39 protein-coding genes and 2 pseudogenes are annotated in these 47,287 nt (G+C 65.3%); 8 read left to right on the plus strand and 33 right to left on the minus strand.

Features of this window, described 5'->3' with window-relative positions; all coding sequences use genetic code 11:
* The 13 genes and pseudogenes from A7D27_RS21275 to A7D27_RS21305 all read right to left on the minus strand — a co-directional run.
* Positions 1 to 1,959: pseudogene (locus A7D27_RS21275) on the minus strand (hypothetical protein); the annotation flags it as partial.
* 110 nt (positions 1,960 to 2,069) lie between these two features.
* On the minus strand, positions 2,070 to 2,576 hold the full coding sequence (locus A7D27_RS28060) for a DUF5625 family protein (RefSeq protein WP_139134150.1): 507 nt from the start codon (positions 2,574 to 2,576) through the stop codon (positions 2,070 to 2,072).
* A gap of 140 nt (positions 2,577 to 2,716) precedes the next feature.
* Positions 2,717 to 3,181, minus strand: coding sequence for a hypothetical protein (locus A7D27_RS28065; RefSeq protein ID WP_139134151.1), 465 nt, complete (start codon positions 3,179 to 3,181; stop codon positions 2,717 to 2,719).
* 100 nt (positions 3,182 to 3,281) lie between these two features.
* Positions 3,282 to 3,707 carry a hypothetical protein gene (locus A7D27_RS21280; protein ID WP_069566007.1) on the minus strand — a complete coding sequence of 142 codons (426 nt, stop codon included), beginning with the start codon at positions 3,705 to 3,707 and terminating at the stop codon, positions 3,282 to 3,284.
* Positions 3,708 to 3,767: 60 nt separating this feature from the next.
* Positions 3,768 to 4,187, minus strand: coding sequence for a hypothetical protein (locus tag A7D27_RS28070; RefSeq protein WP_139134152.1), 420 nt, complete (start codon positions 4,185 to 4,187; stop codon positions 3,768 to 3,770).
* A gap of 16 nt (positions 4,188 to 4,203) precedes the next feature.
* Positions 4,204 to 4,590 carry a hypothetical protein gene (locus A7D27_RS28075; protein WP_139134153.1) on the minus strand — a complete coding sequence of 129 codons (387 nt, stop codon included), beginning with the start codon at positions 4,588 to 4,590 and terminating at the stop codon, positions 4,204 to 4,206.
* A 124-nt stretch (positions 4,591 to 4,714) separates the two neighbouring features.
* Positions 4,715 to 5,392, minus strand: coding sequence for a tetratricopeptide repeat protein (locus A7D27_RS21285; RefSeq protein WP_069566008.1), 678 nt, complete (start codon positions 5,390 to 5,392; stop codon positions 4,715 to 4,717).
* Between the two features lie 154 nt (positions 5,393 to 5,546).
* The gene (locus A7D27_RS21290) at positions 5,547 to 6,290 is read right to left on the minus strand and encodes a helix-turn-helix transcriptional regulator (RefSeq protein ID WP_069566009.1); all 744 of its coding nucleotides are present in this window, start codon (positions 6,288 to 6,290) and stop codon (positions 5,547 to 5,549) included.
* 41 nt (positions 6,291 to 6,331) lie between these two features.
* Positions 6,332 to 6,961 (minus strand): hypothetical protein, encoded by a 630-nt coding sequence (locus A7D27_RS28080; RefSeq protein WP_139134154.1) that lies wholly within the window; start codon positions 6,959 to 6,961, stop codon positions 6,332 to 6,334.
* 69 nt (positions 6,962 to 7,030) lie between these two features.
* Positions 7,031 to 7,168: a hypothetical protein gene (locus A7D27_RS28410; protein ID WP_165679520.1), complete on the minus strand. Its 138-nt coding sequence runs from the start codon at positions 7,166 to 7,168 to the stop codon at positions 7,031 to 7,033.
* A gap of 2 nt (positions 7,169 to 7,170) precedes the next feature.
* Entirely contained in the window at positions 7,171 to 7,890 is a 720-nt protein-coding gene (locus A7D27_RS28085; RefSeq protein ID WP_139134155.1) for a hypothetical protein, read from the minus strand.
* Positions 7,891 to 7,896: 6 nt separating this feature from the next.
* Positions 7,897 to 9,312: an HlyD family type I secretion periplasmic adaptor subunit gene (locus tag A7D27_RS21300; RefSeq protein WP_069566011.1), complete on the minus strand. Its 1,416-nt coding sequence runs from the start codon at positions 9,310 to 9,312 to the stop codon at positions 7,897 to 7,899.
* Positions 9,313 to 9,402: 90 nt separating this feature from the next.
* Positions 9,403 to 11,541, minus strand: coding sequence for a type I secretion system permease/ATPase (locus A7D27_RS21305; RefSeq protein ID WP_069566012.1), 2,139 nt, complete (start codon positions 11,539 to 11,541; stop codon positions 9,403 to 9,405).
* A gap of 274 nt (positions 11,542 to 11,815) precedes the next feature.
* Here A7D27_RS21305 and A7D27_RS21310 point away from each other — a divergent pair, with 274 nt between their 5' ends.
* Positions 11,816 to 15,280, plus strand: coding sequence for a response regulator (locus A7D27_RS21310; protein ID WP_069566013.1), 3,465 nt, complete (start codon positions 11,816 to 11,818; stop codon positions 15,278 to 15,280).
* A 28-nt stretch (positions 15,281 to 15,308) separates the two neighbouring features.
* Here the strand turns inward: A7D27_RS21310 and A7D27_RS21315 are convergent, their stop codons facing one another.
* The 6 genes from A7D27_RS21315 to A7D27_RS21340 form a co-directional block, all read right to left on the minus strand.
* Entirely contained in the window at positions 15,309 to 18,230 is a 2,922-nt protein-coding gene (locus A7D27_RS21315; RefSeq protein WP_069566014.1) for a bpX6 domain-containing protein, read from the minus strand.
* Positions 18,227 to 20,059: a hypothetical protein gene (locus A7D27_RS21320; protein ID WP_083265727.1), complete on the minus strand. Its 1,833-nt coding sequence runs from the start codon at positions 20,057 to 20,059 to the stop codon at positions 18,227 to 18,229. Before A7D27_RS21320 ends, A7D27_RS21315 begins: the two co-directional genes overlap by 4 nt.
* A complete protein-coding gene (locus A7D27_RS21325) occupies positions 20,056 to 20,490 on the minus strand; it encodes a hypothetical protein (RefSeq protein WP_069566015.1) in 435 nt (144 codons plus the stop codon). Before A7D27_RS21325 ends, A7D27_RS21320 begins: the two co-directional genes overlap by 4 nt.
* Positions 20,487 to 21,596: an AAA family ATPase gene (locus tag A7D27_RS21330; RefSeq protein WP_069561279.1), complete on the minus strand. Its 1,110-nt coding sequence runs from the start codon at positions 21,594 to 21,596 to the stop codon at positions 20,487 to 20,489. Before A7D27_RS21330 ends, A7D27_RS21325 begins: the two co-directional genes overlap by 4 nt.
* A 114-nt stretch (positions 21,597 to 21,710) precedes the next feature.
* Positions 21,711 to 24,347: a patatin-like phospholipase family protein gene (locus A7D27_RS21335; RefSeq protein WP_069566016.1), complete on the minus strand. Its 2,637-nt coding sequence runs from the start codon at positions 24,345 to 24,347 to the stop codon at positions 21,711 to 21,713.
* 78 nt (positions 24,348 to 24,425) lie between these two features.
* On the minus strand, positions 24,426 to 25,700 hold the full coding sequence (locus tag A7D27_RS21340; protein ID WP_069561277.1) for an MFS transporter: 1,275 nt from the start codon (positions 25,698 to 25,700) through the stop codon (positions 24,426 to 24,428).
* 145 nt (positions 25,701 to 25,845) lie between these two features.
* On the opposite strand from A7D27_RS21340, the gene A7D27_RS21345 reads away from it, so the two are divergent.
* Together A7D27_RS21345 and A7D27_RS21350 are read left to right on the plus strand one after the other, a co-directional pair.
* Positions 25,846 to 26,724, plus strand: coding sequence for a LysR family transcriptional regulator (locus A7D27_RS21345; RefSeq protein ID WP_069561276.1), 879 nt, complete (start codon positions 25,846 to 25,848; stop codon positions 26,722 to 26,724).
* Between the two features lie 267 nt (positions 26,725 to 26,991).
* Positions 26,992 to 28,407, plus strand: coding sequence for an amino acid permease (locus tag A7D27_RS21350; RefSeq protein ID WP_069561275.1), 1,416 nt, complete (start codon positions 26,992 to 26,994; stop codon positions 28,405 to 28,407).
* A gap of 68 nt (positions 28,408 to 28,475) precedes the next feature.
* On the opposite strand, the gene A7D27_RS21355 is transcribed toward A7D27_RS21350, so the two are convergent.
* From A7D27_RS21355 to A7D27_RS21415, 13 genes and pseudogenes are all read right to left on the minus strand, one after another.
* Positions 28,476 to 29,825 (minus strand): MFS transporter, encoded by a 1,350-nt coding sequence (locus tag A7D27_RS21355; protein WP_069566029.1) that lies wholly within the window; start codon positions 29,823 to 29,825, stop codon positions 28,476 to 28,478.
* Positions 29,826 to 29,912: 87 nt separating this feature from the next.
* Positions 29,913 to 30,902, minus strand: coding sequence for an amidohydrolase family protein (locus tag A7D27_RS21360; protein WP_069566017.1), 990 nt, complete (start codon positions 30,900 to 30,902; stop codon positions 29,913 to 29,915).
* On the minus strand, positions 30,899 to 31,471 hold the full coding sequence (locus tag A7D27_RS21365) for a 3-hydroxyanthranilate 3,4-dioxygenase (RefSeq protein ID WP_069561272.1): 573 nt from the start codon (positions 31,469 to 31,471) through the stop codon (positions 30,899 to 30,901). Before A7D27_RS21365 ends, A7D27_RS21360 begins: the two co-directional genes overlap by 4 nt.
* A 10-nt stretch (positions 31,472 to 31,481) precedes the next feature.
* The gene (locus A7D27_RS21370; RefSeq protein WP_069566018.1) at positions 31,482 to 31,910 is read right to left on the minus strand and encodes a RidA family protein; all 429 of its coding nucleotides are present in this window, start codon (positions 31,908 to 31,910) and stop codon (positions 31,482 to 31,484) included.
* Positions 31,911 to 31,938: 28 nt separating this feature from the next.
* Positions 31,939 to 32,709, minus strand: coding sequence for a 2-keto-4-pentenoate hydratase (locus A7D27_RS21375; protein ID WP_069566019.1), 771 nt, complete (start codon positions 32,707 to 32,709; stop codon positions 31,939 to 31,941).
* Complete coding sequence (dmpG, locus tag A7D27_RS21380; protein WP_069566020.1) at positions 32,706 to 33,743, minus strand: 4-hydroxy-2-oxovalerate aldolase; 1,038 nt, start codon at positions 33,741 to 33,743, stop codon at positions 32,706 to 32,708. The genes A7D27_RS21375 and dmpG overlap by 4 nt, the downstream gene beginning before the upstream one ends.
* An 11-nt stretch (positions 33,744 to 33,754) precedes the next feature.
* Complete coding sequence (locus A7D27_RS21385) at positions 33,755 to 34,684, minus strand: acetaldehyde dehydrogenase (acetylating) (protein WP_069566021.1); 930 nt, start codon at positions 34,682 to 34,684, stop codon at positions 33,755 to 33,757.
* Between the two features lie 11 nt (positions 34,685 to 34,695).
* Positions 34,696 to 35,508: a fumarylacetoacetate hydrolase family protein gene (locus A7D27_RS21390; protein WP_069566022.1), complete on the minus strand. Its 813-nt coding sequence runs from the start codon at positions 35,506 to 35,508 to the stop codon at positions 34,696 to 34,698.
* A gap of 14 nt (positions 35,509 to 35,522) precedes the next feature.
* Entirely contained in the window at positions 35,523 to 36,989 is a 1,467-nt protein-coding gene (locus tag A7D27_RS21395) for a 2-hydroxymuconic semialdehyde dehydrogenase (RefSeq protein ID WP_069566023.1), read from the minus strand.
* Positions 36,990 to 37,075: 86 nt separating this feature from the next.
* A complete protein-coding gene (locus A7D27_RS21400; protein ID WP_069566024.1) occupies positions 37,076 to 38,053 on the minus strand; it encodes a LysR substrate-binding domain-containing protein in 978 nt (325 codons plus the stop codon).
* An 88-nt stretch (positions 38,054 to 38,141) separates the two neighbouring features.
* A pseudogene (locus A7D27_RS21405) lies at positions 38,142 to 38,485 on the minus strand (LLM class flavin-dependent oxidoreductase); the annotation flags it as partial.
* A 295-nt stretch (positions 38,486 to 38,780) separates the two neighbouring features.
* Positions 38,781 to 42,755, minus strand: a complete 3,975-nt coding sequence (putA, locus tag A7D27_RS21410) for a trifunctional transcriptional regulator/proline dehydrogenase/L-glutamate gamma-semialdehyde dehydrogenase (protein WP_069561263.1) — start codon at positions 42,753 to 42,755, stop codon at positions 38,781 to 38,783.
* A 216-nt stretch (positions 42,756 to 42,971) separates the two neighbouring features.
* A complete protein-coding gene (locus tag A7D27_RS21415; protein ID WP_044412700.1) occupies positions 42,972 to 43,220 on the minus strand; it encodes a DUF3820 family protein in 249 nt (82 codons plus the stop codon).
* Positions 43,221 to 43,367: 147 nt separating this feature from the next.
* On the opposite strand from A7D27_RS21415, the gene A7D27_RS21420 reads away from it, so the two are divergent.
* Positions 43,368 to 44,246 carry a DMT family transporter gene (locus A7D27_RS21420; protein ID WP_069566026.1) on the plus strand — a complete coding sequence of 293 codons (879 nt, stop codon included), beginning with the start codon at positions 43,368 to 43,370 and terminating at the stop codon, positions 44,244 to 44,246.
* On the opposite strand, the gene A7D27_RS21425 is transcribed toward A7D27_RS21420, so the two are convergent.
* Positions 44,221 to 44,577: a hypothetical protein gene (locus A7D27_RS21425; RefSeq protein WP_044412697.1), complete on the minus strand. Its 357-nt coding sequence runs from the start codon at positions 44,575 to 44,577 to the stop codon at positions 44,221 to 44,223. The genes A7D27_RS21420 and A7D27_RS21425 overlap by 26 nt on opposite strands.
* A gap of 308 nt (positions 44,578 to 44,885) precedes the next feature.
* Between A7D27_RS21425 and A7D27_RS21430 the strand changes: the two genes are divergently transcribed.
* From A7D27_RS21430 to A7D27_RS21445, 4 genes are all read left to right on the plus strand, one after another.
* A complete protein-coding gene (locus A7D27_RS21430; protein ID WP_069561260.1) occupies positions 44,886 to 45,572 on the plus strand; it encodes an endonuclease in 687 nt (228 codons plus the stop codon).
* Positions 45,573 to 45,746: 174 nt separating this feature from the next.
* Positions 45,747 to 46,238, plus strand: coding sequence for a GNAT family N-acetyltransferase (locus tag A7D27_RS21435; RefSeq protein ID WP_069566027.1), 492 nt, complete (start codon positions 45,747 to 45,749; stop codon positions 46,236 to 46,238).
* A gap of 166 nt (positions 46,239 to 46,404) precedes the next feature.
* On the plus strand, positions 46,405 to 46,770 hold the full coding sequence (locus A7D27_RS21440; RefSeq protein WP_044412685.1) for a cytochrome c5 family protein: 366 nt from the start codon (positions 46,405 to 46,407) through the stop codon (positions 46,768 to 46,770).
* Positions 46,771 to 46,846: 76 nt separating this feature from the next.
* The coding region (locus A7D27_RS21445) for an FAD-binding protein (protein ID WP_170832316.1) at positions 46,847 to 47,287 on the plus strand (441 nt) is incomplete at its 3' end.

Consider the following 47,287-nt stretch of genomic DNA (forward strand, 5'->3'; position numbering starts at 1 on the left):
GCCAGCCCCCCCGAAGATGCGGTCGTTGCCGCCGCTGCCGGTCAGGGCGTTGCCCGACTGATCGCCAAAAATGAATCTATAGCCGGCCTCTTCGGTTCGTTGACGTACTTTCTGAAGATCTTCATCGGAGAGCTTTTCAAAGAGGTTTACTGCGATCTGCCCGAAGGCCAGTCCGCTGGAGGTATCTCCTTTCCACGCCAAGCTGAGGTCCAGTGCATCGTTGAAGGCTTTCGTTGCTGAGGTGACAGCTGTCTGCTCGAACAGCTTGGTCATTTCGCTGTAGTCGAGCGCGATACCGGTGTCGGTGATATTCAGCCCGATCTGGTCGACATAGGGCTTGAGGCGGGTTTGCAGCAACAGGCCATCGTAGATGGACTTCTTGAGCGCCTCATAGGCCTGGTTCAGCAAGCCTGCCTGCCCGGCATTCAGCCCCAGGCGATCTTCATTGATGACGACCGAGCCATCCTTGATGGCGTAGGTGGTCGTGCCGTTGGTGGTGCCCATGCCGAACGAAAGGGTCAGGCCGTTTGCGGTAGCCCCCACCTTGCCGAAGCGCAGGAAGTTCTGGCCGTTGAACACTTCCAGGGCTTTGATGCGTTCGAGGAGTTGCTGGGTGCTTTTCTGGGCGTCTGTTGGCGCGGTACCGGCCGCCTCCCAGGAGTACTGGAAACGCACATCCGTGCCGCCTTCGTCCAGGGCGTCGATGCGCTTGTCGAAGGTCTGGTAGTTGGCGCTCTTGGCCCACTCGGCGATCAGCTTGTCCAGTAGGCCCATCTGCTCTTCGCGGGTCTGGGCCTGGGCGTAGGTGGCCAGTAGCGTCTTGAGCTCGGCGTTGAGCATCGAGGCTTCGCGCAGATCGCGCACGGCGCCGGAGCCTTTCATGTCAGGCAGGGCCTTGGCTGCATCGTCCAGCGCGATGGGGTCGGTGAACTCGCGGTAGAAGGGGTTGCTGGCCAGGTCCAGGTTGGCGGCCAGGCTCTGATTGGCGTTGATGGTACCTTCACTGCCATCACCACGGACGAAGCTGCCGATGGCGCTGATCAGGTTGCCGTTGGAGTTCTGGTTGCTGGCAGTCGAGTCGAGATTGATGGCGACGATATTGTGCTCGGCCAGGGTCTTGAGTTCGCCGGTTTGGGCGATGCCGTCCTGATTGGTGTCCTGCCAGACCCGGACGTTGGCGAACTGGGCATCCTTCGCATCGAAGACGCCATCACCATTGCTGTCGAAGTCCCGGAGGGCGTCGAAGCCATCGGTGGCTTTCTGGCCGTTGGCCTTGACGGTGTCGACCCCGAACAACTCGCCGCCGTTATCGATCTGACCGTTGCCGTTGCGGTCCAGTACGAGGAAACCATCGTCACCCTTGACCCAGCCGGTGCCGGTCTTCAGGCCATCGCCATCGAAGTCGAAGGTGATGCCGGCATTGGCACCGACGGTTTCGATGCCGTCGCCGTCGAGGTCGAGGCTGAGGGGGTCGATGCGTTGGATGAAGGAGTTGGCTGCGTCGAAATTCGAATTCACTACTGGACTAATATTGCAACTTTTACCACTATCCCAAAATGCGATGCGGTCACTATTTCCCCTTAAATTTTCATTTAGCCAGTTTTGAAGCGTTGGTATGTTCTTGTGTGGATATAGATTGCCTTCGTCGTTCTTTAAATCGACTCCGGCAATGGCCATCGAGGCGTAGGCAAAGTCTACGCAGCTATTTGTTAAGATGTTGTATTCTTCATCATCAAATCCATATGAAGACGGGGAGTCACCAAAAGATTTCAGCTTTTTGTATTGCTCCTCAGTTATGGAAATAGTCATTGATTTTACGCCTTTGCCATAGGCGTCATTATCAAGTGTGCTTATTTTTCCATTTTTTTCTGGCCAAGGGTACAGTCCGTGAGAGTTATTATTGGATTGGAAGCCGTAGCTTAGGATGTTCCCGTCTTCGTCTTGTATCGTGTACCACATGTGTCCCGCTCTAGATGGGACAGTATCCCCCTTTTTGTGATCTTCAGTATCTTCTTGATATGTGTATGGCGTATCAATGGGGGCGATGTGATAAGTTACTGTGTACATTTTTACACCTTTGGATTGAGGTAAGTTATCAGTATAAAAGTTCTGTATTTTTCAAGGATATCGGTTGGGGAAAGGTTTTCAATTTTGATTGAGTAGGCACCATTTTTCAGGTTTGGTAGACCATCTAATATCCTTAGGCTTACTCTAAGTTTTTGCTCTTCTAGTTTGGTGTAAATTGATCCGGATGAGCCATTTTTTATATATGTTTTTCGTGTAAATTCCTTTTCGCTGTTTTTTATGGTGATTGTTACGCTTGTCTGTATGCTTCCTATGCCTCTCTCTTTATCTCTTATGAAACCGGTGATGTCTCTGGAGAATTTATCCAGCTTTTCGGGATTGCCTTCGCAATCGCAGGAAAATGCAAGGGCCAATGTATAACTGTCGGGCTCCTTGATTGTGAAGTTTGACTCTGTATTTTCTGAATTAATAGGGATAAGGATTGAGTCTTTTTCATTGGAGCAGCCATATGTTGCAATGGTCATTAATAGAAGTGTGAGGAGGTTTTTCATTTTTCATTCCTGGCGTTTTAAAGATTTAAGTGCGGCTTGGGGTGACGGTAAAAGCAGAGTGCAAGAATTGATTTTAGAAGGCTTGGGTGTTGCACTCTGCTTTTATCGCTGCTTTATATGTGGTGTTTTTGTCGTTTGAATTATATTTTGGGGTCTAGCTTGGTTAGAGTTATATATGCTCTGTTTGGTGTGGGGCATGATCCGGCTTTCAATATTTTTGCTTTTATTGTGTAAGGCTGTTTTGTCATGGCTATATCCATTATTTTTTTGAAGTAGACGACTTCTGTGCCTGTGCCGAAGTCCCATCCGCCGCTTCCGTCCATGGTGGGGAATGTTATTGTTTTGGTGCTTTTTGAATTGCCTGTAATTATTTCTATTTCAAGTTCTTGATCTGTGCAGCTAAAATCGTTGCTATATGATGTTCGGCTGTTTTGCTGGCTGGGAAAGGCTAGTGCTAGATAATAATTTGATTGGCTCGCAGGTGTGTATGTTATTTCAGTCTCTGAGTTTTCTTTGAATTTTTCGAACTTGGTGTGCGTGTTGGGTTTTTCGCAGCCTAATAAGATAATTGCCAGGGTTGTAATGAGGAATTTTTGGGGTTTCATTTCTGGTCCGGCTATCTGTTTTGAGTAATGAATGACAGGGTGGTGTGTTTTCTTAATTTTTAATTTTGGACTTGAGTCTTTAAGGGTGGCGAACGCTTAGCTAGTTATTGCCTCTATGCGTTGCCGTGACTGCCAGCTGGATTATCTTGTATGTGGCTATTGTTGCTGCTGTGGCGAACGAAAATACAAAGAGATAGTGAAGTGTGCCCTTCAGAATAAATTGGCTCTTTGTTGAGTTGAACGAGAGCGCTGAGTCCCCGGCACCACAAACAAACGCTGAAAGTAGAGTCGCGGTAATGATGACTGTGAGGCTCTGCTTTTTGTATAGGCAGTACACCGCAGGCAAAATGATCGTCCAGCCGTGCCACGGGAAAATGACTATATTCAGGATGTCGATGTAATCCTTTGCCATTCCTATGCTATCGGGTATGGGCGGGACAGGAAGCCTTGCCGAGTTTGCCTCCATGGCGAGGAGCACCAAGCTGCCAATTAAGTAAAACGCTACAGCTATTTGCTTTTCTTTCATGATGCTCTGTTGTTGCTTGATTTGTTGGTTTTGATTGTTTTTGGTGAGAGGCTCAGACCTTCATAGGCTTGTGAGAAATATGTTTCCGCGAACTTTTTTAATTTTTGCTCCATCTGTTTCCATTGTTATGACGGTTCTTGTTGAGATTATGAGTTTCTTGATTGATTCTTTTGTTGCGTAATATTTGTTCTGGCTGGATTCCGATCGGTCTACTTTAAAACCTCTAGCCTCTAGGGCTTTTATAGTTGCATCAATGTCATCGCCCGGCTTTATATACTCATTAAGTAGTTTGGTAATGTTTCTATTGTTTTTTCTAAATGCTTCATCAAGCGCCTCGATAAAGGCATCTTTTGGTTGAGGCGGTTGGAGTGCCCAATACCCTAGGCTGCTAATGCAGAGCGTTGCCAAGAGTGCTACCAGAATATTTCTTGTGGTCGTGCTCTTTGTTTTTGTAGGCTGTGCTTCTGTTTCTTTTGTCATATTTTTGTTCCTGATTTTAAAGCCCTGTTAAGCCTATCGCGCCCGTCGCTTCGGTTACCACATCTCCATGGGTTGTTATGATTATGTTGGTTGAAGTGAGTATCACCAGGTTTTTGATTTTTTTCCTGCTTGCATAGTATTCGCGAATGTTTTCTTTTTCGGGCTTGGTTTCTAAGGGGTGGATTGTGAAGTTTCTTGCTTTTAGGAACTCTGCTGTTTTCTCGAAGCTGTCACCTGGTTTTATGTAATTTTTAAGTAGTGCGGTTATATTCCTGTGGTTCTTTCTCAATGCCTCATCCAACGCTTCGATGAATTCATCTTTCGGTTGAGGTGGCTGGAGTACCCAATACCCTAGGCTGCTTATGCAGAGTGTCGCGAAGGCTGCGGTGAGTACGATTTTCATACTCGCGCGCCTGCTTTCTGGAGGGTTAAGCGCTTTCATGCATTCCTGCCTATTCAGATTGCGCGGCACCATTGTTGGTGCGTAACCGGGGGCGGTAATTTTCATCTTTTATTACGTGCGCCAGTCAGTTTTTGGCTGGCGCACTCATTATTTGTGCTCGTCCATCTTCCATGGCTTCCAACAACGCTTTTGCGTGTTTGTCATTGGCATTGTGTTGCAGATAGACCTGCAGGTTTTCTTTGGCTTTGCTTGCATCGCCCGTGGCGAAGTAGGCCAGGGCCAGGGTGAAGTAGGCGGGCGGGTAGTTTGCGCGTGTGGCTTTTTCCAGGTAGGGCAGGCTCTGTGAGCTTTGCCCCGTTTCTGCGAGGAAGAGGCCGTATTGGTAGTTGGCGTGCAGGTCATCCGGGGTGATGGCTAGCAGTTTCTGGTAAAGCGTTTCCGCTTTCTTCCAGCTGTCGGGCATGTCCAGGTTGTGGCCCATTCGGTGCAACAGGGCCGCTCTTGAGAGGAGTTGCCTGTCCGGGCTGGATTGCAGGCCAAGGTCGAGAACGTGCGTCAGTGCTGCAATTTCCTTTCTTGCCCGATTGGCATCCGTGCCGGTTTCGAAGCTGGGTGGGTAGCTGCCGGCAAAGCCGTACAGGTCGTCAATGACTTGATCGATATAGCGGAGGTTGAGCGTGTAGTGACCGCTCTCGCTGCTGGGACGCACGATCTGCTGCATATCGTGCTGCGGGTACTCAGCCGCGTTTGCCACAAAGCTGACCAGCAGTGAAAGAAGCCCTGTCCGTATGAGTGTTTTCATCGCCTGTCCCTGGAGTTCGGAGAGCCTGCAGTCTCGTGGACGGGCAACCCCGGGACAATGGATCAACTGATCCAAAAACGGCCTGGCGTGCTGTTGAAAAAGCTGACGGCATTGTCGTTGCGGTGTTGAAGGCACCGTCTCGGTTTTCAGCGACCTAGAGCAACCTCAATTCATAAGCCTTCGCCAATGCTTCGGCCCGCGTCGAGGCGCCCAGCTTGGTGAGGATCGAGTGCACCTGGTTGCGAATGGTCGACACGCTTCGACTGAGCAGCGCGGCGATCTCCGGGTTGCTCTTTCCGGCTGCCAGCCAGCGCAGGACGACCTGTTCCTTGGGGGAGAGCAGCTGGGCGTTACTGAAGGCATTGCGGGTGTTCCGGCTTGCGATCAGGCGTACGAGGATCTGGTGGAGGTGAGGGGTGATCAGCTCCATGAGGAGCGCGTGATGGTCTGTCAATTGGCCCGGGACCCGCGCCAGGCTGATGTAGCTGCCTTTCTTCCCGTCCAGGTCGACCAGCCCGTGGGCAACGAAATTGTCGAAGGCGAACTGTTCCATTTCAGAGCGCTCCAGTTCGGAGAGCTGCTGGTCATTCAGGCCGCGGGTAATGAGCTGCGGCTTGCGCTCCATGTACCAGCGGGCGAGCAGGGCCCGGTCAGGGATGCTGACGATTTCATGCACCTTTTCGAAGAGGGCTGTGGGGTAGTCCACCGCCACGGCCATTTCCAGCACTGCCTTTCCATTCACGAACGCCCCCACGCAGGCCAGCGTCATGCCATGGGGTAGCAGCGGCCTTAGGTATTCACGAACAAAGCCCTGAAAGCCCTCCACGGAATCCACCTGCTGCGAGGCCATCACCAGCTCCAGGTAGAGGGTTTGTTCTTGCTCAGTCAGTTTGTCCATTCCTGCCTCGTACTTTGACACTGTACTTGCATGTTTTTAATTTATCGCTTGCTGCTTCTGAATATTTTATCGCTTAGGTAGTTGAACGAATTTAGCGCACCTGTTGCATCCCCTCGCCTGAAGCCCAAGTGCTGAAAGTCGACTCTGACTTCCAGTAATCCTTTGTAGGATCCTTTTATGCTGCATCTTAAAGTGAAGACGCAGCTGTATTGGATGTACTGGTTGTCTTTTTTGGATTTTATTATGTAGGCGAAATATGGTGGTTCGAGATTGGTTTGCTTGTAAATTATGTTTTCAGCGGTTTCTTCTGTTTTGTAGAGTTCTTTTGGCTTCGCGGTCGTGAGGTTGTTGTAAATCAATCTACCTATGTCATCTCTTTTGTCTGAGTATCGAGTGATATAGACATCTGCATCCATATAGCCGAAGTCTTCGTATATATAAATCGATGTGGCTGTATAGAGTTCGTGATGGCTCATTTTCATAGGCCTGAACTCTTTCTTTACACACACCTTTTCCTTTGGCAAAAGGAAGCAAACCTCTCTCGGGGGCGGAGGCTCTTTCTTTGTCTTGGCTGATATGTAGCCGAGCACTGTCAGTACGAGCGCGATAAGCAGGAATGCCAACCTTATGCGTTTTACGGCTTTGGCTCTATCGGATTTATTGTCAATCATTTCTTCAAGCCATTATGTGACTCGGTGGCTCCGGGTTGGTTATAGGGGGGGCTCGGCTGATGGACTGGGTCAGCTGGCAACACCATTGGCGAGCTCTGCATACCTATAGCCTAGTGCTGTGAGATAGTCATACATCGCCGCCGGACCGCTACTGTCCAGCAGAGACTGGGCATGGGCTAAATCTGATTGATCCAAAATCTCCGGCATTTCTAAATTCCTTTCAATTCCACATTGCTTTTAATGAACTCAAGAACATCGCTTGTTATTTCCTTCCAACTCCCCAATCTGTTCGACCTATAGCGCACAGTTAGAGATGCTTGCATGTCAGGAATAAATTGCACTTGACGACAGAGCTCCGAATTTTTATTAATTATGGATTCACAATAAATAAATGTAGATACCAGGCCGCCATCATCCACCGCCCAGTAATAATCAGCCTCGCGATCTCTAAAGTTTACATCCGCACCTCTAAAATGGAACAACCCAAGCCCTGCACGATACTCATCTGCCTGCATTTTTCCTCCATCCCTGAGAGAGAGATAATTTTTAAGATCCCAGTCACCCCTATTGACTACAGACTCAATTTTGATACTGACGTGTTCAGTTTTTTTATCTAATTCTATGGGTGACCCACCAGCCGGAGATAAACCTGGCCAATAAGCTTCTAGAGACATTGAGCTCAATTTCGCATCACAACCGACCGACGGAGGCCCCTTGCTTTCATCCCAGTCGCTTCGCCCCTCATAAGTAGGCCAGAAGAACATATAGTCCTTGTCAACCTTAAGCTCATACCCCCCCAAACTACCGCACCTGTAAGGTATATGCTCTTGTAACTCTTGCCATTCAGACCACGACTGCCCATCTTTTTTATCGCAAGCGGATATGAGCACCAAGCTCAGGAAGAGATATTTAGATTTGGCATTCAACATATATTCTCAACGCTCTTCCAAACTCTCATCCCTATACTCCTTAAGCGGACTCAAGAAGTAATCGATCACTTTGCGCTTATCCGTCTTCACTTCCGCGCGCACGGCCATGCCTGGTGACAGGGCGATGTCCTGGTCGCCGACGCGGATGCGGTCGCTCTTGAGGTGGATGCGAGTGCTGTAGACCAGGCCGCGTTTTTCGTCGTCGATGGCGTCGTTGGAGATGCTGACGACCTTGCCGTGCACCACGCCGTATTTGGTGAAGGTGAAGGTTTCCACCTTGATCTCGACGTCCTGGCCGGGGTGGACGAAGCCGATGTCCTTGTTCTCCAGCATCGCCTCCACTTCCACCGGTTGGTCACTGGGGACGATGACCATCAGTGGCTGGGCCTCGGTGACCACGCCGCCGTTGGTGTGGATGGCCAGTTGCTGCACGGTGCCGTCCACCGGGGCGGTGAGGCGCATCAGGCGGTCGCGCTGTTCGGCCTTCTTCAGCTCCTGGACGAGGCCGGCGGCGCGTTGTTCGGACTCGTGCTGCAGGTCGAGCATGGCGCGGCGGGTCTGGGCCAGCACGGTGTTGCGCTGGCGTTCGGCAGCGCTGCGGGCGGCGGTGAGTTCGATCACGCGGGCCTGCTGGATGGCCAGCTCGCGCTCCTGGTCGAGGCGCGCCTGCTCCTTTTCCAGGTAGGCGTGCTTGGCCACGTAGGCCTTGTCCAGCAGGCGCTTGTAGTCGGCGGAGAGCTGGCGGGTGATGGGCAGGGACTCCTCCAGCTTGGCCACCCAGGCCTTGGCCGCCTGGATCTCGGCCACGCGCTGTTCGATCTCGGCGTCGGCCTGGTCGAGGGTGCTGCGCAGCTCCAGGTACTGGCCCTGCAGCCAGCGCTGGGCCGCCAGTTGCTGCTCGGGGCTGGCCTCGGGGATCAGCGCGGCCAGGGACGCGGGCTCGCTGTCGCTCTGAATGGCATCGAGCAGGGCGCGGGCACGGGCGTTGTCCACCTGGGCGGCGAGCAGGTCGCTCTTCAGACGGTCGACGTCGGCGCCGGTGATCTGCGCGTCCAGGTCCACCAGCAGGTCGCCGGCCTTCACCTTCTGCCCGTCGTAGACGTGGATGGCCTTGACCACCGCTACCTCGCTGGGCTGGATGACCTTGGTCTTGCCGCTGGGGACGATCTTGCCGGTGGCGGTGGCCACCACGTCGATCTCGCCGATGCAGGCCCACACCAGCGCCAGCACGGCGAAAGCGATGATCAGCCACTGGATGATGCGTGGCGCCGGGTGCGGCGGCTGCTCCTGCAGGGCCAGGGCGGCGGGGAGGAATTGCACCTCGTGGCTCAGGCGCGCGGGCGCGTCCATGGCCTTGCGGTTGCGCCAGGCGTGGCGCCAGACGGTGCGGTAGCGGTTGATCAGTTCACGGCGTGCGCTCATGGCGTGGGCTTCCTTGCGGGTGAGGTTGCGCTCACCCCGGGCCTCTCCCGGTGGGAGAGGGGGCTGGCTGGAATGGGGTTCATCAGGGGATCACCCCTGTTGCAGGCGGTGCAGGCGCGAGTAGTGGCCGGCCTGGTGGGCCAGCAGTTCGGCGTGGGTGCCCTGTTCGACGATCTGCCCGCGGTCCATCACCACGATGCGGTTGGCATCGCGAACGGCCGAAAGACGGTGGGCGATGATGATCACCGTGCGCCCCTGGCAGATGGCGCGCATGTTCTGCTGGATCACCCGTTCGGACTCGTAGTCCAGGGCGCTGGTGGCCTCGTCGAAGATGAGGATGCGCGGGTTGCCCATCAGCGCCCGGGCGATGGCCACGCGCTGGCGTTGGCCGCCGGAGAGCGAGGCACCGTGCTCGCCCACCACCGTGTCGTAGCCCTCGGGCAGTTCGAGGATGAATTCATGGGCGCCGGCCAGCTTGGCGGCCTGCATCACCGCTTCGATGGGCGCGCCGGGGTCGGTGAGGGCGATGTTCTCGCGGATGCTGCGGGCGAACAGCATGTTGTCCTGCAGCACGACGCCGATCTGCCGGCGCAGGGACGACACGTCCGCCAGGGCCAGGTCCATGCCGTCCACCATCACCCGCCCACGCTCCGGCGTGTAGAGGCGTTGCAGCAGGCGGGTGAGGGTGCTCTTGCCCGAGCCGGAGCGACCGACGATGCCGATCACCTCGCCCGGCTGGATGGTCAGGCTCACCCCACGCAGGATCTCCGAACCGTCCGGGCGGTAGCGGAAGTGCACCTGGTCGAACTCCACATGGCCACGCAGCGGCGGCAGGGCACTGCGGGTGGCCTGGGACAGCTCGGTGCGGGTGTTGAGGATGTCCCCCAGGCGCTGCACCGAGACGCCGGTCTGCTGGAAGTTGGTCCACAACTGGGCCAGGCGCATGATCGGCTGCGACACCCGGCCGGCCAGCATGTTGAAGGCGATCAACTGGCCGACGCTCAGGTCCCCGTCGATCACCAGCCGCGCGCCCAGCCACAGGGTCGCCACCGTCACCAGCTTGCCCACCAGGCCGACGCTCTCGTTGGCCAGGGTGGACAGCGTCTGGGTGCGGAAGCTGGCCGCCACGTAGCCGGCGAGCTGGTTGTCCCACTTGCGGTTGATCTGCGGCTCCACCGCCATCGCCTTGAGGGTGTCGATGCCGTTGACGGTTTCCACCAGGAAGGCCTGGTTCTCCGCCCCGCGCGTGAAGCTCTCGTTCAGCCGCGCGCGCAGCAGCGGGGTGATGAACAGGGAGATGAGGAAGTACAGCGGCAGCGACAGCACCACCACCAGCGTCAGCCAGCCGCTGTAGAAGAACATCACGCCGATGAACACCACCGAGAACAGCACATCGAGGATCAGCGTGATGGCGTTGCCGGTGAGGAAGCTGCGGATGTTCTCCAGCTCCCGCACCCGCGCCACCGAGTCGCCCACCCGACGCGCCTGGAAGTAGGCCAACGGCAGCGTCACCAGGTGGCGGAACAGCCGGGAGCCCAGCTCCACGTCGATGCGGCTGGCGGTGTGGGCGAACACATAGCTGCGCAGGCCCGAGAGCAGCGACTCGAAAACCATGATCCCCAGCAGGCCGAGGGCGATCACGTCCAGGGTGGACAGGCCCCGGTGCACCAGCACCTTGTCCATCACCACCTGGAAGAACAGCGGTGTCAGCAGCGCGAAGATCTGCAGCACGAAGGACACCAGCAGCACCTCGCCCAGCAGCTTGCGGTACTTGACGATGGCGGGGATGAACCAGGTGAAGTCGAACTTGGCCAGGTCGCCGGCCAGCGACGCCTGGGAGCGGATCAGCAGCAGCTCGCCGGTCCAGCGGGCCTCCAGGGCGTCGAACTCCAGCACCTCAGGGCGCTGGGCGCGTGGGTCGTGGATTAGTGCCTTGCCGTCGTCCAGGCGGGCGATGATGAAGAAGTGGCCCTCCCGGTCGGCGGCAATCGCCGGCAGCGGCGTGTGCTCCAGCCGCTTGAGGGTGCTGCGCGCCGGGCGTGCCTTGAGCCCCAGCTTCTTCGCGGCCAGGAGCATTTCGGCCTTGGCGAAATGGCGGCCGTCTTCGGCGAATTCGTGGGCGAGTTGTTCGGGGGAGGCGGCCACGTTGTGGAAACGGGCCAACATCACCAGGCACGCAAGGCCGGTGTCGAGCGCTTGTCCCGGTTCGTGGGGGGAGCTTTCCTGCATAAAAAGCCTTCTTCCTTGAGGGTGGCGAGGCGCCATGAAATGCGCGCGCCATTCTGACAAAACCGCCCTCGGGATAAAAAGCGGCGGATTGACGAACGGTTCTCACTCCGGGGGATTCAGACTCTGTAAGCATTGATGGCGCACACGCAGGCAGTTTGCCTACGACTGTCTACAGTCTTTCTTGGATGCCTACGTCGTATCCGACCCCAGTGCAAGTCTTCGGGATGTGCCTTTGCGCCGGGAGTTCCGCTTCACGGTTCAGCAGGGAAGGCCGATGAACAGCACGTCTTTCAGCACCGATGCAGAGAGTTTCCGCCGCATTCTCATCCGCAACGTGGCATTGCCCCTGGGCGTTGGCGTCCTGGGTCTGGTGCTGTTCGTCGGGCTGATCGGCTACCTGCTCCATGTGCTCAATTGGGTCGAGCACACCGACCAGGTCATCGCCCGCAGCAACGAGAGCCTGCGCCAGTCGGTTGAGTGCGAATCGAGTCTCAGGGGCTTCCTGCTGTCCGGGGAGGAGGCGTTTCTGGAGGGCTACCGGGAGACGTCCCCGCGTCTGCTGGTCGGGCTGCAGGCACTGCGTGAGCTGATCCGCGACAACCCCGTCCAGAGTGAGCGACTGGCGCGAATCGAGGCTGCCCAGGCGCGCTGGCTGCAGATGACCGAGCCTCTGATCGAGGCGCGGCGTGCCAATCAGGACGTGAGCGCCTTCATTCGCGAAAGGCAGGGCAAGCGGCAGATGGACGAGGTGCGTCAGGGCTTCATGGCCCTTGTCGGCACCGAGGTGCAGCTTCGCAATGAACGTAGCGAGCGGGCCAACCGGGCCGTGGTGCTCATCATCGGCTTGCTGGCGGTCATGCAACTGGGCGGCAGTGGAGCCCTGGCCATTTTCGGGCGGCGTGAGCTGATCGGCCTGTCGACGGCCTACAACCGCATCCTTGGACAGCAGGGGCGCTTCACCGAGCAGTTGCAAGCCCAGGCCTGGCTGCGGGAGGGGCAGTCGCAACTGGCCGAACAGTTGATCGGCCAGCAGACCCCGGCGCTGATCGGCCGCGCCGTGCTGGATTTCCTCGCCGGTTACCTGGACGTCGCCGTGGGTGCCCTCTATGTACGCGAGGGTGACGGGCGGTTGCGGCGCGTCGCCGACTACGGCTTCGCACCCGGGCAGCAGGCCCGCGAGCAGGTCTTCGAGGACGGTGCCAGCCTGCTCGGGCAGGTGCTGCGATCCCGCGAGGCGCGGGTCATGGAAGGGCTGCCCCCGGCCTACCTGCGGGTCAACTCCGGGCTGGGCGATACCGACCCCCTGTCGGTGATCCTGTCGCCTACGCACAGCGATGGACAGGTCAACGGCGTGATTGAGCTGGCCTTCCTGCGGCCCCTGGAGTCCCGCGACCGGCAATTGCTGGAAGCCGTTGCCGAGAGCCTGGGCACCTCCATCGAGGCCGCTCGCTACCGCCAGCGCCTGCACGACATGCTCACCGAGACCCAGCAGCTCAACGAGGAGCTGCAGGTGCAGCAGGAGGAGTTGCGCGTCGCCAACGAGGAGCTGGAAGACCAGGCCCGGGTGATTCGCGACTCCCAGGTCAACCTGGAGACCCAGCAGGCCGAGCTGGAGCAGACCAACGAACAATTGAGCGAGAAGACCCGCCGCCTGGAAGATCAGCGTGACCTGCTGGACGAGCGCAACCACGCCCTCGACCAGGCCCGGCGCGAACTGGAGGCGCGTGCCGAGGAACTGCAGCGGACCAGCCGCTACAAGTCCGAGTTCCTTGCCAACATGTCCCACGAGTTGCGTACCCCGCTGAACAGCTCGCTGATCCTTTCCAAGCTGCTGGCGGAGAACCGCAAGGGCAACCTCGATCCGCAGCAGGTGCAGTACGCCGAGCTGATCAACAAGTCCGGCAACGAGCTGCTGCGGCTGATCAGTGACATCCTCGACATCTCCAAGGTGGAGGCCGGTCGCCTGGAGGTCCACCCCGAGGACACAGACGTTGCGCAACTGGTGGACGGCTTGCGCGCACTGTTCCAGCCCCAGGCCGACGAAAAGGGGCTGGCGTTCGACGTGCAGGTCGAGGCCGATACCCCGGCGCGGCTCTACACCGACGGCCAGCGCGCCGGTCAGATCCTCCGCAACCTGCTGTCCAATGCCGTCAAGTTCACCGCCAGCGGCCGCATCGGCCTCAAGGTCCGCGCAACCAGCGGCGGCATCGCCTTCGAAGTCAGCGACACCGGCATCGGTATCAGCGACGAGCAGATGGGCATCATCTTCGAGCCCTTCCGCCAGGTGGACGGCACCACCAACCGGCGCTTCGGCGGCACCGGCCTGGGCCTGTCCATCTCCCGCAACCTCGCGGAAATGCTCGGTGGCAGCATCACCGTGCAGAGCCAGCCCGGGCGCGGCAGTTGCTTCACCCTCTGGCTGCCCAGCAACTGCCTCGCCGGCGAGTCATTGCCGGATACTGCCCAGGCGCAGCCCGCCGAAGGCGCACGGGGCATGGCGCTCGCGGCGTCCGCCAGCGGCCTCCAGGACGACCGCCAGCGACCCGGCGATGGGCGCCACTGTGTGCTGGTGATCGAGAACGACCCGAAGTTCGCCCGTGACCTCTACGAACTTGCCCACGAGCTGGGCCACCGCTGCCTGTTGGCGGGTAGCGCCGAGGAGGGCCTGCGCCTGGCACGGGAGCAGGGGCCCGACGCGGTGCTGCTGGACATGCGCCTGCCGGACGAGTCCGGCCTCGCGGTACTGCAGACGCTCAAGGAAAACCCGGCCACCCGGCACCTGCCCGTGCACGTGCTCTCCGTCGACGACCGCACCGGCCCGGCGCTGCAGTTGGGAGCCATCGGCCACGCACGCAAGCCTGCCACCCGGGACCAACTGCGTGACGTCTTTGCCCGCCTGGAGGACAAGCTCACCCAGAAGGTCAAGCACGTTCTGGTGGTGGAAGGCGACGCCAGCCAGCGCGACAGCATCGCCCAACTGGTGAGCGATGAAGACATCCAGGTCAGCGCCGTCGCCAGTGGCACCGAGGCCCTGGAACGCCTGCGTGGCGGTGTGTACGACTGCATGATCATCGACCTCGCCCTGCCGGACATGCGCGGCAACGACCTGCTGGAACGCATGGCTGCCGAGTCGCTCGGCAACTTCCCCCCGGTGATCGTCTACACCGCCCGCCAGCTCAGCCCGCGCGAGGAGGAGGAGCTGCTGCGCCACTCCCGCTCCATCATCATCAAGGGCGCCTGCTCCCTCGAGCGCCTGCTCGACGAGGTCACCCTGTTCCTGCACAAGGTCGAATCCTCCCTCTCCAGCGACCGCCAGCGCATGCTGCAGAGCGCGCGCAACCGTGACCGGGTGTTCGAGGAGCGCACCGTGCTGGTGGTGGACGACGACGTGCGCAACATCTTCGCCCTCATCAGCGCCCTGGACGAGAAGGGCACTCGGGTGGTGACCGCCCGCAACGGCCAGGAAGCCCTGCAGAAGCTGGAGGAAAACCCGCAGATCGACCTGGTACTGATGGACGTGATGATGCCGGTCATGGACGGCTTCGAAGCCACCCGGCGCATCCGCCAGGACCCGCGCTGGAGCCGGCTGCCGATCATCGCCGTCACCGCCAAGGCGATGAAGGACGACCAGGAGCAGTGCATGGGCGCCGGCGCCAGCGACTACCTGGCCAAACCCATCGACCTGGAGCGGCTGTTCTCGCTGATCCGCGTGTGGCTGCCGAAGCTGGACAGGTTCTGAAGCGCGGCGGTGACCGCCGCGCGGCCGCTTACCCGCGCAGTTCGCGGAGTTCGCTGGTCAGGGTGTCCAGGCGCAGCAGGCGTCCCGTTTGGTCGAACAGACGCCAGTCGTGCGACTGGGCACGCACCTGCAGCAGTGCGTCCGCCGGCCAGTCCAGCACTGCGCAGGCCTGCAGCGACTGCTGGCTCACCAGGCGCCATTGCCGGGTGCTGCCCTGGGGTGCGAGGCCGATCAGCAGCCACTCCGGGAGCACCTCCAGGTCCAGCGCCGCCACCTGCTCCGGCGTGGTCCCGGGCAGAGGGATGTCGCATCGCCCACCGGTGCTTTCCATCGTCAGGGTCATCGTGCCGTTGGCGCCGTCCTGGCAGGTGAAGGTCAGCAACCCGCCCAGGGGGTTGGGGAGAATTCGTTGCTGCTCAAGGGGGGCGTCCACGGGCCTGCGCTCGGCCAGGCGCCGTGAGGGCAGGGTGTAGCGCCAGAGCACGTGCGACCCGTCTGCGCCGATCACCAACCACTGCTCGAAGTGCTCGGTGTGGTGGAAGAGGCGGATGTCGCCCTTGAGGTCGCTGACGTGCCAGAGCACGGCGAACGCGCGGTCGACGTCCACGACACGAACACTGTCCCGCAGGGTGATGGCCCAACTGATGCCGTCGAAGACCGGTGAGTGGGCGTGCAGCTCCAGGACACCCAGGTCCCGTGCCGTGCGCCTGACCAGGTCCAGTTTGGTGATGCGCCAGACCTGGTCGCGGCGTGCCATGGCCAGGGCAACGCGCCGGTTGTGCGCGATGACCAGGCGGTGTGCCGGTTCGGCGAAGCTGAATACTGCACGCCCGTGGGCATCCAGTACCTGGGCACCGGCTTCCCCGAGGGCCACCAGTGTGCGTTGGTCCTCCAGGGCCACCGCGTCGAAAATCGCCTGCTGCCCGGCGGGGGGCGCCTGCCAATGCAGTGGCGAGGTGGCGCGCTGCAAGGGGGTGGCACGCCCCTTGGGAAACCCGCGGGGCGGCAGGTCGGCCTGCAGCAGCGTGTCCCGGCTGAGCTTGAGCAGGCTGTCCAGCTCGGACCTGGACAGGTTCGCGCGTTGGGTGGCGTGGTCATCCAGCAAGGCGGGCAGCACCATCCGGGCCAGCAGGGCCAGTGAGCGGTTGTCCCGCGTGTGCCGGTTCTTGGTGCCGACCCACAACAGGGCGCGGGCCAGGGCCTGGCGATCCCGGACACGTGCCGGGTCGTCGCGCAGCGCACGCAGGGGGGCGGCATAGGCCTCCAGGGTGTCCGGCAGCAGGGCAGCGCGGGTCACCAGGGCCTCGGTGCCCAGGCTGCCGCCTGCCGCTTCGGCTTGGCTCAGCCATTGCACCGCACGATCCCGTGCCTCGGGAATCGGCCAGGCCACGTCCACGGCCTTCAACCAGTCGCCGCGCGCTACCAGCATCTCGGCCCATTCCATGCGCAGCCGGTCGGCCACTTGCGGCCACTTGGTCTGGAGCATCTGCACCGCGCTGACGAAGGCGTCGTCACGGCGCGCCACCTGCAGGGCCGTCTTCCAGTCGTCGGCCAGGCAGAAGAGGCGCACGATCCAGTCGGCCGACATGTCCCAGGCCAGTGCCAGCTCGGCAGCCTGGCGGAAGCGTTGGTGGCGCTCCAGGTAGTCCAGCGCCTCCTGCCGCACCTTGAGCAGCTCGGCGAGGATGAAGACCGCTTCGTCGATGCGCCCCGCACGGTCGAGTTTCTCGAAGTGCTGGCGATAGACCTTGCGCAGGTGGGCTTCCAGGTCCTCGCCCAGGGAGATGGAGGCCCCCGGGCCCGAGGGCCGCCCGAGGGACAGGTCGTCGCGGCGGTCCGGCGTGCCGAATGCCTGGCCCAGGCTGCCCTGTTCGCCTCCCAGGGGCAGCGCGTGACGCAGCGCCTCGTCGATGTCGCCCTTCTCGAACAGGTTGAGCATGCGCCGCAGGTAGGCACTCTGGCGGCGGTTGAGCATTGCGCTGAAGCGGGAAGTGATGGCCAGGCTGGTGAGCAGGCGACGCCAGCGGCTCGGGGTGGCCGGCGCCTGGCTCCTGCGGGGAGGGAGGGCGCGCGCACTGGCGACCGGCGTGGGGGCTGCCGTCCAGTGCTGGGGGGCGCCGGAGAAGAACCGGCGCAAGGCGCCGATGAGCAGCAGGGTGATGACGATCAGCAGGGCGGCTACGAACAGGAGCGCCCCGGGGCCGGATGGATCGTCGGAGTCCTGGGCCAGCGGAGCCGTGCTGGCCGAGGGTGACACCGCGTCCTGGGCCAGGTGCAAGGCGTCTGGCAGGTGGCTACCCAGGATCACCACGGCGAACAGCACGAACCAGATGAGCAGGCCCTTGCCGACGCCTCCGGAGGTGGTCTGCGCAGCAGCCCGCTTGCCCGGCGCACGCGCCGGAGGCTGCTTCGCCAGTGACTGGAGGAAGGCCTCGCGTTGTGGGCTGGGTGGTTTCACCTTGCCCTGGAGGATGGTGTGGATGTCCTTGGCGGGCGGCAGCTCTTCGATCACCAGCGGCGGTAGGGCGTCCCGGCAGTCATGGGTGTCCTGCCAGGGGTGGCCGTCGAGATCGAGGCAGTCCTCCAGCGCCAGGCGTTCGGCCTGATGCAGGTCCAGCGCGGTGACGCGGCCACCCTGTACCAGCCAGAGATCGGCGGTCGGCAGCGTTGCCTGCTCTTCCTGCGTCAGCTCGGCCGAGCACAGGCCACCGGTCTCCAAGGCCAGCAGCGGCCAGCCCTCCAGCGCGTCACAGTCCTGCACAACGGTCGCGTTGAAGCGCAACAGGTCGCCCTCGGGGAAGCGCCAGGCTGCCGATCCGGCCCGCCAATGGCGCAGCAACAGGGCCGCACGGACCTCGACCGCCAGCCAGTCGGCAGGCAGCCACAGGCCTGCGACCGGACGGCGCCCCTTGAGCGAGGGCTGACGAACGCGGGGGGCCGATGCACTCATGGCGTGCCTCCCTGGTCATTTGCCCGGGTGCAGGAGGCCCGCAGGCGCACGACATGGTGCCGGGTGCAATAGAGCACCAGCTCGCGAGCCTGACTGAGGACCGCCAGCAGGCCGCTGCTGGCACAGACGCTCAGCCGCGCAATGGCATCGGGCGTTTCGACGATGCTCCGGAGCGCACTGCTGTCATACAGGGCAAGGCGCTTGTGATCGCCGGACATCAGTACCAGCAGCAACCCCCTGGCGTCGGGGTCGGCCACCAGGCCCTGGGCACTCCAGCCCGGGGGCACGTCGAGTGTCCAGTTCCCTGCAGCGCCGCCTTGCCGATCCTCGGGGCGGCACAGCCGCCAGCGTTCCTGTGGCGTTGCGCTCAGTAGCAGGGCGCATGCCGGGTGGGTGCTGGTGGTGCTGAACCGGGCCATGAAGGCCTTGCTGGCTTCACCTACCTCGCCAAGGCGCAGGGGCGTGCTCACGCGGTGGCCCGACAGCACCTCCTGGAGGATGAAGCGCTGGTCACGCTTGTGCAGGTAATAGAGGCGGCCATCGTCGAGGTGGCTCATGGCGAGCACGTCTGTTTCTACGCGCTCCAGAAGCGGCTCCTGGCTGCGGGGGAGGCCTCTCTGGTGGTGCCAGTGCAGCAGTCGCCCCTGGGCATCCAGCAGGTAGAGGCGCTCGCCGTCATGGACGCTGTCCACCAGGGCGAGGGGTAGCAACCTGGCGGTGCCTGGTGGAGCGCTCAGTACCTCCTGTGGCGGACGTGTGGCGGTACTCAAGGGCGACAACTGCCAGAAGCGCAGGTCGGGACCGGCGTCCATCACGCCGCCCAGGCTGCGCCCGGTGAACGCCAGGGCCAGCGGCTGCTCCCCCGTGCTCCAGAGGAGCCGGCGGGTCCTGGGTTTCTTCTTGCTTCCCAGGGCCGGCAGCTTGAACACCAGTACGCCGGGCTGATCGAGCAGCGCCAACGCCACCATCTGCCCGGAGCGCGAAATGATCGGTGGCAAGGTCAATGCCACACGCTCCACGTTCAGGGTCTCGGCGTGCCCGGCAGGCACCTGCCCGGCGAGGGCGAACTGCCCTGAAAGCAGGCGCCTGCCGATGGCCGGGCTCGGCAAGGGCAGGTTCAGGGCGCGTCGGCTGTTGCCCAGGTGCAGCTCGGCCTCCAGCGCTTCGCCATCCAGGCTGGTGGAGAGGTGCAGGCGGTGGCTGAAACCGTCATCCGTGGCCTGGGCGCCAATCAGCCAGCATTCGTCCGGCGTTGCGGGCAGCGCGTTGCGCAGGTCGTTCCAGGCGCGCCAGTCATCGGGCGCGGCGGCTTGCCAGCGCCGGGCTTCGAGCAGGCGGGCGAAGTCGACTGCGCCGCGCACGCCATCGATCCAGCCGGGTTGCTGGAGGATGCCCCAGCGCAACTCGCCACCCACGGCCTGGGCACGGCGCGCCAGGAGGATCAGCATCGCAATGTGGGCCAGTCGTGGGGCGCCCAGTTGCCGGGGGCCGGCGTCGAACAGGGCAATGATCGTGCGGTTGCCCTGGCAGGCGCGTGCCTCGGAGGCGAGGAACAGGTGCTCGCCGCTGGCGGCACGCCGCAGGAACTCGTCGGGAAATGCATCGGCCAGCAACCACTCGCTGGGCAGCAGGCGCTCATAGGGGCCGCGCCGCTGCAGATCGCCCAAACCGTCCGGCTCCTTCAGCTCGCCGCTCTGTCGGCGCTGAACCGGCCCCACCAGGTTGTGCAGGCGTTGCGCCAGGTCGGCCAGGGCTTCGGCCAGCTCGCTGTCCAGTTCCTGGAGAGGCTGGCCCCAGTGGGCCAGGGCGTCGGGTAACTGCAGGCTCATGGGGCTGCCCAATGTTCGGCAATGCGCGCCAGGTGACCTTCGGAAAGCGGTAACTGGCGGTCCAGCGGCACCGTCCTGGCCGGCGCGGGCCAGAGCAGCAGCGGGGTGCGGCCGTGGCGCTTGGCGAGGGCACGGGCGAGCAGGTCCAGTGGCGCATCGGGGCACAGCCGGGTTGGCAGCCAGAGTTCGGGGGCACCTTCACAAGGGGCGGCGTAGTCGATGCCCTCCACCCAGGGCAGGGCGTCGGCCTCACCGATCACCACCAGCAGGTCATCGGCGGCGGTGGCCTGCAGGCCCGCCAGTTGCCCGGCGTGCAGGGCCAGCAGGCGCGCGTGCAGGCGCCGGGAGGCTTCGCCCCAGGCCAGGGCCGCACGGGGTTCCGGGGCCTGGGCGCGGGGTTGCCAGCGCCAGGCCTGTTTCAGGGCGCTCATGCGGGGGTGGCGAGGCGGGCGACCAGGCGCTCGCGCAGCTCGGCCAGCTCCGGCGGCAGGGCGTCAGCGAGGAAGTTGGCGTCGATCTCCCGCAGCACCGCTTCCGGGTTCGCGCCTTCGGCCTCGTCCAGGCAGGCGCGGGCTTCTTCGGCCAGGCGGCTGGCTCGCGACAGCGGCTGCAGGGTGGCTTCTTCCACCGCGCTGAAGAGGTTGTCGTTGCTGGCCTGGGCGAACAGTTCGCGCAGGACCTCGCGGGCCTGTTGCTGCATGGCCTGGGTGGGCAGGGCGTAGAGCAGCGGCCAGAGGTCCGCCTCGCTGGCCTGCTGGCGGCCGCCGAGCAGTGCGGCGGCGGCGATCAGGCGTTGCGATTTGACGATGCGCCGGTCGGAAAGCGGGATGCCGGCCTGGCGCAGGCGGCGGATGGCGTCGGCCAGGGCCGGGCGCACGCTGTCGAGGTCGACCTGGCGCAGGGCGCCGCAGAGTGTGTCCAGGTGGCCCAGGTGATGCGCGTCCAGCACGGGTAGCTGCTCGGCTTTCCAGCCCCCGGCGAGCATGGCTTCCAGTTGGTGGTCCGGCACGGTGTCGACGAACAGGTGCAGCAGGAAGCGGTCGGCGAAGGCCGCCAGGGCTTCGTCTTCCGGCAGGCCGTTGGCTGCGCCGACGCAGACCCGCAGCGGGCAGCGCAGCTCGGTGTGGCCCCGGCGGAAACGCCGTTCGTTGAGCACGCCGAGCAGGGTGTTGAGGATGGCGGTGGAGCCGAGGAACACCTCGTCGAGGAAGGCCACGTCGGCTTCCGGCAGCATGCCGCTGACATCGGTTTCCACCGTGCCTTCGCGCAGCTTGCGCAGGTCCACCGGGCCGAACAGCTCGCTGGGCTCGGTGAAACGCCCAAGCAGGTATTCGAAGTAGCGGCCGCCCAGCACCTGGGCCACCCGCCGCACCACGGCGCTTTTTGCCGTGCCGGGCGGGCCGACCACCAGCAGGTGCTCCTGGGCCACGGCGGCGAGGATGATGAGTTCGGCGAGTTGCTCACGGCCGACGAGGCCGGTGGTGGCGGTGCGAATGGCCGAGCGGAGTTCCCGGGCGGCGTGCTGGATGGCGTTCAAAGCGGCGTCTTCCCTGATGGCAAGGCGCGGATTTTGCGCAAATCGACCGGGCTGTCAATGCGCCATTACGCAGCCCGTCGGACGGTTCACAGGGAACCGTCCCGGCCCGTGCACTCACTCCCCGGCGGCATCCTCCAGCACCGGCTTGGCCAGGTAGCGCGACAGGGCGTGGGCGATGTTGTTGGGGCGCTGGACGTCGCCGAACAGCAGTTGCCCGATGCTCAGGCCCAGTTGGCGGTAGCTCTCGAACTGGGCTTCGTCGAAGAACTGGTCGCCGGTGGTCTGGTTGGGGAAGTCCGGGTGGGCGCGCACGTAGTTCAGTACATCGGTGGGTACGCCTTCGATCAGCCGGGGCTTGATCAGCAGGATGCGGCTGGTGAGGCGACGCGAGCTGTCGGGTTTCTCCCGGTCCGTGTGGAAGACGTTGAGCAGTACGGCGCAGCGGCGGTCGCTCGGTTCGGTGGCGGCACGCAGGCTCTGTGTGCTGCCGAACACCTGGGACAGCAGCGGGTGGCGCAGCACGCCGGGGTCTTCCTCGATCTCCAGGTCGTGGTCGATGCGCGACAGCCGCACCAGGTTGGCCAGGTCGTCGAAGCGGTACTCCGGGTCGCAGCCGCAGTCGCACATCACCACCAGTTCGATGTCGCGGGCGGGGCGCAGCAGTTCATAGGTGGCGGTGTTCTCGAAGTGGCCACCGTCGGTGAGGTAGAGCTTGTCGCGGCGATGGCCGTGGAAGCGCGCGGTGAGTTCGTAGAACAGGTAGGTCTGGGTCGGCAGCCAGTGCGAGGGTGCTTCGTCGATCCGCGACAGTGGCTTGGTGCGGTCGACGAAGTTGCTCTGCCACCAGGTGCCCAGGCGCACGTTGGCCAGCCCCAGCAGCAGCGAGAGGCCAAGGCTGGTCTGGCGGCCGAGGCCGGTGCTGACAGCGGCGCCGGAGGTGGCCACCCACTGACCGAGGCTCAGCGGCTGGTTGATCTCGCCGCGGCCGTGGGGTGGCAGCCGGCTTTTGCGCTGGCCGTCGAGGATGAAGCTGGTGACCTGATCCTGCTCGCCGCCAGGCACATAGCGGTAGGGCGCCACGCACAGCGGCTTGCCCTTGCGGTCGCGCTGCACCAGTTGCTCGGCCGGGTCCACGGTCAGGTTCACGGTGACGTTGATCAGGTGCAGCGGGCCGGCGGTGCGCCTGCCGTAGTAGTCCTGCAGGGAAATGTCGTCCTGCGAGAGCGTCTGCGACACGCTCATGCGCCGCCTCTGGGCGCAGGCGACGTCGAAGCGCTGGCCGTTGGAGGCCCCCAGGTAGGCGCGGGTCAGGCGGGCGGAGTAGAACGCCTGCAGGCTGGAGAGGTTGATGAAACCGATGAACTGCCCGGTGACCACCGTCATCACCAGGGCGATGACCGCCAGCAGGCCGAAGCGGAAGAGCTGCGTGTCACCCGCGTGGGCGCCCGGCACCTGCCCGTTCCAGGCGAACCAGTGGGCCAGCAGGCCCCAGGCCAGGGTCACGGCCAGCAGCAGGGCCAGGCCGGCGACCAGTGCCAGGGCGTCCAGGGGCAGCTTCTTCAGCAGCCCGGTTGCGGGCTTTTCGTCACGGCTGCGGGCCAGGTGACGCACCAGCCAGATCAGCACCGGCAGCACGCTGAAGGTCAGGCTGCCCTGCCAGTGACGGGCCAGCACCGTGTACAGCTCGAACGTCAGTTGGTGCACCAGCACCAGCACCAGGGCGGCAACGGCCCAGGTAATGGCCTTGCTCAGTGCCCGGGTGGCCCTGAGGCGGTAGTTGCGCACGTTGTCGGCATCCAGCCCATCGTCCTTCTCATTGGGGCGTTGCTTCCGGTACTGGGAGGTCACCAGGGCGGCGCACCAGGCCAGCCCCAGGCCGAGCACCGTGACCACTACCCAGAGCAGGTCGCGGGCGGGCGTCGGCAGCTTGTCCGTTGTGATGGATACCCAGGTGAGCACCACTGCCATCGCCAGGGCGCTGCCGGCGGCCCAGTTGCGCAGCGTGGGCCGTTCGTCCTGGGTCTTGCGTGAGTAGATCAGCCAGTACGCCATCATCAGCGGGGCCACGGCCACCAGGGCGATGCACAGGGGAATGGCCAGGAGGTGGTCGCAGAACAGGCTCCAGCGCGAACAGGCCACGCCCTGGGTCAGCGCCAGCAGCGCGGTGACCAGCAGGATCGGCAACCCGATCACCAGGTGCACGGCCACCCAGTTGCGCCAGGTCATTGCCAGGGCGTAGATCAGGTCACCGGCGCCGGTGGGTGTCAGGTAGCGGCCGTTTTCCCGCAGCCAGGCGGTGGGCCCGGCGCCGACCGGCGCCGCTCGGTAGTCGGTGGAGGAGTGGATGCGCCCCGGCGGCTGGTAGCCCAGCACCCGGTAGGCGTTCTCGGCGGCCTGGCGCGCCTGGGCCTGTTCGGTGCCCGTGCTGGAGCGCAGACGCCCGGGCTGGAACAGGCTGGAGAAGAACGAGCCCATGTAGCCGCCGCCGCTCACGGTGGAGAGGTAGTCGAAGCGCGGCAGCAGGCGTTCGGTGTGGGCGTCGCCATTGCTGCCGAGGGGCCGGTTGGCGGGGGCGTAGGGCGCGCGGGCCAGGGCCTGGAGTACGCCGAAACAGAAGGTGGCGCTGCGGATGCCGCCGCCGGAGAGGGCCAGGGCCCAGGGGCGGCGGCGCGGTTCCGACGGGGTGTCGATGCCGAGCGTCTCGCGGCGCCAGACGATGCGTTCCTGTTCGGCCTTGTATTGGTCTTTCACGTGCCCTCCCTGGTGCGATGTTGCCTACAGCTCCTTACTAAAGCAGGTGCAGGGCATTCCGCCAGCCAGGCAACGGGCTCAGCGCGGGCCTCCCGGGCAGGGGCCCGGATCGCCCAGGGGGCGCCGTGCCAGGCCGATGGCCAGTACCAGGGCCAGCACCAGCATGCCGCCGACGAACAGGCCGATGCCGTGCCAGCCGGCCTGGTGCCAGAACAGCCCGCCGACGCTGCCGGCCACGCCGGAACCGGTGTAGTAGAACGCCTGGTAGAGCGAGGCCGCCTGGCCGCGTGCCTGGGTGGCACGGCGGCCGACCCAGCCGCTGGCCACCGAGTGGGCGCCGAAGAAGCCGAAGGTGAACAGCAGCATGCCCAACAGGATCAGCGGCAGCGGCGCCAGCAGGGTGAGGCCGAAGCCGCCGAGCATCAGCAGGATCATCACCCACAGCACCTTCTGCCGGCCCACCCGGTCGGCCAGCGAGCCGGCCATGGCCGAGCTGTAGGTGCCGGAGAGGTAGACGATGGAGAGCATACCCACCGCCGCCTGGCTGAGGTGGTAGGGCGCCTGCAGCAGGTGGAAACCGATGTAGTTGAAGAAGGTCACCAGGCTGCCCATCAGCAGGAAGGCCTCGACGAACAGCACCGGCAGCCGGGCATCGCGCAGGTGCAGGGCGAAGCCGCCGGCCAGGTTGCCCAGGGTGATCGGCCGGGGGCGGAAGTGCCGGGACTCCGGCAGCAGGCGCCAGAACACCAGGCCGGCGAGCAGCGCCAGCAGGCCGATGCAGGCCAGCACCCAGTGCCAGGAGAGGTAGTCCACCATCACCCCGGCCACCAGGCGGCCGCTCATCCCGCCGATGGCGTTGCCGCCGATGTACAGGCCCACCGCCAGCCCGGTGTGGGCCGGGTGGATCTCCTCGCTCAGGTAGGTCATGGCCACGGCCGTGAGCCCGCTGAGGGAGAGCCCCACCAGCACACGCATCAGCAGCACCAGTTCCCAGCGCGTCATGGCCGCGCTGGCGAGGGTGAACAGGGCTGCGCAGAGCAGCGAAACGCCCATCACCCGCTTGCGCCCCAGGGCGTCGGACAGCGAGCCGGTGAACAGCAGGCCCACCGCCAGCGCCAGGGTGGACACCGACAGCACCAGGCTGGCCTCGGCGGCATTGATGGCGAACGCCTGGGCCAGCACCGGCATCATCGGTTGCACGCAATAGAGGAGGGCGAAGGTGGCGAAGCCGCCGCAGAACAGCGCCAGGTTGGTGCGCAGGAAGGTGGCGCTGCCTTTCTCGATATGGGAAGGCGGCTCGGCGGGCGCGCCGGTGGCAGTCTGGCGCTCGGGGTGGTTCATCGGGGACCTCATCACGCGAATCAGGCAAGTCGGCCCATCAGGGCCGTGGCCCGCTGCTGGCGGGCTCTGGGGGACGGGGAAAGCCTATCGGTGCGCAATACACGTTTCCAATATATTGTTCGACATCTTTGATATCTGAAACCTATCAATCGCTGCCATGGAACTCCGCCACCTGCGTTACTTCATTGCCGTCGCCGACGAACTCCACTTCGGCCGCGCGGCGGAACTGCTGGGTATTTCCCAGCCGCCCCTGAGCCAGCAGATCCAGGCCCTGGAAGAGGAACTGGGGGCGCGACTGTTCGAGCGCACCAACCGCCGCGTGGCCCTCACCGAGGCCGGGCGGCTGTTCCTCGACGAGGCCCGCCAGGTGCTCGCCCAGGTGAGCCAGGCCGCCGAGGTGGCGCGCCGCGCCCAGCGCGGTGAACTGGGCCAGTTGAAGCTGGGGTTCACCTCCTCGGCGCCGTTCACCTCGGTGATTCCCGGCGCCATCCTGCGCTTTCGCCAGGCCTTCCCCGAGGTGCAACTGGAGCTGCACGAGCTGAACAGCCGGGAGGTGGCCGACGCGCTGCTCAACGGGCGCATCCAGGTGGGGCTGATCCGCCCGCTGCCGTTGCCCGAGTCTCTGGTGGCGGTGGAGCTGTTCCGCGAGCCGCTGGTGGCGGTGCTGCCCGCCCAGCACCGGCTGGCAGGCGAGAGCGCCGGCCTGCACCTGGCGGAGCTGGCAGCCGAACCCTTCGTGTACTTCCCGCGCAATGCCGGCACCGGCCTCTACGACCAGGTGATCGCCCTGGCCCACGAGGCCGGCTTCAGCCTGCGCATCACCCAGGAGTCCCACAGCGCCCTGACCCTGATCGGGCTGGTGGCAGCGGGACTCGGGGTCTCGGTGCTGCCGGCGTCCTTCACCCGCATGCATTTCGACGGCGTCGTCTACCGCCCGCTGCTGGACGCCGGCGCCACCACCGCCGTGTGGCTGGTACGCCGGGACGACGAGCGCTCGCCGCTGTCGCGTGCCTTCATCGAGCTGATCGCGCCCTGATGGAGGATGCAGGTCACTCCGAGTATTCCGAATAGGAATAGACGCGAGCCCGTTTTCTATTTTTGAGTAATGGCGACGCTGGATAGCATCCCTGGAGAGCGCATGCCACACGGCCTGCGGAACCGCCCACGAGCATCCATCAGGAGTTGCCATGCCGATTCCCCCTCGCTCGAGTCGCGCCGACTGCGAGCGCCTTGACCTCGACGACCCCCTTGGCGTCGATCTGCAGTCGGTGATCTGACCCACCCCTCCACAGGAGTTGCGAACATGACAAGAACAACACGCACGTTCGATGACCTGACCCAGCGCGAGCAGGGCCTCAAGCAAAGCCTGGGCAGCGGCCAGTTGTCGATGATCGCCATCGGTGGCGCCATCGGTACCGGCCTGTTCCTCGGCAGTGGATTCGCCATCGGCTTCGCCGGCCCCAGCGTGCTGGTGAGCTACGCCATTGGCGCGGTGATCGCCCTGCTGTTGATGGGCTGCCTGGCGGAAATGACCGTCCGCCATCCCACCTCCGGGTCCTTTGGGTCGTTCGCCGAGTTCTACGTCGCGCCCTGGTTCGGCTTTCTGATCCGCTATGCCTACTGGACCTCGATCGTCTTCGCCGTCGGCACCGAGATCACCGCCGCTGCCCTGTACATGGCCTACTGGTTCCCCGACGTGCCGGGCGGCTACTGGATGGTCACGTTCTCCGCCGCGCTGGTGGCGGTGAACCTCCTCAGCGTGCAGGCGTTCGGCACCGTCGAATACCTGTTCTCGGTACTCAAGCTCGGCGCCATCGTCGGGTTCATCCTGCTGGGCGCCTGGGTGGTCTTCGATGCACCGGCCGGCGGCCCCATCGGCTTCGCCAACTACACCCGCGACGGCGGCTTCTTCCCCCATGGCTACTGGGGCACCTGGGTGGCGGTGATCGTGGCGTTCTTCAGCTACCTCAGCATCGAGATGATCGCCGTGGCAGCGGGGGAGGCCCGTGACCCGAAGCGTTCCGTGACCCGTGCGTTCCGCATCACCCTGGTGCGGCTGGTGCTGTTCTACCTGCTGACCCTGGCGCTGGTGCTGGCGATCCTGCCCTGGCGCCAGAACGACGGGGGCCAGAGCCCCTTCGTCCTGGTGATGCAGGCGACCGGCGTGCCGTTCGCCGGGGCCCTGTTCAACGCCGTGGTGCTGGTGGCCGCACTCTCGGCAATGAACAGCCAGCTGTACATCACCTCGCGGCTGATGTTCAGCCTGGCCCGCGCCGGCCAGGCACCGGCCCTGTTCGGACGGGTCAGCCGGCGTGGCGTTCCGCTGGCGGCGCTGCTGCTGTCTTCCCTGGGCATCGGTCTGGGCACGCTGCTCTACATCGTCGAGCCGGAGCGGGCCTTCACCCTGATGATGTCCATCGCCATGTTCGGCGCCATGTTCACCTGGGCCGGCATCTTCCTCACCCACTTGCTCTTTCGCCGGCGCCAGGCCGTCGACACCCTGGAGTTCCGCCTCTGGGGTTACCCCTGGACCAGCCTGGCCGGCCTGCTGCTGATGCTCGCGGTGATGGTCACCACGCTGTTCACCGAAGCCTTCTCGCTGACGCTGATCTGGGGCCTGCCGTTCCTGGGGGTGATGACGCTCATCTACCTGCTGCGTTTTCGCGCATCGCGGCCGGTCGCCGGTGAGGCGCCAGCCCCGCTGCCCTTGCGCCGCTGAGACGCTGCAAAGCAAAGCGGGCAACGCCGGTGGGCGCTGCCCGCTTTCTTGTGCCCGCCGCTGTCGCGTTACGCGGTGGCGGCCATCGCCTCCTGGCGACTCGCCATGCGCTGCATCAGCCCCAGGGCCAGGCTCGCCAGCAGCACCGGCAGGGCGATCCAGACGAAGAACCGGCCCAGCTCGCCCGCTTCGGCGAACAGCCAGCCCCCCAGCATCGAACCGATGATGGAACCGGCCCGGCCGGCGGCCAGGGCCCAGGCAACGCCGGTGGCGCGCGAGGTCATGGGGTAGAGGGTGGCGGCCACCACGCTGAGGTTGTTCAACGCACCGGTCAGGCTGAAGCCGGCCAGGAACACGATGCCCAGGGTGCCCCAGGCACTGCCCAACTGGGTGCTGACCAGCGCCAGGGCGAGGCTGGCCACCAGGCACAGCCAGGGCAGGATGCGCAGGGCGCCGATGCGGTCCATCAGCAAGGCCATGGCGATGCCGCCCAGCACGCCGCCGAACGGCATCATCGCGCTGATGTGGGCGGCCTCGGTGGTCGCGTAGCCGCTGGCGCGCAGCACGGTCGGCAGCCAGTTGGTCAGCAGGTAGAAGACGAACAGGCAGCAGAAGAAGGTCAGCCACAGCAGCAGCGTGCGCGGCAATTGGCCGGCGCTGAACAACGCCGCGATCGATGCGCGAACCGCCGGGGTGTGGGACGGGGCGGCCGCCAGGGTGTCCAGGCGGCTGGCCCAGTCACCCTGGCCGGCAATGCGCTCCAGGACCCGCACCAGTGCTGCCCGGTGACGCGCCTGGCTGGCCATGAAGCACACCGACTCCGGCAAGCCGTAGAACAGCACCGGCCACAGCAGCAGCGGTGCCAGGCCGCCGACCAGCAGCAGCCCCTGCCAGCCGATCAGCGGCAGCAGCCAACCCGCCAGCCCGCCGCCCAGCGCCAGCCCCAGGGTGAAGCCCGAGTAGCTGAGGGTGACCAGCAGCATGCGCCGCCGGGCTGGCGAGTACTCCGAGCAGAGGGTGATGCAGTTGGGCAGCACCCCGCCCAGGCCGATGCCGGTGGCGAAGCGCAGCGCCGCCAGCACCTCGATGGACGGCGCCAGGGCGCAGGCGAGGGTGCCGCCGGCAATGATCAGCACGCAGACCAGCAGCACCGCCTTGCGCCCGTGCCGGTCCGCCAGCGGTCCGAAGCAGAAGCTGCCCAGCAGCATGCCGAACAGGCCCGCACCGAAGGCCGGGGCCAGGGCTGTCCGCTCGATGCCCCAGTCGCGGATCAGCTCGGGGGCGATGTAGCCGATGGCCGCGGTGTCGAAGCCGTCCAGCAGGACGATGAGAAAGCAGAGCACCAGCACCCGCACCTGCAAGGCGGAGATCGGGCTGCGGTCGATGAGTTCGGTGAGGGCGTGTACGCGCGCGTTCATGGCGGATTCCTTGTTGGAGTTGTTCTCGGAAGGGATGGGCACGGGCGTTGCGGGCCGGTGGAAGACGATGTCCATCGGCCCGGCGGTTCAGTCGAGGTTGAAGAAGCGCCGGGCGTTGCCGGCGACGATGCGGGCCTTGTCGGCCTCGGTCAGGTGCGGGTGTTCCAGCACGCCGGCGCCGATGCGTTGCTCGCCCAGCGGGAAGGGTGCATCGGAGCCCAGCATCACCCGGTCTGCGCCCATGACGTCCACCAGCAGTTGCAGGGCGCGCGGGTCGAACACGGCGGAGTCGACGAAGAAGCGCTTCACGTAGCTGGAGGGCGGGTTGGGGCAGTCTTCGCGGACGATGTCGCGGTGGCGCCAGGCGTTGTCCACCCGCCCCAGCAGGAAGGCGAAAGCACCGCCGCCATGGGCGAAACACAGCCGCAGGGTGTCGGGCAGCCGCTCGAAGGCGCCGGAGAGGATCAGCGAGAGAATCCCCAACTGGGTTTCTGCCGGCATGGCCACCAGCCAGGGCAGCATCCAGCGCTTCATGCGTTCGCGGCCCATCATGTCCCAGGGGTGCACCAGCAGCGGGATGCCCTCGGTCGCGCAGTGGTGGAGAAAGGTCACCAGGCCGTCCTGGTCCAGGTCCTGGTTGCCGACGTGGTTGCCGATCTGGACGCCCACATGCCCGGCCGCCACGGCCCGGCTGGCCTCGCGGCAGGCGGCGTCGATGTCCTGCAGCGGGACCTGGGCCAGCACCTTGAGGCGGTTCGGCGCGTGGTTGGCCATTTCCAGGGCGCGGTCGTTCATCAACTGCGCCCAGGGCAGCGCGCGTTCGAGGGGCTGGTCGTAGCCGAACATCACCGGGGTCGCGCACATGACCTGGATGTCCAGGCCCTGTTCGTCCAGGTGCTCCAGGCGGCGCTGCGGGTCCCAGAGCGCGTCGTGCACGGGGCGGAACGGCGTGGTGCCGACCATGATCTGCCCGCTGCGGCCTTCGGCGCGCAGCCAGGGGGCGCGCTCGGGGCAGAGGCGGGCGGCCTCGTCCTGGCTGATCGGCGGGAAGAAGTGGGAGTGGATGTCGATCTTCATAGGCGGTGGAACTCGTTGAGGGTCTGGTGCCAGGTCTGCCAGTCGCGACCGGGGTGGATGTCGCCGCATTCGGGGCAACGGCGGGCCTGTTCGGAGGTGGCGTAGAACTGCTCGTAGACCGGTGGCAGGTCGTTGACGATGCTCTCCAGTTGCATCTCGTAGCGTTTGACGAGGGTGCCGCAGCGTGCGCAGGACCATTGCAGGGCGTCACGCAGGCCGATCGGGCGCTGGCGCTCGATGACCAGGCACAGGCTGTCCGCCTCCGGGCGTTGCGGTGAGTGGATGACGTGGGGGGCCATCAGGTAGATGTCGCCCTCGCGCAGCTCCACCCGGTCGTAGCGCCCGCGGTCCCAGATGTTCAGGTAGGCGTTGCCCCTGAACTGGTAGAAGAACTCCTCCATCGGGTCGTCGTGGAAGTCCGTGCGCTGGTTGGGCCCACCGACCACGGTGACCATGAAGTCGCTGTCCTGCCAGACCTGCCGGTTGCCGACGGGGGGCCGCAGCAGGTGGGCGTTTGCCTCGATCCAGTGGTTGAAGTTGAGCGGCGGGCTGAAGTGGTTCTTGTGCATTGTTCTGTCCTCAGCGGTGGCGGGGGGCGTAGGCGATGGCCTTGATCTCGATGCGCAGGTGCGGGTGGGGCAACTGGTGGACGGCCACGGTGGTGCGGGTGGGGCCGGACTCGTCGAAGTACTCGGCGTAGACCTCGTTGTAGCCACCGAAGTCGTTCATATCGACGAGGAAGCTGCTGATCTCCACCAGGTCCTCCAGGCGTGCGCCTTCGCTGGCGAGGATGTCGCGGATGTTCTCGATCACGGCCCGGGTCTGGGTGCGGATGTCCAGCCGGGTGGTACCCAGGGCATCGACCTCGACGCCGGCGAAGCTGTTGTCCGGGCGTCGCGAGCTGGTGCCGGAAACGAACAGCAGGTCGCCGGCGCGCTTGATGTGGGGAAAGCGGCCCCGGGGCTTGGCCTTGCCGGGGACGACGGTGGAGCGGTTATCGGCGGTCATGGTGGCTCCTTGTGAGGGCGGCGAAGGGTCAGGCACGGACCGTGAAGTGGCTCTCGCCCAGCCCGAGGATCTCGACGCTGACGTGGGCGCCGGGGTAAAGGGCCTCGGCGGCGGTGGCCGCGCCGGCCATCACCAGGCTGCCGGCCGGCAGCACGCACTCGGCGTCGTGCAGCAGGCGGGAGGCGTGCGCCAGGCTGCGCAGGGGCTGACCGAGGATGGCCGCCGTGGAGCCGACCTGGACCGCTCGGCCGTCCAGGCGCATGACCACACCGGCATTGGCCAGCCCGGAGACGTCGCGGGACCAGGGGCCGACGGTGAGGCCGGAGGAGGAGCAGTTGTCGGCCACCACGTCTTCCAGGGTGAAGGCGAAGGCCTGGTAGCGGGAGTCGATGATCTCCAGGGCCGGTGCCACCGCTTCGATCCAGTCGGCGGCTTCCAGCAGGGTCAGCGGGCGGTCGATGTCGCGGCGGGTGAGGAAGCAGACTTCCGGCTCGACGCGGGGGTGGATGTAGCGCGACAGGTCCACCAGGCCGCCGTCTTCCTCCAGCATGGCGTCGGTGAGCCAGCCCCAGATCAGGCTGTCCACGCCCATCTGGATCATCTTGGCGCGGCTGGTGAAGCCCAGCTTTATGCCGATGCTGCGCTCGCCATCGTCGTAGCGGTGCTGCATCGAGGCGCGCTGGATGCGGTAGGCCTCGTCCAGCGAAAAGGGCGTGGTGGCGCTGAACTGCGGCAGGGCTTCGGCGCGGCGCGCGGCCTGGTCCAGGGCGGCGGCGATGGGGCGGATGTCGAGGCTCATGGGCGGTTCTCCGGTTGGCGGGCCAGCAGGTCGAGGGCGACGTCGACGATCATGTCTTCCTGGCCGCCGACCATGCGCCGGCGGCCCAGCTCGACGAGGATGTCCAGGGTCTTGAGGCCGTACTTCTGCGCGGCGACCTCGGCATGACGCAGGAAGCTCGAATACACCCCGGCGTAACCAAGGCCGAGGGTCTCCCGGTCCACCCGCACGGGGCGGTCCTGCAGCGGGCGTACCAGGTCGTCGGCGGCGTCCATCAGGCGGTAGAGGTCGGTGCCGTGGTTCCAGCCCAGGCGTTCGGCGGCGGCGATGAACACCTCCAGCGGCGCGTTGCCGGCCCCGGCACCCATGCCGGCGAGGCTGGCGTCGATGCGGTCGCAGCCTTCCTCCACGGCGACGATGGAGTTGGCCACCCCCAGCGACAGGTTGTGGTGGGCGTGCATGCCGGTCTGGGTCTCGGGGGCGAGCACGGCCTTGAAGGCGCGCATGCGCTCGCGCACATCGTTCATGTTCATCGCCCCGCCGGAGTCGGCCATGTAGATGCAGGTTGCGCCGTAGCGCTCCATCAACTGGCCCTGCTTCGCCAACTCCTCGGCCGGGATCATGTGGCTCATCATCAGGAAGCCGACGGTGTCCATGCCCAGGTGGCGGGCGTATTCGATGTGCTGCTTCGACACATCCGCCTCGGTGCAGTGGGTGGCCACCCGCACGCTGCGGGCTCCCGCGTCGTAGGCCGCCTTGAGGTCGTGCACGGTGCCGATGCCGGGCAGCAGCAGCACGGTCAGGCGTGCGTGCTCGATCACCTCCGCTGCCGCTTCGATCCACTCCAGGTCGCTGTGGGCGCCGAAGCCGTAGTTGAAGGAGGAGCCCTGCAGGCCGTCGCCATGGGTCACTTCGATGGCGTCCACGCGGGCTGCATCCAGAGCGCGGGCGATGGTTTGCACCTGCTCGATCGAATACTGGTGGCGGATGGCGTGGCTGCCGTCGCGCAGGGTCACGTCGGAGATGTAGAGCTTCTTGCTCGGGTCGAATGCCATGGGGCGTCTCCTCAGCCGTGGTTCATCGCCTGGGCCATGCGCTCGGCGGTGGCCAGCGCGGCGGAGGTCATGATGTCGAGGTTGCCGGCGTAGCTCGGCAGGTAGTGGCCGGCTCCTTCCACCTCCAGGAAGATGGAGGTCTTGAGCCCGCTGAAGCGGCCATGACCGGGGATGTTCAGGTCCTGCACCCGGTCGAACTGGACGTCCTGCTTGAGGCGGTAGCCGGGCACGTAGGCCTGCACGGCGGCGGCCATTTCCGCCACGCTGGCGGCGACCTGCGCCGGGTCGGCGGCGTCGCTGAGCACGAACACGGTGTCGCGCATCATCAGCGGCGGTTCGGCCGGGTTCATGATGATGATCGCCTTGCCCTTGGCCGCCCCGCCGATCACCTCGATGGCCTTGGCAGTGGTCTCGGTGAACTCGTCGATATTGGCGCGGGTGCCGGGGCCGGCGGACTGGCTGGCGATGGAGGCGATGATCTCGGCGTAGTGGACCTTGGCCACCCGCGAGACCGCCGTCACCATGGGGATGGTGGCCTGGCCGCCGCAGGTGACCATGTTCACGTTGTGCAGGTGCAGGTTGTGCTCCAGGTTCACCACCGGCACGCAATAGGGGCCGATGGCTGCCGGGGTCAGGTCGATCAGGCGGATGCCGGGCTTCACGCTGCGCAGGAAGGCGTCGTTCTGCACGTGGGCGGTGGCGCTGGTGGCGTCGAAGACGAAGTCGATCTCGTCGAACACCGGCAGGCGGGTCAGTCCCTCGACGCCTTCATGGCTGGTGGCCACGCCCAGGCGGGCGGCGCGGGCCAGGCCGTCGGACGCCGGGTCGATGCCGACCAGGGCGCCCATTTCCAGATGCTGTGCGTTGCGCAGGATCTTGATCATCAGGTCGGTGCCGATGTTGCCGGAGCCGACGATGGCGACTGTGCGTTTCTTGGGCATGGACGATCCCCTCAGTCCTGGCGGGCGAAGGCGGCGCTGACGCTGCCCAGGCCCTGGATATGGGCGGTGAACACATCCCCCGGCCGGGCCGTGACCATGGGGCCCAGGGCGCCGGTGAGCAGGATGTCGCCGGCGCGCAGGGGCTCGCCCAGGCGGGCCATGGTGTCGGCCAGCCAGACGGCCGCATTGAGCGGGTTGTCCAGGCAGGCGGCTCCCGCGCCCACGGAAACCGGCTCGCCGCGCAGGGTCATGTTCATGCCGCAGCGCACCAGGTCGAGCTGCCCCAGCCTGACCGGCCGGGTGCCGAGCACGAACAGGCCGGAGGAGGCGTTGTCGGCAATGGTGTCCACCAGGCGGATGTCCCAGTTGGCGATGCGGCTGCCGACCACCTCGATGGCCGGCAGGGCGAACGCGGTGGCGCGGATCAGGTCGGCGACGGTGTGGCGTTCGTGGGGCAGGTCGTGCTCCAGGACCAGGGCAATCTCCGCCTCGACCTTGGGTTGCCGGGTGTCGCTCCAGGCAATGGGCTGGCCGTCGCCGCGCGCGTGGTCGGCGAACAGCAGGCCGAAATCCGGCTGGTCCACCCCCAGTTGCTGCTGCACGGCGCGGGAGGTCAGGCCGATCTTGCGGCCCACCGGACGCAGGCCGGCGTCACGGGCTGCCTGGGTGTTGCTGCGCTGGATGGCATAGGCCAGGGCGACCGGGTCCTGCCCGGGGTTTTCGTCCAGGGCGCGGGCGATCAGGTCGCGCACCGGGGCGCAGGGTTGGCCGCTTTGCTCGGCCTGGCGCAGGCGTTCGGCGGCTTCGAGGAGTGCTGGATGCATGGAGTCGCTCCTGCTCAGGGGTTGACGCAGACGGTGGTGGCTTCGGAGTAGAAGTCCAGGGAGTGGCGGCCCCCTTCGCGGCCCAGCCCCGAAAGGCGGGCGCCGCCGAAGGGCGTGCGCAGGTCGCGCAGGAACCAGGTGTTCACCCACACCATGCCTACGCGCAGGCGCCGGGATACCTGATGGGCACGCTTCAGGTCGCGGGTCCAGATGGCGGCGGCAAGGCCGTAGTCGGAGTCGTTGACCCGGGCGATGACCTCGTCGTCGCGGTCGAAGGGGGCGACGTGGCAGACCGGCCCGAAGACTTCCTCGCGCATGCAGCGGGCGTCGTCCGCCAGCCCGGTCCAGATGGTGGGGCGCACGTAGGCACCCTGGTCGCGGTCGTCGCCGAAGTGGGGGATGTCGCCACCGGTCACCACGGTGGCGCCTTCCTGGCGTGCCAGTTCGAAGTAGCCGAGCACCTTGTCGCGGTGCGCGTGGGAGATCAGCGAGCCCATCTTCACGTCGGGCTCGTCGGGGTAACCGATCTTCAGGCCTTCGGCACCGGCTTTCAGCGCGGCGACGAAGCGCTCGAAGATCGGTCGCTCGACATAGACGCGCTCCGAGCACAGGCAGACCTGCCCGCTGTTGGTGAAGCTGGAGCGCAGCACGCCGGCGACGGCGGCCTCGAAGTCGCAATCGGCAAAGACCACGGCGGCGTTCTTGCCGCCCAGTTCGAAGGAGACTTCGCGCACGCCCTCGGCGGCCGCCTTCATGATGGTGGCGCCGGTACGCGATTCGCCGGTGAAGGTGATGGCGTCCACGCCCGGGTGGCGGGTGAGGAATTCCCCAGCGGAGTTCGGCCCGAAGCCATGTACCAGGTTGAACACCCCCGCCGGCACGCCAGCGGCCTGCATCACTTCCGCCAGCAGTGTGGCGGTGGAGGGGGTGTCTTCCGAGGGCTTGACCACCACCGCGTTGCCGCAGGCCAGCGCCGGCGCCACTTTCCAGGTGAGCAGCAGCATCGGCAGGTTCCACGGCGAGATGATCGCCACCACGCCATGGGGCTTGCGCAGGGTGTAGCTGAAGACGTCTTCGCCCTCGGCGGTGCGCATCTCGTAGTACTCGCCCCCGGTCTGGCGGATCAGCTCGGCGAAGGTGCGGAAGTTCTGCACGCCCCGGGCGATGTCCAGGGTCCGCGCCTGGTGCACCGGGCGACCGGTGTCGGCCACTTCTGCGGCGACGAAGGCGTCGAAGCGCCGCTCGATGCCTTCGGCGATGCGCAGCAGTACGTCAGCCCGCTGGCTGGCGCTGTAGTGGGCCCAGGCACCTTCCTGGGCCGACCGGGCTGCCGCCACGGCGCGGTCCACCAGCTCGGCATCGGCTTCGCAGACCCGGCCGAGCAGGCGGCCGTCGATGGGGGACAGCTTGTCGAAGGTCCGGGGCGTGGTGACGAATTCGCCGTTCACGTAATGGCGAAGCAGGGCGGGGGGATTGGACACAGCGGCCTCCGATTCCAGGGGTTTCGGAGGAGTCTAGGGAGGCGTCCTATAAGCGAATAATGAAGAGATGGTTCTCTGATATTTGTTTATGGAATAGCTGGAGGGTCCGCAGGTGCCGCGCGCTGCAGCGCGCCGGCTTCCTCCAGGCATTGCTGGAACAGGTGCACGGCCGGGCCGAGGTCCCGGTTGCCGGCGCGGAAGTAGCCGATGTCACCGAACTGCAGACGGCGCCCCAGGTCGAGGATGCCCAGCAGCCCGGCTTCGGTGAACTGCCGGGCGGCTTCCAGGGGCATGACGGCGACGGTCTGCTGGTCCTGCATGAGGCTGATGTTGGTGAGGATCGACAGCGACTCCACCACGTTGCCCGGCAGGGGCAGGTCGGTTTCGTGGAACAGGCCATCCACGGTGCGCCGCAGCAGCGAGTCCTGGGTCGGCAGGACCCAGGGGCAGTCCAGCAGTTGGCCGAGCTGTACCGTGGGCTGCCGGAGCAACGGGTGGCGGGCGCCGGCGACGATGGCCAGCTCTTCCCCGTAGAGCACCGTCACGTCCAGTTGGGACGCCTTGCGGTGGGTGCGCCAGTCATCCGGCACGCGCCCGACCACCAGGTCCACTTCACCCACCGTGAGGGCCGGGAAAAGCTGATCCATCTGCCCGACGCGCAGGGAGACGAGCACCTTCGGCGCCCGCTGCTTGAGCAGTTGCAGGGCCTGGGGCAGCAAGGAGCTGGATGCGGAAATCAGTGTGCCGACCACGACGTGGCCCGAGGTGCCTTCCTGGTAGGCGTTGACCTCGTCCGTCAGCGCGCGCAGCTCGGCCAGCAGCGACTTGCCCCGGCGTGCGACCCGCTCGCCCAGGGGCGTGGCGCTGACACCCCGGTTGCTGCGCACCAGCAGGGGTGCACCGAAGTAGGACTCCAGCTCATGGATGATCTTGGTCACCGCCGGCTGGGTGAGGTTGAGCGCCTGCGCCGCACGCAAGAGGGAGCCACTCTGCAGGACCTGGTCGAACGCCACCAGTTGGTAGAACTTCAGCTTCCGGGCGACGGACATGTGGGTGAAATGCATGCCGCGACTTCCTCATCGACGTCTGTCTGGAGGTCGCGAGCTTCTCACGATTGCCCTCGCTCCGGGCAACCGGGGCATTCAGGGAAATGCGGATGTTCTCCAGCTCGAATTCGGAGCGGTCCCTGAACATCTCTTCCGGGCTGGGCGGCAGGATGCCGTTGACCGGGGCTGCTTGTTGCCGAACCAGGCGTCGAAGGTGCGGTAGAAGCGCGAGATGGCAACGGCGTCGGGCTTCCAGCCTTCCGGGTCGCCCATGCTGTGCACATGGGTGTGGCGCAGCACCATCAGTTGCGGGCGCGGTACATCGGGGTTGTTGGCCAGGGCAGCTTCGAACGTGTTCTTCAGGTCCACCATTTCCTCGTCACCCTTCATCAGCGGGGTGACCATCAGGTTGCAGCCGTTCTTCACCGCGAAGTTGTGGGAGTCCGGGTCGCCGCCGACAGCGGCCAGCGCCAGGCTCACAACCTCACCGACCTTGGCAACGAGCTGAACCAACGGGTGCGGTGCTTCCGTACCTGATCGGCTGCAGCGGCAGCGGCGAACCCGGTAAGGGCTGCCGGAACGCCAGGCAAAAAAAGAGCGACGCTTGTGGCGTCGCTCTCGTGCCCTGGGGGCGGGTGGCGGGACGGGCCGCCGACTGGGAAGGTGCCCGGCGCAAGGCCGGGAACCAGGCGGCCCGGCTTCTTGTGGAAGCGCGGGCCGTTGGGCCGCGAGGCGGCCCGGGGCGTCAGCCGATGGTCATCAGGCTGGCGTTGCCGCCGGCGGCGGCAGTGTTGACGCTGAGGGAGCGTTCGATCAGCAGGCGCTCCAGCGGTACGGCGGTTTCCCCACGGGACAGGCCCTGGACGCCGATGATCGCGCCCTTGCGGGCGGCGACCTGCTGGCAGATCTCGCGCAGCTGATCGGAATCACCGTGGTGCAGCACGGCGTCGAACGCCACGTCCTCGCTCTTCCAATCGGCGACCAACTGGATGCGCGACTGAACCGCCTTCGGCAGTTTGGTGCGCAGGGCCTTGGTCACTTCGCCGTCCTGCCAGACCACGCGGTTGCCCACCGACAGCGCGCCCGCCAGTTGGACCAGCAGATCGGCTTCGTCGTCGGCCAGGCCCAGCACGTTCTCGCGGGGCAGCAGCAGGTAGGTGTTGCGCTCGCCGGTCGGGCCGGGGAGGGTGCGGCTCAGGCCGCTCTGGGACAGCTCGGCGAAGCGGTCGCAGAGGCTGGCCAGTTCGCCACGGCCTTCCTTCGCGGCCCACTCCTTGAGAGCGGCCAGCGGTTTGCCCTGGCGCTCTTCCTGGAGCGTGCGCAGACCGGCGTCGGCCTGTTGCTCGTCGAGGCGCTGGAAGGTGCGGGTGACCGCATCCTCCGGGCGGGTGGCGAGCAGGCGGTACATGTACAGCGGGCCGCCGGCTTTCGGGCCGGTGCCGGAGAGGCCTTCACCGCCGAAGGGCTGCACGCCGACCACGGCACCGACCATGTTGCGGTTGACGTAGAGGTTGCCGGCGTGGGCCTTGTCCACCACCTTGGCGATGGTTTCGTCGATGCGGGTGTGCACGCCCAGGGTCAGGCCGTAGCCGGTGGCATTGATCTGGTCCAGCAGTTGGTCCAGGTTCTCGCGCTTGTAGCGCAGCACGTGCAGCACCGGGCCGAACACTTCGCGCTCCAGCTCGTCCAGGCCTTCCAGTTCGATCAGGGTCGGCATGACGAAGGTGCCGCGGCTCATCACGTCGCCTTCGGTGCGGGCGACCTGGTAGACGTGGCGGCCTTTCTTGCGCATGGCTTCGATGTGGCGGTCGATACCGGCCTTGGCTTCGGCGTCGATCACCGGGCCGATGTCGACGATGATGTTGTCCGGGTTGCCCAGGCGGCATTCGGCCATGGCGCCCTTGAGCATCTCCAGTGCGCGGTCGGCCACGTCTTCCTGCAGGCACAGCACGCGCAGGGCGGAGCAGCGCTGGCCGGCGCTGTCGAAGGCGGAGGCGACCACGTCGTTGACCACCTGCTCCAGCAGGGCGGAGGAGTCGACGATCATGGCGTTCTGGCCGCCGGTCTCGGCGATCAGTGGGATCGGGCGACCCTGGGCGTCCAGGCGGCCGGCGACGTTGCGGGCGAGGATGCCGGCGACTTCGGTGGAGCCGGTGAACATCACGCCTTTGACGCGCTCGTCGCTCACCAGGGCGGCGCCCACGGTGTGGCCTTCACCCGGCAGCAGTTGCACGGCGCCTTCGGGGATGCCGGCCTGCAGCAGGATGCGCACGGCCTGGGCAGCCACCAGCGGGGTCTGCTCGGCGGGCTTGGCCAGCACGGTGTTGCCGGCAGCCAGCGCGGCGACCACCTGGCCGGTGAAGATCGCCAGGGGGAAGTTCCACGGGCTGATGCAGACCACCGGGCCCAGCGGGCGGTGGCTGTCGTTGGCGAAGTCGTGGCGGGCCTGGGCGGCGTAGTAGCGCAGGAAGTCCACGGCCTCGCGCACTTCGGCGATGGCGTTGGCGAAGGTCTTGCCGGCCTCGCGGCAGAGCAGGCCCATCAGCGGCTGGATCTCGGCTTCCATCAGGTCGGCTGCGCGGTCCAGGGCGGCGGCGCGCTCCACCGGCGGGGTGGCCTGCCAGATGGGGGCGGCGGTCAGCGAGGCGAGCACGGCGTTGCCGACGTCTTCGAGGCTGGCGTTCTGCACATAGCCGACGACGTCGCGGTGGTCGGCCGGGTTGAGCACCGGCAGGCTCTCGCCTTCGGAGACCGGGCAGCCGAGCATCGGGCGGGCGCGCCAGTCGGCGTGGCCGCTGCCCAGCAGGGCGCTGGAGAGGGAGCCCAGGCGGTGCTCGTTGGCCAGGTCGATGCCGCTGGAGTTCACCCGGCCGCTGCCGTACAGGTCACGGGGCAGGGGAATGCGCGGGTGCGGTTTGCCGAGGGTGCCTTCGGCAGCAGCCATGGCTTCGATGCTGGCGACCGGGTCTTCCACCAGTTGCTTGATGGAGATGGAGCTGTCGGCGATGCGGTTGACGAACGAGGTGTTGGCGCCGTTTTCCAGCAGGCGACGCACCAGGTAGGCCAGCAGCGTTTCGTGGGTGCCCACCGGGGCGTAGATGCGGCAGGGGCGGTTCAGCTTGCCGTCGGCGATCTTGCCCACCACCTGCTCGTACAGCGGTTCGCCCATGCCGTGCAGGCACTGGAACTCGTACTGGCCCGGGTAATAGTTCTGCCCGGCGATGTGGTAGATGGCCGAGAGGGTGTGGGCGTTGTGGGTGGCGAACTGCGGGTAGATGGCGTCCGGTACGGCCAGCAGCTTGCGGGCGCAGGCCACGTAGGACACGTCGGTGTAGACCTTGCGGGTGTACACCGGGAAGCCTTCCAGGCCGTCGACCTGGGCGCGCTTGATCTCGCTGTCCCAGTAGGCGCCCTTGACCAGGCGGATCATCAGGCGGTGGCGGCTGCGGCGGGCCAGGTCGATGACGTAGTCGATCACATACGGGCAGCGCTTCTGGTACGCCTGGATGACGAAGCCGATACCGTTCCAGCCTTTCAGGCCCGGCTCGAAGCACATGCGTTCCAGCAGGTCGAGGGAGATTTCCAGGCGGTCGGCTTCCTCGGCGTCGATGTTCAGGCCGATGTCGTACTGCTTGGCCAGCAGGGTCAGGGCCAGCACGCGCGGGTACAGCTCGTCCATCACGCGCTCGTACTGGGCGCGGCTGTAGCGCGGGTGCAGGGCGGAGAGCTTGATGGAGATGCCCGGACCTTCGTAGATGCCGCGACCGTGGGAGGCCTTGCCGATGGAGTGGATGGCCTGCTCGTAGGAGGCGTAGTAGCGCTGGGCGTCCTCTTCGGTCAGCGCGGCTTCGCCGAGCATGTCGTAGGAGTAGCGGAAGCCCTTGGATTCGAATTTGTTGGCGTTGGCCAGGGCCTCGGCGATGGTTTCGCCGGTGACGAACTGCTCGCCCATCAGGCGCATGGCCATGTCCACGCCCTTGCGGATCAGCGGTTCGCCGCTCTTGCCGATGATGCGGTTCAGCGAGCTGGAGAGGCCGGCCTCGTTGTGGGTGGATACCAGCTTGCCGGTGATCAGCAGGCCCCAGGAGGCGGCGTTGACGAACATCGACGGGCTCTGGCCCAGGTGCTGCTGCCAGTTGCCGTTGCTGATCTTGTCGCGGATCAGGGCGTCACGGGTGCCCTTGTCCGGGATGCGCAGCAGGGCTTCGGCCAGGCACATCAGCGCCACGCCTTCCTGGGAGGACAGGGAGAATTCCTGCAGCAGGCCCTGCACCAGGCCGGCACGGCCGCCGGCGCTCTTCTGGTTGCGCAGCTTCTCGGCGATGCCGTAGGCGAGCTTGTAGGTGGCTTCGGCCATCTCGGCGGGCAGGCGGGCCTGCTCCAGCAGCATGGGCACCACTTCTTCCTCGGGGCGGCGGTAGGCGGCGGTGATCGCGGCGCGCAGGACCGACTGCGGGAGGATGCTCTCGGCGAATTCGAGGAAGGGCTGGTAGACCGGGTCGAGGAGGGCCTCCACCGCTTCACTGTCGCCCTCGGCCAGGCGCGCGGCGATGCTTTGCAGCTCCGGCAGGGTGGTGCCGCTCTCGAGGGTCTCGAGGTAGCTGTAGATCGCTTGCTTGATCAGCCAGTGGGGCGTGCGGTCGATGCGGCGGGCGGCTTCCTTGAGACGCTCGCGGGTCGCCTCATCGAGTTTCACGCCAAGGGTAGTGGTGGTGGCCATTTCTTGTCCTCGTCAGCTGCCGTGGTCGGCACGGCGGATTGCGGCGCCAAGAGTAGCTGTGCCGAAGTCGGGGTGCAACCAGGTGCAACCTTGATGTTTCGCTGTCTCCAGCAAGCCTGGGAAACCCCGCACCGCCTCGGTGCGCGCGGGGTTGCGCGATGCCTTGTGAGGTGCAACCGGTCGTCGGGAAAACGCGGCGAGGGGCGCGTTTCCATACTAGTCCGAGTTGGTTGCACCTGCCTGGGGGCGGCGCCGTTTCTGGCGCAGGGGCTCCAGCAGTGGCTTGAGGCCGTTGTGGTCGATCTCCTGCATCAGGGCCAGCAGGCGGCCGATCTCGCCCTTGGGGAAGCCCTCGCGGGCGAACCAGTTGAGGTAGTGGCCGGGCAGGTCGGCGATCAGGCGGCCCTTGTACTTGCCGTAGGGCATCTCGCGGGTCACCAGCAGCAGGAGGTCTTCGGGGTTCATCGGGCCGGGTGGGGTCGGGGAGGGGCGGCTAGGATAACCCCAGACCGGTCGCGCTGAGTTGAGGTCGGTCGCTCAAGTCGCTATTTTCTGAGCCGCCTCATCATTAGTCTGCTAAACATATCGGCCGCAGACTGCCCGGAACCCCGCATGAGCCCCAGTACCCCATCGATGCGCCGCGAGGAACCCTTGAAGGGCATCCTGCTGATCTGCGTGGCGATCTTCCTGTTCTCCAGCCACGACGCCATCTCCAAATACCTGTCGGCTTTTTACCCGATCATCATGGTGGTGTGGGTGCGCTACCTGGTGCACACGCTGCTGATGGCCGGCTACCTGCTGCCGCAGCAGGGCTTGCGGGTGCTGCGGGCGAAGCGCCCCGGGCTGCAGGTGGCGCGGGCGTTGTGCCTGATCGGGGTGAGCCTGCTGTTCACCACGGGGCTGCGTTACATCCCCCTGGCGGAGGCGACCTCGGTGATCTTCCTGGCGCCGCTGCTGGTCACGGCGTTGTCGGTGCCGCTGCTGAAGGAGCGCGTCACCCGTGGGCAGTGGGTGGCAGTCCTGCTGGGACTGGGTGGGGTGTTGCTGATCGTGCGGCCGGGGGGCGCGCTGTTCACCCCGGCGGTGCTCCTGCCGGTCTCGGCGGCGGTGTGCTTCGCCTTCTACCAGTTGCTGACGCGCATCCTCTCGCGCTACGACAGCCCGGCCACCAGCAACTTCATCACCGGCCTCACCAACACCCTGATCATGAGCACCCTGGTGCCGTTCTTCTGGAGCCTGCCCACCACCCCCGGCCACGGCCTGCTGATGCTGGCACTGGGCGCCTGCGGCATGGGCGGGCACATGCTGCTGACCCAGGCGTTCCGGTATGCCTCGCCGGCCTTGCTGGCACCGTTCAGCTACGGGCAGATCGTCTTCGCCGGGCTGCTCGGCTACCTGCTCTTTGACCACGCGCCGGATGCCATCGGCGTGGTCGGCATCGCCATCATCGTCGGCAGCGGCCTGTTCACGGCGTACGCCCAGCGGCGCTGAGCTCGTCGGCGGTGCGTGCCAGGGAGCGGCAGGCCTGGGCGTTTTCCACGTAGTCCTTCAGCCAGCGCAGCACCTCCACCGGCTCCCAGCGGGTCGGGTCGAACAGGGCATACACCAGTCCCTGGTAGCCCACCACGTCCAGCGGCCGGTGGTAGCCCGCCCGCTGGAACAGCGCCTCGATCTCTGCCAGGCAGGTGTTGAAGTGCACCCGGGTGAAGGGCGTCTTGCCGTCGGTCACCAGCCCCTCCAGCAGCAGCTCGTCCACCGCCTCGCGTACCTCGGACACCGCCATGCGGTTGACCGTGTACTTCAACTGCATCACGTCGACCATCCCTGTTCTCCTCATCAGTGCAGGCACCGCGCCCCGTGGCGGCTTCCAGCCGGCCGGCGTGGTGCAGGGTTGTCCGGACCGCCGGCAACGCGCAGCGGCAGCGGGTGTTTCCGGGAACGGATCATCCCAGGGTTTTGTGACAGCGGTTTTGGCAAGGGCATGGGGGCTGAAGGCATCATCAGACGATTCTCATTGAATACTGTATGAATATACATATAATCGTTGAACTCATCCCCTGGCAACAAAACTCCGATGAAGAGCCGCTGTCAGTGAGTGCCTCTCCACGCTGTACGGGAATCCCCTGATCCATGATCCGTTTCGTCCTGCTGCTCTCCCTCCTGCTGGCCGGTACCGCCCAGGCCGCCGCGCCGCGCACCTTCCAGGAAGCCAAGAAAGCCGCCTGGAAGCTCTACGCTTCCCACCCCGTCGAGTTCTATTGCGGCTGTCGCTACAGCGGCAACAAGGTGGACCTCAAGAGCTGCGGCTATGTCCCGCGGACCAATGCCAAGCGCGCCAGCCGCATCGAGTGGGAGCACATCGTTCCGGCCTGGGTCATCGGCCACCAGCGCAAGTGCTGGCAGAACGGCGGCCGCGAGAACTGTGCCCGACACGACGATGCCTACCGCCGGGCCGAAGCCGACCTGCACAACCTGGTGCCGAGCATCGGCGAGGTGAACGGCGACCGCAGCAACTACAGCTTCGGCTGGCTGCCCCAGGCGCCCAGCCAGTACGGCGCCTGCCCGATGGTGGTGGACTTCAAGGCGCGCAAGGCCATGCCGCGCCAGCAGATCCGCGGGATGATCGCGCGCACCTACTTCTACATGAGCGAGCGCTACGGCCTGCGTCTGTCCAGGCAGGACCGCCAGCTCTACACCGCCTGGAACAAGCAGTATCCGGTGGAAGCCTGGGAGCGGAACCGCAACCAGCGCGTGGCCTGCGTGATGGGGCACGGCAACCATTTCGTGGGGGCGGTGAACTTGAAGGCGTGCAAGTGAGGGAGGCGGCTTTGCTGTGGGGAAGCTGCCGATCCTGATCGGGGCGGTGTAGGGGCGACCTCAGTCGCCCCTACCTGGCAGCACGACGCTGTATGCCGCTTTTCCCAGGGATCTGTGCCTATCGGCCGCCCTGTGGCGCGACCTAGCATCGGCCATCAATGAGGGGGTGGCGTGATGGACGAGATTCCCGGTGGTATTGAGTTTTCCGGTTTGCAGGTGCGGCGGCTGGTACCGGACGACCTGGAGCTGATCTGCAGGCACCGCGAGGCGATGTTCCTCGAAGCCGGAGGTGATCCGGCTGCGCTGCGGGTGATGACCGAGCACTTGTGCCCCTGGCTGCGGGTGCGCCTGGAGGACGGCCGCTATTACGGCTTCATGGCGATGGACGAGGGCAGTCCGGCGGCCGGCATCGGCCTGATGAGCATCGACTGGCCACCGCACCCGGCCCACCCGACCCAGGACCAGCGCGGCTACGTGCTCAACGTGTACGTCGAGCCGGCCTACCGGCGTCGGGGGCTGGCGACGGCGCTGATGAAGCTGGCGGAAGCCGAGTTCGCCCGGCGCGGCCTGGGCTTCGCCGTGCTGCACGCCACCGAGGTCGGCCGCCCGGTGTACCAGGCCCTCGGCTGGGCAGCCACCCGCGAGATGACCAAGACCCTCGGCTGAGGCGCCTCCGCACCCTGTGGTTTCCGGCGCGGTCATCGCACTGTCCTGCCATGCCCCCTCGCTGTCCGCCAATGCCCTCAGCGCCCGGAGGCGCCTGGCGTAACGTGGCGCGCTACCCACCACAACAAGCGCCGTGCCGCCTGGCACGGCAGAAGAGGGGAGTGCGATGCCGAAACCCGCGAACCTGCTGATTCCCGCCCTGCTGGCCCTGGCCGGGCTGCTCGGCGGCTGTGGCGAGGAGGCCAAGCCGGCCGCGCCGCAGAACGCCGCCACCCTGGCGCCGGCCGACCCGGCCCTGGCCAAGGTCTACGACACCAGTTGCAAGCTGTGCCACGCCAACCCCGCCTCCGGGGCGCCGCAGAGCGGTGACGCCGCCGCCTGGGCGCCGCGTGTCGCCCAGGGCACCGACAGCCTGCTGGACCACAGCATCAATGGCTTCAAGGGCATGCCGCCGATGGGCATGTGCATGCAGTGCTCGGAAGAACAGTTCCTGGCGCTGATTTCCTTCATGTCCGGTCAGCACCTTGAATAAGGCGTCCTCCATGGCTATGAACCTCACCCGACGCCAACTGCTGCAACGGGCCGGCGTGGTCGGCGCCTTCACTGCGCTGGCCTGCACCCCGGCGCTGGCGGAGCTGGCCCGCGCGCCCCGGCTGATCCCCTGGCGCAACTGGTCCGGCGGGCAGAGCTGCCTGCCCCAGGCACGCCTCGCCCCGCAGAGCCTGGACGAGCTGGTCCAGGTCATCCGCCAGGCCGAAGGCAAGGTCCGCCCGGTGGGCTCGGCCCACTCCTTCAGTGCCCTGGTGCCTACCGACGGCACCCTAGTGTCGCTGGCCTACTTCAACGGCCTTCTCGGCCATGACCCGGCCACCCTGCAGGCGGAGTTCGCCGCCGGCACGCCGATGTCCCTCATGGGGCCGGCGCTGCAGGCGGTCGGCCAGGCGCTGCCGAACATGGCCGACATCGATTACCAGACCCTGGCCGGGGCGATCGCCACCTCGACCCACGGCACCGGGGTCGGTTTCGGCTCCTATTCCTCGCTGGTCACC

The organism is Pseudomonas sp. 1D4, from assembly GCF_001728925.1.
In the GTDB taxonomy this organism is placed as follows: domain Bacteria; phylum Pseudomonadota; class Gammaproteobacteria; order Pseudomonadales; family Pseudomonadaceae; genus Metapseudomonas; species Metapseudomonas otitidis.

Excerpts from the sequence above, each read along its gene's own strand:
- A7D27_RS21280 (WP_069566007.1), bottom strand. The coding sequence starts at position 3,707 with ATGAAAGAAAAGCAAATAGCTGTAGCGTTTTACTTAATTGGCAGCTTG.
- dmpG (WP_069566020.1), bottom strand. The coding sequence starts at position 33,743 with ATGGCATTCGACCCGAGCAAGAAGCTCTACATCTCCGACGTGACCCTG.
- A7D27_RS28080 (WP_139134154.1), bottom strand. The coding sequence starts at position 6,961 with ATGATTGACAATAAATCCGATAGAGCCAAAGCCGTAAAACGCATAAGG.
- A7D27_RS21430 (WP_069561260.1), top strand. The coding sequence starts at position 44,886 with ATGATCCGTTTCGTCCTGCTGCTCTCCCTCCTGCTGGCCGGTACCGCC.
- A7D27_RS21415 (WP_044412700.1), bottom strand. The coding sequence starts at position 43,220 with ATGAACCCCGAAGACCTCCTGCTGCTGGTGACCCGCGAGATGCCCTAC.
- A7D27_RS28410 (WP_165679520.1), bottom strand. The coding sequence starts at position 7,168 with ATGCCGGAGATTTTGGATCAATCAGATTTAGCCCATGCCCAGTCTCTG.
- A7D27_RS28070 (WP_139134152.1), bottom strand. The coding sequence starts at position 4,187 with ATGACAAAAGAAACAGAAGCACAGCCTACAAAAACAAAGAGCACGACC.
- putA (WP_069561263.1), bottom strand. The coding sequence starts at position 42,755 with ATGGCCACCACCACTACCCTTGGCGTGAAACTCGATGAGGCGACCCGC.
- A7D27_RS21360 (WP_069566017.1), bottom strand. The coding sequence starts at position 30,902 with ATGAAGATCGACATCCACTCCCACTTCTTCCCGCCGATCAGCCAGGAC.
- A7D27_RS21325 (WP_069566015.1), bottom strand. The coding sequence starts at position 20,490 with ATGAGCGCCCTGAAACAGGCCTGGCGCTGGCAACCCCGCGCCCAGGCC.
- A7D27_RS21385 (WP_069566021.1), bottom strand. The coding sequence starts at position 34,684 with ATGCCCAAGAAACGCACAGTCGCCATCGTCGGCTCCGGCAACATCGGC.
- A7D27_RS21300 (WP_069566011.1), bottom strand. The coding sequence starts at position 9,312 with ATGAGCGCACGCCGTGAACTGATCAACCGCTACCGCACCGTCTGGCGC.
- A7D27_RS21350 (WP_069561275.1), top strand. The coding sequence starts at position 26,992 with ATGACAAGAACAACACGCACGTTCGATGACCTGACCCAGCGCGAGCAG.
- A7D27_RS21390 (WP_069566022.1), bottom strand. The coding sequence starts at position 35,508 with ATGCATCCAGCACTCCTCGAAGCCGCCGAACGCCTGCGCCAGGCCGAG.
- A7D27_RS21305 (WP_069566012.1), bottom strand. The coding sequence starts at position 11,541 with ATGCAGGAAAGCTCCCCCCACGAACCGGGACAAGCGCTCGACACCGGC.
- A7D27_RS28075 (WP_139134153.1), bottom strand. The coding sequence starts at position 4,590 with ATGAAAATCGTACTCACCGCAGCCTTCGCGACACTCTGCATAAGCAGC.
- A7D27_RS21340 (WP_069561277.1), bottom strand. The coding sequence starts at position 25,700 with ATGAGGTCCCCGATGAACCACCCCGAGCGCCAGACTGCCACCGGCGCG.
- A7D27_RS21440 (WP_044412685.1), top strand. The coding sequence starts at position 46,405 with ATGCCGAAACCCGCGAACCTGCTGATTCCCGCCCTGCTGGCCCTGGCC.
- A7D27_RS21345 (WP_069561276.1), top strand. The coding sequence starts at position 25,846 with ATGGAACTCCGCCACCTGCGTTACTTCATTGCCGTCGCCGACGAACTC.
- A7D27_RS21310 (WP_069566013.1), top strand. The coding sequence starts at position 11,816 with ATGAACAGCACGTCTTTCAGCACCGATGCAGAGAGTTTCCGCCGCATT.
- A7D27_RS21370 (WP_069566018.1), bottom strand. The coding sequence starts at position 31,910 with ATGACCGCCGATAACCGCTCCACCGTCGTCCCCGGCAAGGCCAAGCCC.
- A7D27_RS21425 (WP_044412697.1), bottom strand. The coding sequence starts at position 44,577 with ATGGTCGACGTGATGCAGTTGAAGTACACGGTCAACCGCATGGCGGTG.
- A7D27_RS21375 (WP_069566019.1), bottom strand. The coding sequence starts at position 32,709 with ATGAGCCTCGACATCCGCCCCATCGCCGCCGCCCTGGACCAGGCCGCG.
- A7D27_RS21365 (WP_069561272.1), bottom strand. The coding sequence starts at position 31,471 with ATGCACAAGAACCACTTCAGCCCGCCGCTCAACTTCAACCACTGGATC.
- A7D27_RS28065 (WP_139134151.1), bottom strand. The coding sequence starts at position 3,181 with ATGAAACCCCAAAAATTCCTCATTACAACCCTGGCAATTATCTTATTA.
- A7D27_RS21285 (WP_069566008.1), bottom strand. The coding sequence starts at position 5,392 with ATGAAAACACTCATACGGACAGGGCTTCTTTCACTGCTGGTCAGCTTT.
- A7D27_RS21320 (WP_083265727.1), bottom strand. The coding sequence starts at position 20,059 with ATGAGCCTGCAGTTACCCGACGCCCTGGCCCACTGGGGCCAGCCTCTC.
- A7D27_RS21435 (WP_069566027.1), top strand. The coding sequence starts at position 45,747 with ATGGACGAGATTCCCGGTGGTATTGAGTTTTCCGGTTTGCAGGTGCGG.
- A7D27_RS21400 (WP_069566024.1), bottom strand. The coding sequence starts at position 38,053 with ATGCATTTCACCCACATGTCCGTCGCCCGGAAGCTGAAGTTCTACCAA.
- A7D27_RS21290 (WP_069566009.1), bottom strand. The coding sequence starts at position 6,290 with ATGGACAAACTGACTGAGCAAGAACAAACCCTCTACCTGGAGCTGGTG.
- A7D27_RS21420 (WP_069566026.1), top strand. The coding sequence starts at position 43,368 with ATGAGCCCCAGTACCCCATCGATGCGCCGCGAGGAACCCTTGAAGGGC.
- A7D27_RS21315 (WP_069566014.1), bottom strand. The coding sequence starts at position 18,230 with ATGAGTGCATCGGCCCCCCGCGTTCGTCAGCCCTCGCTCAAGGGGCGC.
- A7D27_RS28060 (WP_139134150.1), bottom strand. The coding sequence starts at position 2,576 with ATGAAAAACCTCCTCACACTTCTATTAATGACCATTGCAACATATGGC.
- A7D27_RS28085 (WP_139134155.1), bottom strand. The coding sequence starts at position 7,890 with ATGTTGAATGCCAAATCTAAATATCTCTTCCTGAGCTTGGTGCTCATA.
- A7D27_RS21355 (WP_069566029.1), bottom strand. The coding sequence starts at position 29,825 with ATGAACGCGCGCGTACACGCCCTCACCGAACTCATCGACCGCAGCCCG.